This is a genomic window from Altererythrobacter sp. C41 (assembly GCF_016803135.1).
Classification (GTDB): domain Bacteria; phylum Pseudomonadota; class Alphaproteobacteria; order Sphingomonadales; family Sphingomonadaceae; genus Pelagerythrobacter.
The window spans coordinates 280,331-336,006 of the sequence record NZ_JAEVFE010000003.1; the positions used below are offsets into that span (position 1 = coordinate 280,331).

Genomic DNA, 55,676 nt, shown 5'->3' on the forward strand with positions numbered 1-55,676 from the left:
TCCGTCCGATGGAGCGGCTTGGGCACGACGGCTGGCGCCGCTTCGACACCGAGCAGCAGGACGCGCTCATCGCTGCGGCCGTCGCCCGCAAGCCCGACGCCGACACCGACGGCCGGCCGGCCAAAGACGGGACCGCGCACCAGTATCGTCTGCCGAAATAACCTCGCAGCCACGCTCGCTCTCGCGCTGGCGGTCGCGCCTCAGGCGGTGCTGGCGCAGGACCCCGGCGCCAGCCTCGAAGACCTGATCCCCGATTCGGCGGTCGAAAATCCCGAAGGGTGGGCCGAACAGGGCGTGGAGCCCGAAGCGCGCGAGCTTGCCGAGCAGGCGCCGGACCTTGCACCCGATTCGCCGCTCGACGAGGACGTCGCCATCACCGTCCCCTGGCCCGACCAGATGGACATTCCCGAACCCGAGCGGCTGCCGCGCGACGAAAGCATCCAGTTCGCCGACCTCGACGAGGAGGAGGACGAGCTCGGCGCCGTGGCCGCCGGCGAGGTGATCACGCTGGGGCCGGAGCTCTCGCTCGGCTTCCCCGCGGACGAGGAAAGCTTCCCCATGCGCGGCGAGTTCGCCAAGCGCTTCGAATCGCTCTCCACGATCGAGGAACTGCAGGACGGCGATACCGACGACAACATCGCGCAGCTCTCCGCCCGTGCGCGCGAGGACGAGGCGCTGCTGGCCGAGCTGCTGCGCGTCTACGGCTACTACGATGCGCAGGTGATCCGCACCGTCGGCGGTATCCGCCCGGGACGCGAGGAGGCGGCGCAGGGACCGAACGTCCGCTTCGATATCGTGCCGGGGCCGCGTTACCGCTTCGGAGCGATCGATCTCGGCCAGCTCGATCAGGCGATCGATTACGAGAGCCTTCGGGCCGCGTTCGAGATCCAGCCGGGCGATCCGTTGTCGAGCGACAAGATCGTCGAGGAGCAGTTCGACCTCGACCGGGCGCTGGGCGAGACCGGCTATCCTTTCGCCGCGATCGATGCGCCCGAACTGCTCATCGATCATGCACGGACCGAGGGCGACCTGACGCTGCCGGTCCAGCCCAACGGCAAGTACGTGTTCGGGGAAGTCGTCAGCGGCATGCCCGACTTCCTCTCGAGCGAGCATCTGGCGACGATCGCGCGATTCGATCCGGGCGACACCTACAAGCGCAGTCTGGAAACGGACCTCAGGCAGGCGATCCTCGCGACCGGTCTCGTCTCCTCGGTCACGATCAGGAAGCGCGAGGTCACGCCGCCTTCCGGCAATCAGCTCGGCGAAGTCGCGCTCGACGTGGACATGACCGAAGCCGAACTGCGCACGATCGCCGGCGCGATCGGCTACGGTTCGGAAGAAGGCTACCGGGTGGAGGCGAGCTGGGAGCATCGCAACTTCTTCCCGCCCGAAGGCGCGCTCCGCGTGCGCGGGATCGTGGGGACGCAGGAACAGCTCGCCGGGGTCACTTTCCGCCGCAACAATTTCGGCGGGCGCGACCGGATTCTCAACGTGGATGCCTACGCCAGCACGATCGACAGTCCGGCGTTCGACGCGCGCACGGTCGCCTTCGTCGCGACCTATTCGCGTTCGTCGACGCTGCTGTTCCAGAAGCCGATCAGCTGGAGCGTCGGGTTCGAAGCGATCGCGACCGGCGAACGTCCGCCGGTGACCGACGACGCCCCGCCCGAGCCGCGCCAGACCTACTTCGTCGGCGCGCTTCCGATGTCGATCCTTTACGACACGACCGACGACCTGCTCGACCCGACCGAAGGCTTCCGGCTCGGCGGGCGGGTTTCGCCCGAGATCTCGCGCAGCAACGGAACCGAGAGCTTCTATGTCCGCGCGCAGGTCGACGCGAGCTACTACCAGCAGGTCAGCGATACGGTCGTGCTTGCAGGGCGCGGGCGGCTCGGCTCGATCCAGGGCACGGCGATCGAGAACATCGCGCCGTCGCGGCGGTTCTACGCGGGCGGCGGCGGATCGGTGCGCGGCTACGGCTATCGCAAGATCGGGCCGCGCAATGACCAGGGCGATCCGACCGGCGGCCGCTCGCTCGCCGAACTGGCGTTCGAGGCGCGGATCAAGACCGGCTTCTTCGACGGTGCGCTCTCGGTCGTACCGTTCATCGACGCCGGTACCGTGAGCACCAGTACGACGCCCGACTTCGAGACGTTCCGTCTCGGCGCGGGCGTCGGCATACGCTACCAGACCGGCTTCGGCCCGATCCGCATCGACGTCGGCGCGCCGCTCAATCCCGGACCCGACGATAGCCCGGTCGCCGTCTACGTCTCGCTGGGGCAGGCCTTCTGATGGCGGAAGACGAGAGCATCGCGCCCGCCGAGGAGGCCGTGCCGCCGCGCCGCCGCCGCTCGCGGATCGTCCGGATGAGCCGGTGGACCGCGGGGATCATCGCCGGTTTCGCGGCGATCGTGCTGCTCGCGCTCGTGGTGCTCAACAGCCCGATCGGGAAGCGCTTCATCGTGGACCGCATCGCCGAGGTGGCGCCGGCCTCCGGCCTGCGGATCTCGATCGGCCGGATCGAAGGCGACATCTACCGCCGCGCGACCCTGCACGACGTTACCCTGTCCGACCCCCAGGGGCCCTTCCTCACGGTGCCGGTGGCGGAGCTCGACTGGCGCCCGCTCAACTGGCTGTGGAGCGGGCTCGACGTGCGCAATCTCACGGCTCGGCGCGGCACACTGCTGCGCACGCCCGAGCTGCTTCCCGGTGATCCCGACGCGCCGATCCTGCCCAACTTCGACATCCGCGTGGACCGGCTGGAGCTCGACAACTTCCGGGTCGCACGCGGAGTGGTCGACGACCGCGAGCACCGGGTCGATCTCGCGGCCAAGGCCGATATCCGCGACGGGCGCGTCTTCCTCACGGCCGACGGCACCCTGGGCGAGCGCGACCGGCTGCATCTGCTGGTCGACGCGGAGCCGGACGGCGACCGGTTCGACATCGATCTCGACTACCTCGCGCCGCAGGAGGGGGTGATCGCCGGCCTGATCGGCGCCGACGCCGGATACCGCGCGCTGATCAAGGGCAATGGCACCTGGAGCGGCTGGCGCGGGGCGCTGCTCGTCCAGCGCGAGGGCGAGCGCTTCGCCGCCTTCCGCCTCACCAACCGCGACGGGCGCTACGGCATCGTCGGGCAGGCGACCCCGGCACCGGCGCTGACCGGGCAGGCCGCCGAGATGCTCGACGGCGCGATCTCGCTCGCTGCATTCGGCACGCTGAAGGACAGCGTGCTTGCGGGCGATCTCGCCGTCCGTTCGAGTGCGATCGACGGCGAAGCCGAGGGGACGGTCGATCTCGGGAACAACGTGTTCGATGACCTGGTGCTCGACTTCCGGCTCGCCGAGGCCGGGTTCGGCCCCGACATGCGGATCGAAGGCGCGCGCGTGCTCGCGACTCTCGACGGCGCTTTCCGCGACCTGACGATCGGCCACCGGCTCGTGGTCGACCGCTTCGCCAGCGGGACGACCGAAGTGCGCGGCTTGGTCCAGGAGGGCACCGCGACCTACGACGGCGCCCGCTGGACCTTCCCGCTCGACGCGCGGGTGCAGCAGGTGGTTGCCGGAAACGACCTGATCGACCCGCGGCTGGTGCGCGGCCGGCTCGCCGGCACCGTCGCGTACAGCGGCACGCGCATCGTGTCCGACGATCTGCGGCTCGTCTTCCCCGATGCCAGCGCGCGCTTCTCGCTGCGCGGCGAGACGCGGACCGGCGCCTACGCGATCGCCGGACCGATCGCGCTGCGCGGGCTCCGGCTGGAGAACATCGGCACCGTCGACGGTACGGCCAAGATCCTGTTCAAGACCGCGAGCGGCGTGCCCTGGACGCTGAACGCCAATTTCGCCGGCCGCATCCCCGACGTCGAGAATGCCACCCTCGCGAACCTCGCCGGTCCCTCGATCCGCTTCCGCGGCGGCGTGGGGCTGAGCGGGGCGGGGCCGATCGTCTTCCGCGACGTCTCGCTCGATGCCGCCAAGCTCCAGCTCGCGCTCGACGGGCAGGTGCGCGAGGGTGGGACGACACTTGCCGGGCGCGGGTCGCATACCGAGTACGGGCCGTTCACGGTCGAGGCCGCGCTGGACGGCACGGGGCCGACGGCGGAGCTGGTCTTCGCCAGCCCGTTCCCGGCCGCGGGGCTGGAGGACGTGCGCGTCGCCATCGCGCCGATCGAGGACGGCTTCCAGATCGACACCGAAGGCGGCTCCATGCTCGGCCCGTTCGAGGGGACGCTGGGGCTGTACATGCCGGCAGGCGGCCCGACGCGGATCGCGATCGACCGCCTCGACGTGTGGCAGACCAGCGTGCGCGGCGATCTGCTGCTCGGCGACGGCGGGATCACCGGCGATCTCGCGCTCTCTGGCGGCGGGCTCGACGGGACGGTGGCCCTCGCCCCGCGCGGCGGCGGGCAGGGGTTCGCAGTCGACCTCGCCGCCAACAACGCACGCTTCGGCGGCGAGACGACGATCGCGATCGGACGGGCGCAGATCGAAGGCAGCGGCCTGCTGGTCGACGGGAACAGCACGATAGAAGGCCGCGTCTCCGCGCAAGGCCTGCAGTACGGCACGCTCTTCCTCGGCCGGTTGGCTGCGAACGCGCGGCTGCGCAACGGGGAGGGCGACATCAGCGCCGCGTTCTCCGGCCGCCGCGGCAGCCGCTTCAACATGCAGGTCGAGGCGCAGGTCGCAGCGAACCGCATCGCGGTCGCAGCGCGCGGTGACTTCGCCGGGCGGCGCATCCGCATGCCGCGCCGCGCCGTGCTGCTCGCGCAGGAAGGCGGCGGCTGGGCGCTCCAGCCTACGCAGATCAGCTACGGCCGCGGCATCGCCATCGCCCAGGGCCGCTTCGGCGGCGACGAGCCGACCGCGCTGCAGGTGCAACTGGCGCGCATGCCGCTCTCGCTGGTGGACGTGGCGGTGGCGGACATGGGCCTCGGCGGCACGATCTCCGGCATCGTCGACTACAACGCCGGCGCCAGTGGGCTGCCGGTGGGCAGCGTGCGCGTGCAGGTCGACGGGCTGACCCGTTCCGGCCTCGTGCTCTCCTCGCGTCCGATCGATCTCTCCCTCGTCGCCAGGCTGAGCGAGGATCGGCTGGAGACGCGCGCCGTGATCGACGAGGGCGAGGAACGGCGCGGGCGGCTGCAGGGCCGCATCTCGGGCCTGCCGCAATCGGGCGCCCTGTTCGACCGGCTGCGCGCCGGCAGCCTGTTCGCGCAGCTCCGCTACGCCGGCCCGGCCGACGCGCTCTGGCGCCTCGCGGCGATCGATGCGTTCGACCTCACCGGTCCGCTCTCGCTCGCCGCCAACGTCACCGGCACGCTGGCCGAACCGCGCGTGCGCGGCTCGATGGCGAGCGACGACCTGCGGGTCCGTAGCGGGCTCTCGGGCACCGACATCACCGGCGTTACCGCGCGCGGCGATTTCGAAGGCTCCCGCCTGCGCCTGACCCGGTTCAGCGGCTCGACCCCCAACGGCGGCACCGTTTCCGGTAGCGGCACGGTGACGCTGCGCGACCTGGGCGAGCGCGGCCCGCAGATGGACATTCGGGCGGCCGCACGGAATGCCCGCCTGCTCAACGCCAACGGTCTTTCGGCGACCGTCACCGGCCCGCTGCGGATCGTCTCCGACGGGCTGGGCGGCACGATCGCCGGGCGCCTGCTGGTCAACCGGGCGAGCTGGAGCCTCGGCACCGCCGCCACCGCGCAGGACCTGCCGCAGATCGAAACGCGGGAGATCAACGCGCCGGCCGACATCGCGCCGCCCCGGGCCGCCAGCGCTCCGTGGCGCTATCTGATCGATGCCCGCGCCCCGAGCCGCGTCGACGTCGACGGCATGGGGCTCGACAGCGAATGGAGCGCCAACGTGCGCGTCCGCGGAACGACCGACGATCCACGCATCGGCGGCGAGGCCCGGGTGGTTCGCGGCGAGTACAACTTCGCCGGCACCAGCTTCGAACTGACGCGCGGCCGGATCGAGTTCGACGAGAGCGGCCCGATCGACCCGCGGATCGACATCCGCGCCGAGACCGAGCGCGACGGCCTCGACGTCATCGTCCAGGTGCAGGGCAATGCCATGCAGCCGGAGATCAGCTTCACCTCCAGTCCCGCGCTGCCGGAGGAGGAGATCCTTGCGCGGCTGCTGTTCGGCGGCTCGATCACGGAGCTTTCCGCGACCGATGCGCTCCAGCTCGGCGCGGCGGTCGCCTCGCTGCGGGGCGGGGGCGGGCTCGATCCGATCAACCAGCTTCGCACCGCGATCGGGCTCGACCGGCTGCGTATCGTCGGACCCGATCCGGCGCTCGACCGCGGCACCGCCGTCGCCGTGGGCAAGAACTTCGGGCGCCGCTTCTATGCCGAGTTGATCACCGACGGGCAGGGCTACAGCGCCACCGAAGTCGAGTTCCGCGTGACCTCGTGGCTCTCGCTGCTCGCGAGCATCTCCACCATCGGCCGCGAAAGCGTGCGGGCGGAGATCAGCCGGGACTACTGAGCGTTCGGCGCGCGCCAGCCGTAGAGCTCCGCTTCGGCCGCGCGGCGCCGGGCCAGGCCCCGGAGCACCCGGCCGCCCGCGCGGTTCCAGCGGGCGAACTCGCGCGCGGCGCCGGCATGGTCGGCCGCGATGTGTTTCCGCGTCAGCGTGGCCCGCGCGATCGCGCCGGTGTTGTAGTGGAACGAGACCAGCGCATCGAACTGGTCCTGTGTGGTCGGAGCGTCCCCGATCGCGGCCGCGACTTCGGCGGCGTAGCGTTCAAGGTCCCGCTCGAATCGGACGTCACACTGCGCCTGCGTCCAGACCGTCTCCGGTCCGATCTCCGGCCCGGTCGCGCCCCAGCCGATGGTCCATGGCGCCCCGCCGGTGGCCGGGTCGGGATAGGCCTCGACCAGTCCGTCCGCCCGCAGACGCTCGCACCCTTCGAACCGCTTGATAAGCGCCACGCCCGGCGGACCGACGGCGCGGGAGCGCGGCGGTTCCCGCGCCCCATCGGTGGCGAGCGCTCGGTCTATCGCCTGGTCGAGCCGCTCGACCTCCGCCTGCCGAAACCCGCGCCCCAGCATCTGCCGGACCGCATCGAAAATCGTCTTGCGCTGCATGGAAGCACCTCGTCGAAAGCGAATCGAGGCCAAGCAATTAGGCAGGATCGGGGCGTGTAGGAAAATGGTTTTTTCGTGCAGCCTGGCAGGCGTTGACGTCCATGCCAGGTTTACGCAAGTGTAACCTTGCGATTTCTTCTTTTCCCGTCAGGAGTTTGCGAAAGACAACCGCGGGTCACGTGTGCATTTCGGTTTCTTTAAAGTCACACTGCCGGGACTTTCCTGCCACGTCGGTTCCGATACACTGCGAGGTGAAGAAGCGATCGGGCAATGCGCATCCACACTGTGTGGCATATTCAGGCCGTGTAGGAAAACGGCATGTGCGCGGATCGTGTCTCGACCTGAAATGGCGAGAGCTTCCCGTGTTTGCACCAGCCGGGGTGATGGCTTAGCCGTGGCACAACATGGGGAGGCTGCATGGACAAGACGTTCGCGGGCGGGGGGTTGATGCTCGGCATCATCGCCGGCATCATATTCGACCAGGTCGCGCTCGGCATATTGCTCGGCCTGCTGTTGGGCGCCGTTGCCGGCAAGGCAAAATCGCAGAAGGACGGCGGCGAAGCCTAGTGATCTGGCGGGGCCGGAGACGACATGAGACCAGCGCAATCCCGCGACCGTGTGGCCTTCGCGCGGCCTCGCTTCCTCGACGGCGTCGAGCTGGTCACGGCGTCGTATCGCGATCGTGCCTTTCCGGTGCACACGCACGACGGCTATGTCGTCGGAACGGTGATCGAGGGCGCGGAGGCGCTTCGCGTGCGCGGGCGAACTTACACCGTCTCCCGTGGCGACGCTCTTTTGCTCCATCCGCACGAACCGCATGCCAACCGCAGCCTCGGGCGCGAGGCGTTGCGCTACCGCGTGTTTTACCTCCCTGTTGCCGCCATCGCGGCTCCTGCCCGCGAGGAGGACGCGCCGCTGGCGTTCCCCTCGCCGGTGGTGTCGGACCCCGTACTGGCCCATAGGATCGCTGCCCTCCACGCCCAATTGAGCAGAGCTCCGGACGACCGGCTCGCGCAACAAAGCGCGCTTGCCATGCTGGTGGGCGCGTTGATCGACCGCACTGCGCGCGAGGTTGTGCGGTTGCCGGCAGGTGGAGATGTCGCACGCGCCGTGCGCGACTGGATCGATGAGCATTTCGCGGAAGATTTCGGATTGGCCGATCTTGCGGCGCTCACCGGCCTCAGCGTGTTTCGGTTCGCGCACGTGTTCAAGGCCTGCACGGGCCTCAGCCCGATGGCCTACCGCAATCAGTGCCGGGTCAACGCGGCGCGGCGCCTGTTGCTCGCCGGACAGCCCATTGCCGACGTCGCGCTGCAGGTCGGCTTTGCGGACCAGAGCCACCTTACGCGGCGGTTCCAGCGGATTGTCGGTGTGTCGCCGCAGCGCTATCGCCAGCAATAACGTTCAATCCTTCGCCACCTGCACGGCGTATTTCCCCGGCGAAGGAGACCGAAATGTCGATATCGAACGGGAACGCAAGACGATCCGCGCCGCTGCGATGGGGGGTGGCGGCGCTGGTACTCTCATTGTCGGCCGCGCCCCTCGCAGCGAAAGACTTGTGCCGGCCCGGCATCTATGGTGCGGCGGAGGACGCATTCGTGGTCCTCGGCGCAGCCAGTTCATTGGGCCCGGGACAGCGCTACCTGTTCCCCGACGGCCGCCGCGGCAGCACGGCCGAAGCCGAAGCGGCGGTCACCTGCGAGGGCGATATCGCCACCGTCTCCGCGCCGGATGGTACCCGGCAGCAGTGGCCGCGGCGCGACACGCGCGAAACGGATACGGCGTTCGACAGCGCCGCCACGCGTCTTGCCGGGCAGTTGATCGAGCCGGCCGGGCCTTCCGATCCCGCACGGCCGCTGGTGGTGATGGTGCACGGCTCGGAACGGACCGCCGCTATCGGCAGCGTCTATGCCTACATGCTGGCCGCGCAGGGTGTCTCCGCCTTCGTCTACGACAAGCGGGGAACCGGCGCGTCGGCGGGCATGTACACCCAGAACTTCGAGCTGCTCGCGGAGGATGCGGCCGCGGCGCTGGAGCACGCGCGGCGCGTTGCGGCGGGCCGCTTTGGCCGCGCCGGCTTCTTCGGCGGCAGCCAGGGAGGCTGGGTCGCGCCGCTCGCCGCGACGCGCGCTCCGGCCGATTTCGTGGCCATCGGCTTCGGCCTGGTCGTTTCGCCGATTGAGGAGGATCGGGCGCAATTGCTGGAGGAGGCGCGCCGCATGGGCCTCGCCGCGGAAGAGATGGCGCAGGTGGAGCGGCTCTCCGACGCCACTGCCGAACTCATACGCACACATTTCGCGCGCGGATTCGAGACGCTCGAAGCCGTGCGGCGCGAGATCCGCGACGCTCCGTGGGCTGCGACCCTCGCCGGCGAATACAGCGGCGACATGCTGCGGATGAGCGATGCGGATCTGCGCCGCATCGGCCTTGCGCGGTTCGACAATCTGGAACTGATCTGGGACTACGACGCCAAGGCCGCGCTTGCGAAGCTCGACGTTCCGCTTCTCTGGGTTCTCGCCGAAGACGACCGCGAGGCTCCGATCGAGCGGACGCGCGCGGTGCTGGCGGAGCTGGCCGGGGCGGGGCGGCCGATCGACGTCTATCTCTTCCCGGACACCGACCACGGCATGATGGAATATCGCGAGAATGCCGACGGCTCACGCACCGGAACCCGCATCACGGACGGCTATCTCCGCCTCCTGGCCGACTGGATCAAACGCGATGTCCAAGGCCCCTATGGCCGCGGTGTGAAGCTATGATCCGCGGCTCCGCAAGGCGGTGTCTGTAAAGAGCTCTTGACTGACAAGAAGTCTGGACATTATATACTTGACAAAGCACCCCTCATAGCTAGGGTGTGCCTATGAAAAACATCTACGATCCCCGCTTTCAGAACGAAGATGCAGCCCGCGAGCACCTTGAAGCGCTCCACTGGCCGAATGGTCCTGTCTGCCCTCACTGTGAAAGCAAGGATACGAAGCGGCTCCCTCCGCAGCGTGGCCGCAAGACCAAGGCGCATCCCGAAGGCGCGCTTCGCAAGGGCGTCGTCCAGTGCAACGATTGCCGCAAGCAGTTCACCGTCACGGTCGGGACCGTGTTCGAAAGCTCTAAGGTTCCTCTCCACAAGTGGCTGCTTGCCACGCACCTCATGTGCGCCAGCAAGAAGGGCATCAGCGCTCATCAGCTTCACCGTATGCTCGGCGTCACCTACAAGACCGCATGGTTTATGGCCCACCGCATTCGTGAAGCGATGATCCCCACTGATGACACCCCCATGGGCGGCCCCGGCGGAACGGTCGAGGTGGATGAAACCTACATCGGCCGCGACAAGACCAAGGCTCTCTCACGCACTCCCATTCAGCACATGAACCGCGTTGTCTCGCTCGTGGATCGCGTGACGGGCCGCTCGACCAGTGTTGTGTTCACCGAGTCATTCGGCCCCGCCAACGTGTCCAAGCTCCTGTTCACCCGCATTGATCGTCAGAGCCGCCTCGTGACCGACGAAGCCAAGGCTTACATTGCACCGGGCCGTCACTTTGCCGCCCATGAGACGGTCAATCACCGCATCAAAGAGTATGCTCGCGGCGACGTGACCACGAACACGGTCGAGGGCTTCTTCGGCATCTTCAAGCGCGGTATGCGTGGCATCTATCAGCATTGCGGTCAGCAGCACTTGCACCGCTACCTTGCCGAGTTCGACTTCCGCTACAGCAATCGTTCGGGGCTCGGCACCAACGACGCGGAGCGCGCCGATCTGGCCCTCAAGGGCATCACCGGCAAGCGCCTCACCTATCGGCGGACTGACGCAATCGCCGCCTAAGCGATTGAAGCTGCTCCGCCATATCGGGGAGCGTCGTAAGCGCTGGACTCGGCCCTAAGGCCTGCCATTATGGTCCCCTCAATAGGGGAGAGATATGGCCGCAAAAATCTATTTTAAAGTCATCCAAGATGACGAAGCAGAGCCAGACGCAATCACTATGGTGCTGGAGAAGGGCGCTGGTTTTTCTGGCTCTAATCCCGATGAAAATTTGGCGTGTGGCGGATGTAAGGAGGTTTTCGGGCGCCACCTTACTACGCGAGCATTCATCGGCGAGGTGCTGAAGAATACCACTTCACAATGCTTGCTTCGCTGTCATTGCGGCGCCTTGAATCTCATCAAGTCGAAGTCCGCGGCCTGATGCATCCCGCATGGGATGACGTAGAGGCCGGATGCAATCGAACGCCTCGCAGGCTTGTGCGGCTTCGGCGGTGTCTTCAGCATCCGCTTTAGCGCTGCCTCGCGGCGGCGTTCGGTTTCCTCTTCGGAATAGGTCTCAGATTCTGCCATGAGCGACATGTATCAGCTCCTTCGTTTCACCCCTCACAGATAAGGAACACGCCCAGCTCGGGCGGATCGCCGTGCTTTGGGGGCAAGCCGACTGGCTTATCGATGAAATCATTCTCACCGCGCTGTCGATCACGCGAAAGCAGCAACAAACGCTAATTGGCGAGAAGCCACTTGGCCCGAAACTTGACCTCCTCAAGAAGCACCTGGACGACATTGCGGATGCTCGCGCCAGAGAGGCAGCGAAGGCAATCCACCAACGCCTGAATGACACAAAAGCTCAGCGCAACCATGCCTTTCACGGCATTTGGGGTTGGAGAGCCAATCCTAGGTCAAAAAAGGTGGAGCGCTGCTCCAGACATCCGAAGGCGCTAGACAACCCAATCAAGGCTCAAGACCTTCCGAAACTTGAACAGACCCTGTGCGAGGCAGTCACACAAGGCATTATGGCCGTATGGCTGATACGGGGCAGAGAACCTGAATCTGCGGTGGCTCGCTTTCTTCATGGGCGGGACGAGGATGTCCCAGAATGGTTTCGCCAATGGAGCGAACAACATCCTCTGCTCGGTGATAATTGGGATCGTAACTGGTCAGCAGGTCAATTGCCGCGTCTAGTCGATCCGATGAGATAGCTAACTGAGAAAGAACGCCGGCCTGTCGCGAATCATGTTCCATGTTCGTTCTGCTTTGTCAAGTATACAATGTCCAGAGCTCTTTACAGGCAGAGGAGTCGCTTGGGTGCGCAACCGTTTGAAGGATCACCGCGAGGCGCAGGGCTGGAGTCAGGGCGAGCTTGCCCGGCGGCTCGGCGTTTCGCGGCAGACGATCAACGCGGTGGAGACCGACAAGTACGACCCCTCGCTGCCGCTGGCGCTGCGCATGGCGAAACTGTTCGGCGTGGCGGTGCCCGATCTGTTCATCGACGAGTGGGAGCCCGAGCTATGAATGTCGCAAAGCAGGAGAAGTCGCTGGCGAGGGGTCTCGCCGTTCCCGTCGCCGTGGGGGCCGTGTCGGGCTTTGCCGCGACTTTGCTGTTCCTCAACCTCGTCGACGTAGAGGGAGCGCGAGGCCTCGGGCCGTCACGCGAGATCGCGGGCGTCGTCGGCGTCCTCTATCTTCTCACCGCCATCGGGGTCGGTGTCGGGCTTGCCAGCCCGCGCGTCGGCGCGCGCTTCCTGAACGTCGAGGATGCCGACGAACTGCGCGAGCAGCGGCGCATGCTCGGCTATAGTTGCGGTGCCATGGCGGCGCTGAGCGGGGCACTGTTCGTGCTCGTGCTGGCCGAGCCGCTGGGGCCGGTTGCCGGCGAGGTGGCGGCGGTCGTCGCCATCGCGCTCCTGCTGCTGGCGAACGGACTCGGGCTGCTTCAGGCGCGGCACACCGATGAGCTGCAGCGGGCCATGTCGCGGGATTCAGTTGCGAGCGCGTTCTACCTGCTGTTCGTCGTCGGTGGGGGGTGGGCGCTGCTCGCCCATTGCGGCCTGGTCGATGCGCCTGCGCCGCTCGACTGGCTGACGATGTTCGCCGTGTTCCTGCTGGTCGGCTGCTTCTGGCAGGTGGGGCGCCGCGGTCTCCTCGTCCGCGGGCCCAGATGACGCTCGAAAAGAAAGGGGCGCCCGGATCGCTCCGGACGCCCCTTCGTGATCGCGGCCGCGCGGATCAGGCGCTGTAGTACAGTTCGAATTCGACCGGCGAGGGCGTGGTCTCCACGCGGAGGACTTCTTCCCACTTCACTTCGATATAGGCGTCGATCTGGTCCTTGGTGAACACGTCGCCCTTGAGCAGGAAGTCGTGGTCCGCCGAAAGCGCCTCGAGCGCCTCGCGCAGGCTGCCGCAGACGGTCGGCACGTCGGCCAGTTCGGCCGGCGGCAGATCGTAGAGGTTCTTGTCCATCGCCTCGCCCGGATGGATCTTGTTCTGGATCCCGTCGAGGCCGGCCATCAGCAGCGCGGCATAGGCGAGGTAGGGGTTGGCCATCGGATCGGGGAAGCGGAACTCGACCCGCTTCGCCTTGTCGCCCGCGCCGTAGGGGATGCGGCAGCTCGCCGAACGGTTGCGCGCCGAGTAGGCGAGCAGGACCGGTGCCTCGAACCCGGGCACCAGGCGCTTGTAGCTGTTGGTGCTCGGATTGGTGAAGGCGTTCAGGGCCTTGGCGTGCTTGATGACGCCGCCGATGTAGTACAGGCAGTTGTCCGACAGGCCGGCATAGCCGTTGCCCGCGAACGTCGGCTTGCCTTCGTTCCAGATCGACATGTGCGTGTGCATGCCGCTGCCGTTGTCGGCCTTGATCGGCTTGGGCATGAAGGTCGCCGTCTTGCCGTAGGCATGGGCGACCTGGTGCACGACATACTTGTAGATCTGCATGTTGTCGGCCGTCTCGACCAGGGTCGAGAACAGCAGGCCGAGCTCGTGCTGCGCGGCCGCGACCTCGTGGTGGTGCTTGTCGCACTTGAGGCCCATTTCGAGCATGGTCGAGACCATCTCGGCGCGGATGTCGACCGCGCTGTCGACCGGGGCCACGGGAAAGTAGCCGCCCTTGGCGCGCGGACGGTGGGCGAGGTTGCCCGCCTCGTACTCGCGGCCGGAGTTGGTCGGCAGCTCGATGTCGTCGATCGTGTAGCCCGAGCCGGCATAGCCGTCCTCGAAGCGGACATCGTCGAACATGAAGAACTCGGCTTCGGGGCCGACGTAGATCGTGTCGCCGATGCCGGTGGTCTTGAGGTAGTTCTCCGCGCGCTTGGCGGTCGTGCGCGGATCGCGGGCGTACCAGTCGCCGGTCGAGGGTTCGACGATGTCGCAGAACAGGATCATCATCGGCGTCGCGCTGAACGGGTCGATGTAGGTCCGTTCCAGGTCCGGCTTGAGGATCATGTCGCTCTCGTTGATCACCTTCCACCCGGCGATCGAGGAGCCGTCGAACATCAGCCCGTCCTCGAGCTCGTCCTCGCCCAGGATCGACGCGGTCATCGTCAGGTGGTGCCACTTGCCCTTCGGGTCGGTGAAGCGCAGGTCGACCCACTCGATCTCCTGCTCCTCGATCTGCTTGAGGACGTCATTGGCCTTGGACATGTGGTATCTTCCTTATCTTCTCCCCTCCCGCTTGCGGGAGGGGCCGGGGGTGGGCCGGTCGCAACGGTCGGATAGCCCACCCCGCTGCGACTAGGGCCTGCTGCGCAGACCCAAGTCTCGCTCCCCTCCCGCGAGCGGGAGGGGAATAATTCTAGATCGCGTCGTCGTCCCGCTCGCCGGTGCGGATGCGGAGCGCCGATTCGATACTGGTGACGAAGATCTTGCCGTCGCCGATCCGGCCGGTCTGCGCGGCGGCGGCGATCGCCTCCACCACGCGCTCCGCGATCTGGTCGCCGACGACGACTTCGAGCTTCACCTTGGGCAGGAAGTCGACGACATATTCGGCGCCGCGATAGAGCTCGGTATGCCCTTTCTGGCGGCCGAAACCCTTCGCCTCGGTCACGGTGATGCCGGACACGCCGATCTCGTGCAGCGCCTCCTTCACCTCGTCGAGCTTGAAGGGTTTGATGATCGCTTCGATCTTCTTCATGTCATCCCGATCCTACGCAATGTGCCGACGCGCGCGGTTCTTCGTCCGCTCGGCCGGCTCATCGCTTACCCCGGATGCCAAATCAAGAAGCGTGCCAGAATGCGCGCAGAGGGGCGCCGGTCACCGCGGCGGCGATTTCGCCGGCCGCGTGCCCAATCGGAATCCAGTTGCTGCCTGAATTTTAGGCAGAGAGGCGCAGGCCGGCGGTTTCGTCGAGGCCGGTCATCAGGTTGAGCGATTGCACCGCCGCGCCGCTCGCGCCCTTGCCGAGATTGTCGAGCACGGCTGCGAGCCGCACGTGCGAAGGCTCGTCTCCGAACACGAACAGCTCGAGCCCGTCCCACGGCGCGGCGTCGCGCGAGAGCAGTGTCTCGCTGCCTTCGAACGGATAGCCTGCCACGCTCACGACCGGGGAGCCGGCATAGAACTCCGCCAGCGCCGTCTGCAGCGCCTGCGGCGTGGCACTGCGGCCCATCGCCGGCAGGTTGAGCGGCACTTCGACCAGCATGCCCCGATAGGCCGGCACGACAGCAGGCGCGAAGACCGGAGCGTGCGCGAGGCCGGCATGCTGTTGCATCTCGGGGAGGTGCTTGTGCCCGCCCGCAAGGCCGTAGGCGCGGAAGGCGATGTCCGGCTCGCGCGCGAAGCGGTCGATCAGCGCGTTGCCGCCGCCGGAGAAGCCGGACACGGCGTTGACGGTATAGGGCCAGTCGGCCGGGATCAGCCCGGCGCGCACGAGCGGGGCGACGAGCGCGATGAAGCCGGTCGGATAGCAGCCCGGATTGCTGACCCGCTCGGCCCCGGCCACTGCCTCGCGCCCGACCAACTCGGGGAAGCCGTACGTCCAGTCCCCCGCCGTCCGGTGCGCGCTCGACGCATCGATCACGCGGGTGCCGGAGGCCGGGTCGATCATCGCCACCGCCTCGCGCGCCGCATCGTCGGGCAGGCAGAGGATCGCCACGTCGCACGCGTTCAGCGCCTCGCGCCGGGCGGCAGGGTCCTTGCGCCGCGCGTCGTCGAGCGTCAGCAGCGCGAACTCGGCGCGGTCCTGCAGGCGGCCCAGGATCTCGAGCCCGGTCGTGCCGGCCGCGCCGTCGATGAAGACCGTAGTGGTCATGGCGCGAGCAGCGCCGTGCGCAAGTAGCCGCTCGGTCCCTCGGGGCCGCGGGTGGCCCAGCACCAGTCGCCCGCATAGTCGAGCGCCTCGACCGCCGTGCCGGCATCGAGCCGGACGACGACCTCCGAGTCGTCGCGCGGGATCAGGTGTAGCGCAGCGCCCTCCGGCCCGATCTCGCGCGGCTGGGGCACGACGTAATGCGCGGCGAGATAGCGCCCGGCGAGCGCGATATGGGCCAGGTCGCCGCGCAGCGGCAGCGTGCCGGGCGCCGGGCGCACGACGGGCCCTTCCAGGCCGATCGTCCCCTCAGGCAGATGGTATTCGGTAGCCACGCTCACGTGTTTTCTTCTTGGCCCTCGGAAATTGGCAGGCCGCGCGCTTAAACGCTGCCGTCGCCCCCCGCAAGCGTCCCGCGCCGATCGTCAACGGTTGCCGTAGCGCTGGCGCAACATATGGAACGCTGCGCGCAGGCCGTAGGCCTCGCCGCCCTTGGGCCGCCCGGGCTTCGCCGCAGGGCGCCAGGCGAACGTGTCGAAGTGCGCCCAGTCGATGCCTTCGCCGACGAACTTGTCGAGGAACAGCCCGGCCACGCTTGCGCCGGCGAAGGCGTTGGCATGGGCGTTGTTGGTGTCGGCGACGTCCGACTTGAGCCATTCGACATAGGCTTCGGGAAGCGGGAGGCGCCACGGCTCGTCGTCGTGCGCCTTGCCTGCGGCGATCAGCGCGGCGGCGGTCTCGTCGCGGCGGGCCATCAGCGCCGGATAGTCGGGGCCGAGCGCCACCCGCGCCGCGCCGGTGAGGGTCGCGAAGTCGATCACCAGGTCCGGCCCGTGCTCGCTCGCCAGTGCCAGCGCGTCGCCGAGGATTAGCCGCCCCTCGGCATCGGTGTTGCCGATCTCCACCGTCAGCCCCTTGCGACTGCGGAGAACGTCGCCGGGACGGAAGGAGTTGGCCGAAATGGCGTTCTCCACCGCCGGCACGATCAGGTGCAGCCGCACCGGCAGGCCCGCGCCCATGACCAGCCCGGCGAGCGCGATCGCATGCGCCGCGCCGCCCATGTCCTTCTTCATCAGCAACATGCCGGCGGCCGATTTCACGTCGAGACCGCCCGAGTCGAAGCACACTCCCTTGCCGACGAGCGCGAGCACCGGGTCGCCTTCCTTGCCCCAAGTGAGGTGCATCAGGCGCGGCGCGTGATGCCGCGCGGCGGCGCGGCCCACCGCGTGAACCATCGGAAAGCCCTGCTCGAGCGCATCGCCCTTGGTGACCGAGAGCTTGGCGCCGTGCGCCTTGGCGAGCGCCTCGCACTCCGCCTCCAGCGCGGCAGGGCCCATGTCCTCGGCCGGGGTGTTGACGAGGTCGCGCACCAGGCACACTGCGCGCGCTTCGGCGAGCGCCGGCTCGATAGCCTTCGCCTCGCCGGTCAGCAGCACGCGGGGGCCGGCCGGTTCGTCATCCTTGCGATAGCGGTCGAAGCGGTACTGCGCGAGCTGCCAGCCGTGCAGCGCGGGGCCGGGCTCTCCACTGGCGAGGCGATAGGTCCCGGCGGGCAGCGTCTCGGCCAGCTTCGCCATGCACCAGCTCGACAGGCTCGCCGGATCGGCCACGCCGCCGACCGCGAACCAGTGGTCGCCATCGGGCACGATGCCGACCTCGTATCCGCCGCCCGTGAACTTCTGCGCCGCCAGCGCCGCGCGCTGCCCGGCCGAGAGTTTCTTCATCCAGTTCTCGAAGCCGTCGCGAGCGACGAGATGGATGGAAATCGCGTCCTGCCCGCGATCGGCTTGAACGAGGTCGGTGTCATGGCTCATAATCGCCCCCTAGCGCCATTTCCGGGAGAAAATCCAATGTCGTTTCGCACCCTCGCCGCTGCCGCTCCGCTGGTCCTCGCACTCGCGGCGTGTTCTCCCTCGGCCGAGGGGAGTGATGGGCAGGACCCGGCTCCGGCTGGCGGCGCCACCGCGTCTGCCACCGCCGAAGCAGGGGGCGCGGCCAAGTCGGTGGAAGAGGAAAACGACCTCTACAGCTTCTCCTATGCCTATCCGGCGCAGGCCGGCGGGATTCCCGAACTGGCCGCCCAACTCGACGCGGATGCCGAGAAGGCGAAGGCGACCCTGATTTCGGAATCGGAGGACGACCGGACGCAGGCGGAAGCGAACGACTACCCCTACCGCGCCCACAGCTTTTCCAAGGAATGGAAAGTCGTCGCCGATCTGCCGCGCTACCTCAGCCTCTCGAGCGAGTTCGCGACTTACACAGGCGGAGCGCACGGAATGTACGGCCTCGAGTCGCTGGTGTGGGACAAGCAGGCGAAGGCCGGCATGGACGGCGTCGCGCTGTTCCAGTCGGCCGAGGCGCTGGACGAAGCGCTGGGGCAGAAGCTGTGCGACGCGCTCGACGCTGAGCGTGCGAAACGCCGCGGCGAGGCGGTTCCGGCCGATGCAGGCGACGACGCCACCGGCTTCAACTCCTGCCAGCACGTGAAGGACGCGACGGTGCTCGTGGGCTCCTCCGGCGGCGGCAAGTTCGACCGGATCGGCGTGTGGTTCGGCCCTTACGTCGCCGGGCCCTATGCCGAAGGAAGCTACGAGCTCAACTTCCCGGTCGATGCCGCGGTGATCGAAGCGGTGAAGCCGGAATACCGCGAGGCGTTCGCCGCGAAGAAGTAGGCGCCTCTCCAACATGGCAAAACGGGAATGCGCCCTCGCAATCGGCGCGTTCCCGCACTACATCGGCCGTCATGACCGAATACCAGGTGATCGACAGCCGCGAGACCGTCATCCGCGACGGCACCATCAAGCTCCACGGGCCCGACGGGTTCGAGGGGATGCGCCGTGCGGGGCAGCTCGCCGCGAGCATTCTCGATGCGATCGTGCCGCTGATGCGGCCGGGCGTGACCACGGCCGAGATCGACGACAAGGTCCGCGAGCTGACGCTGGCGGGTGGGGCCGTGCCGGCGACGCTCGGTTACCGCGGCTATACGCACTCGTGCTGCATCTCGATCAACCATGTGGTCTGCCACGGCATCCCCGGCGACAAGGCGCTGAAGGACGGCGACATCGTCAACGTCGACGTCACCCCGCTGCTCGACGGCTGGCACGGCGACACCAGCCGCATGTACCTGATCGGCGACGTGCCGCTGAAGGCGCGTCGGCTGGTCGACGTGACCTACGAGTGCCTGATGATCGGGATCGAGAAGGCGCAGCCCGGCGCCCGGCTCGGCGATATCGGCGCAGCTATCGAGGAACATGCACGGCAGTTCCGCTACGGCGTCGTGCGCGAGTTCTGCGGCCACGGCGTCGGCCGTCTGTTCCACGATGCGCCCGAGGTGGTCCATGCGGCGAAGGCCGGCACCGGCCCCGAATTGCGCCCCGGCATGTTCTTCACCATCGAGCCGATGATCAACCTCGGCCGCCCGTGGGTGAAGCTGCTCAAGGACGGCTGGACCGCGGTGACCCGCGACAAGAGCCTCTCGGCCCAGTTCGAGCACTCGATCGGCATCACCGAAGACGGGAACGAGATTTTCACGCTGAGCCAGAAGGGCCTGCACAAACCGCCCTACGAATAGATCCTGCCCGCTAGGGGTGGATCAGCTCTCCCGCGCGGCCCGGATCGCGGCGCCTGCGGCAAACGGCGTCACTGCCACGAGCAGCAGGCTGATTGCCGCCGCGAAGGCCAGTCCGCCGCCGTCAGGCCGGGCGAGGGCGCCGGCGCCGAAGATCAGGATCGGCACGCTGAGCGGGATCAGCAGCAGGCCGGCGAGCGCCGCGCCGCCACGCAGGCTCGCGGTCAGCGCGGCGATGAGCACGCCGATCGCGGCAAGGCCTGGCGTGCCGGCCAGCAGGCCGAGCAGGACGGTGCGCAGGGTCTCCTGCTCCAGTCCGAGCAGCGCGGCGGCGGGGAGGGCGGCGAGCAGGAGCAGCGGGGCGAAGCTGATCCAGTGCGCCAGCATCCGCACGGCGACCGCCAGTTCCTCCGCCACGCCTCGCACCGCGAGCTGATCGAACACCCCTTCCTCAAGATCGGGCGCGACGAGCCGGTCGAGCGGGAGGATCGCCGCGAGCAGCGCCGCCACCCAGATCACTCCGCCACCGGTTCGCGCCAGCAGCGGTGCGTCCGGTCCGACGGCGAACGGGTAGATCATCGCCACCGCGAGGAAGAACAGCAGCGGCAGCAGCGCGCCGCCGCGCCGTCCGCCCGGCATCAGCAGCGCGAGGTCGCGCAGGAGCAGCCGGCCGATCATGCGGCGAAATCCGCGATCTCGAGCCGCATGGCCTCCGCGAGCCGGATCGGCTGGTGAGAGGCGACGACGCAGGTGCCGCCCGCCGCGCGATGCTCGGCGATCAGCGTCTCCACCAGTTCGGTCCCGGCCGTGTCGAGGCCGTTGAGCGGTTCGTCGAGCAACCACACTGGCGCCCGCTGGCCGAGCAGGCGGGCGAGCGCGGCGCGCTTGCGCTGTCCGGTCGAAAGATAGCGCACCGGCACGTCCGCCAGCGCCACAAGGCCGAGGCGCTCGCGGTGCGCGTCCATCAGTGAGGTGCCGCTGCCGTCGAGCTCGCTCCAGAAGGCGAGGGCGCATTCGAGCGGAACCTGGGGGTCGAGTGCGTGGCGTTCGTCGAGCAGGGCGATCGAGGCGCGGCATTCGACCGATCCATGAAAGGGCCGCAGCAGGCCGGCGAGAATGCGGATCAGGCTGGTCTTGCCGATTCCGTTCGGCCCGGCGAGGTGGCACGCCTCTCCCGGCGAGAGCGACAGCGACAGGCCGCGGAACAGCAGTCGCTCGCCGCGGCGGCAGGCCAGGTCCCGGGCGGCGAGCATCGCTTGCATGACCGCGCCCGATAGGCGAAAGGCTGCCTGCTCACAAGCCGACCGCAAGTGGAGAAGATCGGATGGCCGTCGCCAAACTCACCGAGGAAGAACGCACGATCGCCCTCGCCGATCTGCAAGGCTGGTCGCTCGCAAGCGACCGCGATGCGATCGAGCGCACGTTCACCTTCGCCGATTTCGTCGAGGCGTTCGGCTTCATGACCCGGGTGGCACTATTGGCCGAGAAGGCCGACCACCATCCCGAGTGGTCGAACGTCTACAACCGGGTCGAAATCGCGCTGACCACCCATGACGCGGATGGCCTGTCGCAGCGCGACATCGATATGGCCAAAGCGATCGGCGCGCTGGTCTGAATCGTCACCCTGAATTTGTTTCAGCGCCCATTTCTCCCCTCATGGCTTCGCTCCTGAGAGGCAATGGACGCTGAAACAAGTCAGCATGACGGGGAATGATACGCAAAATCTGAACTTCGTGTCGTCAGGCTCTACCGCCCCAGCGGCCGTGCCTGCCGGCGGGCCATCTTGCGCACGCGGCCGGGCATCCAGCGCGAGGCGAAGGCCATGCGGCGCGCCGTCTGCCCCACCAGCGTGTGCAGCTTTTCCCCATGCACCGCGTCCCAGGCTGCCTGGGCGACGTCGCCGACCGGCGTGATCTCCAGCCCGGCGGCCTTCACGCGGTCGCGGATCGCCTCGTTGCTTGCGGCGTTGGGCGTATGCTCGAGCAGCGGGGTGTCGATGAAGCCGGGGCACAGCGAGCGGACCCTGATCCCGAACTCGGCCCATTCGGCGTCGAGCGCCTCGGTCACCCCGCGCACGCCGAACTTGGTCGCCGAATAGACCGACGCGCCGCTGGTGCCGTAGATGCCGGCGGCGCTGGCGGTGTTGAGCAGGCAGCTTCCCGGCGCCGTCTTCTGCAAGTGCGGCAGCGCGGCCTGCGCTCCGTAGAGTACGCCCTTGAGATTGATGTCGATGCAGCGGTCGATCTCCTCGACCGTGTTCTCGCTCAGCGAGCCGCCGAGCGGGATGCCGGCGTTGTTGGCGACCACGTCGATCCGCCCGCCGGCCGCCTGGGAAAACGCTTCCAGCGCGGTGTCCCACGCCGCCCGGTCGCGCACGTCGAACTTGTGCGCGTAGGTGAGGCCGTTGCCGATCCCGGCCAGCGTCTCCTGCATCCCGGCGTTGTCGATGTCGCCCACCCCGACGAACCAGCCGCGCTGGCCGAAAAGTTGCGCGATCGCGCGGCCAATGCCGGAGCCGCCGCCGGTTATGAAGATCGCCTTCCGCTCGCTCATTTCGTTACTCTCCCTCCCATCTCCGGGCGGGAGGGATAGACGCGGCGGGCGACCTTGTCAGCCGCGTTTCGTCAGAGCGCGGGGTTGTTGTAGCTGTGCCAGGTGAGCAGCGACACGGCGCCGCGATGCGGCCGCCAGGCGTCGGCGAGCGCGCGGGTTTCCTTTTCGGAGGGACGCGCGTCGAGGCCGAGGATCTTGCCGATCCCGACCTGCACGGCGAGGTCGCCCGCCGGCCAGATGTCGGGCCGCCCCTCGGCGAAAAGCAGGTAGATCTCGGCCGACCAGCGGCCGATGCCCTTGATCCGCGTGAGCTCGGCGATCGCTTCCTCGTCGTCGGCGGGAAGGGCTTCGAAGTCGAGTTCCCCGCTCACCACGAGCTCGCACAGCGAGCGGGCATAGCCCTGTTTCTGGCGCGAGAGGCCGCAGGCACGCAGCGTATCGAAATCGCGCGCCAGCAGTTCGGTCGGTGCCACTTCCTCGCCCAGTTCCGCCTCCAGCTTGCGCCAGACCGATGCGGCGGCGGCGACGCTGACCTGCTGGCCGACGATCGTGCGCAGCAGCGTCTGATATCCGGTCGGCCGGATGCGCGGTTCGGGATAGCCGACGCGCGCCAGCGCCTCCGCCAGCCGGGGTTCGCGCGTAGCCACTTCGTCCAGTCCTTCGCGCAACTGCTCGCTCGTCAATCCCATCGCCGCCCGCTTGCCTTCATTCGTTCGATTGCTTAGCAGCCCGCGCAAAGCGGTCCGCTTCGGGCCCAGCCATAAGGGAAGAGCAAGCAATGCCCAAGCTGATCGTCGTCAATCGCGCCGGCGAGGAATCCGCCATCGACGTGGCCGACGGCCTGACGGTGATGGAAGCCATCCGCGACAACGGGTTCGACGAGCTTCTGGCCCTGTGCGGTGGCTGCTGCTCATGCGCGACCTGCCACGTGCATGTCGACCCGGCGTTCAAGGGCAGCCTGCCTGCGATGAGCGAGGACGAGGACGACCTGCTCGAAAGCAGCGACCATCGGAACGAGAACTCGCGGCTGGGTTGCCAGATTCCCTTCACCGACGATCTCGACGGCCTGAAAGTGACCATCGCCCAGGAAGATTGAGAACCGATCCTCCCCATTTTGCGAAGCCAAATGAGGAGGGGGACCGCGACACGCGAAGCGGCTCGTGGTGGAGGGGCCTTGCGTGACCTCGCCCCTCCGTCAGACGCCTGCGGCGTCTGCCACCTCCCCATTTGTGCTCCGCAAAAAATGGGGAGGATCTGAAGATCAGATCATAGGACTCGTATCCCCCGGCAAACCGCAATTGCATTGCGCGGGCGCGCCCGGAAACCTAGCTCTACACCGATGACCGCACCTGCGCCCACTCCCGATACCCTCAAACTCATCGGCAACACGCCGCTCGTCCTGCTCAAAGGGCCGAGCGAGGCGGCCGATTGCGAGATCTGGGGCAAATGCGAATTCGCCAACCCCGGCGCCAGCGTGAAGGATCGCGCGGCGCTCGGCATCATCCGCGATGCCGAGGCGCGCGGAGAGCTCGAGCCCGGCGGCTGCGTGGTCGAGGGGACGGCGGGCAACACCGGCATCGGCATCGCGCTCGTCGCCAATGCGCTCGGCTACCGCACGATCATCGTCATGCCGGACAACCAGAGCCGCGAGAAAATGGCGACCCTGCGCGCGCTTGGCGCCGAGCTCGTGCTTGTGCCGCCGACCAAGTATTCGGATTGCAACCACTTCGTCCACACCAGCCGCCGCCTTGCGGAAGAGACCGAAGGCGCGATCTGGGCCAACCAGTTCGACAACGTCGCCAACCGCAAGGCGCATATCGAGGGGACCGCGGCCGAGCTCTGGCAGCAGCTCGAAGGCCGGATCGACGGGTTCACCTGCGCAGCAGGCACCGGCGGGACCATCGCCGGCGTCGGCATGGGCCTCAAGGAATTCGACGAGAAGGTGACCATCGCGCTCACCGATCCGCACGGCGCGGCGCTGTTCAACTTCTACGCGCACGGTGAGCTCAAGGCTGAAGGCAGCTCGGTCGCCGAGGGGATCGGGCAGGGACGGATCACCGCCAATCTCGAAGGCGCGCCGATCGACACCCAGTTCCGCGTTTCCGACGAGGAAGGGCTCGAATGGGTCGCGCGCCTTCTGCGCGACGAGGGGCTCTGCCTCGGCTTGTCCTCGGGCATCAACGTCGCCGGGGCGGTCGCGCTCGGCCGCCAGCTCGGCAAGGGATCGCGCGTGGCGACGGTGCTGTGCGACACCGGCTTCCGCTATCTCTCCACGCTTTACAACCGCGAATGGCTCGAGGCGAAGGGCCTGCCGGTGTTCGACTGGCTCGAACGCGATTGACTGGCCTGCGCGAAGGCGTAGCCTGACTATATGCGCAGAATCAGCGACTTTCTCGGTGCGAGGCGCCGGGGCGGGCCCGAGGAAACCGCGGTCGGCATCGCGGGCACGCGTTCGGAATCGCTGCACCGGCTGCAGGTCGGGCTCTCGGGTCTCGCGGCGATCGTTTTGATGCTCGCGCTTGCCAGCGTGATCATGGAGCGGGCCAACCGTACCGAGGCCGCCAGCGTGCCCGATGCCGCGGCAACCGTGCTGCCACCGCCGGTGCACAGCCAGCAGAACGATCCCCTGGCCGATGCTGGGGTCGTTCCCGACGTTCCGGCGCGACCTACCCCGACGCCAACGTCCACCCAGGTTCCGGTGATAGTGCTCGATCCGGACGATGCGACCGACCCGGAATAAGCTGATGATCCTCGCGGTTGCGGGGGCGATCGCCGTTGCGCTTGCGGGCTGGGGGCTCGCGGGGGCGGGGCGCCCCAAGCCCGTTCTGGGCCTCTTCACCACGCTGCCGATCTACTGGGCGGAAGCCGCCGACATGTCCGCGATGCTCGACCGGCAAGCGCATCCGGGCTGGGTTCGCGGGGCGCTGGAAGACCGCTTCGAACTCCTTCCCCTCGATACGCTCGCGGCCCCGGAAAGCGGCACGGCCCGGGATCTCGACGACATCGACGTTCTGCTCCTTGCTCAGCCGCGCGCGCTGTCGCCACAGGAGAACGTCGCGCTCGACGACTGGGTTCGCGCGGGCGGCCATGTGCTGGTCTTCGCCGATCCCCTGCTGACGGCGGAGTCGCGGTTCGCGATCGGCGACCGGCGCCGACCGCAGGACGTCGCGCTGCTTTCGCCGATCCTCGGCCGCTGGGGCCTGGAGATGCATTTCGATCCCGAGCAGACCGGTGGCGAGCGAACGATCGCTACCGATAGCGCGCCGCTTCCGGTGAACCTCGCGGGAACGCTCCATCCGGCCGAGGGCTATCCGACGAGCACCGAGGACTGCTGGATCGCCTACGACCGGCTGTTTGCGCAGTGCGCCATCGAACAGGGCAAGGCCACGGTAATCGCCGATGCCGCACTGTTCGAGGACGCCGAAGGCGAGGGGCGGGCGGTTCGGGCCGATGCCCTCGAATGGCTGACCGCCAGCGCCTTCGGCAGCGGCCGGCGCTGACCTTCGTCATGATCGGGGATTTCACGGGACGGCACCCGGATTCCACGGGGATCAGGCGGGGATCCCAGGGAAAATCGCGTCTGGTCGCGGGCCTAAGAGTGATTTTGAGTTCAGAATTTTCACTTACCAAGCAACAGTTTACCGACTCATCCCCGATAATCCCCTAAATTTCCCTTTCTTCCCGCATTTTGCCGGTTTAGAAATGTCTTCCATCGGACAGGTCGTCTCGTGCTGCGCCCCGATTCGCGGGGTGAGCCGCCAGTGTTTGCGCGCTGGCGGGGGCGGGGAAGGCATGTCCGCAGGAGCAAACCCTTTGGGTGATGGGGGCGGACCCGGTGCCGGAGGCGCAGAAGTTCACAGGATTTAGCGGTCAGGCCTTGTCGCTGGCAGGCGACAAGGGCCGCTACGTCCTGCCCTCCGCCTTCCGCAATCTCGTCAAGGAATCGAGCGACGGCCGCGTCCTTTGTATCGACAAGCATCCCAAGCTCGATTGCCTGGTCGGTTTCGGCCTCTCGCGTCACGACGAACTCGAAGCGCAACTCGACCGCGAAGAGGACATGGCCTGGAAGCGCGGGCTCGACTTCGATCGCGACACGCGCGCGGCACAGCTCTTCGGCTACATGCGCGTCCCGTTCGACGACAGCGGGCGTTTCGTCATGCCCTCGCACCTCGTGCGCCTGGGCAAGATCGAGGACCAGCTCTACTTCCACGGGCTCGGCCGCTTCTTCACGATCTGGAACCCGGCCGAACTGGCGCGGATGAACGACGACTGGGCGAGCGCCAAGGGTGCCTGCGCGGATCTCGTGGCCGAGCACGAAGCCAAGGCGGCGCGCAAATGAGCGGCCCCGCGACCCCGCACGTCCCGGTGCTTCTCGACGAAGTGCTCGCCGCACTCGCTCCGCGCCCGGGCGACGTGATCGTCGATGCCACGTTCGGCGCGGGCGGATACACGCGCGCGCTGCTCGACGCCGGTGCGACCGTCCACGCCTTCGACCGCGATCCCGACGCGATCGCCGCCGGTCGCACCTGGCCGGAAACCTCCGAGGAGCCTCCGCGTCTCGTGCTCCATCCCCGGCGCTTCTCCGAAATGGTCGAGGCGCTGGGCGAAGCCGGTGTGGCACAAGTCGATGGCGTCGCAATGGATATCGGCGTGTCCTCGATGCAGCTCGACCAGGCGGAGCGTGGCTTCGCCTTCTCCGCCGACGGGCCGCTCGACATGACGATGAGCCAGTCCGGCCCCAACGCGGCCGATTTCGTCAACAATGCGGACGAGGCGGAGATCGCCGACGTGCTCTACCGCTATGGCGAGGAGCGCCAGTCGCGCCGGGTCGCGCGCGCGATCGTTGCGGCGCGGCCGCTTTCGACGACCGGCGATCTGGCCCGCGTGGTGCGCAAGGCGCTCGGTTACCGCGCCGGTGCGCCGAAGGACCCGGCGACGCGCAGCTTCCAGGCGATCCGCATCCACGTCAACGCCGAGCTCGACGAACTCATGACGGGCCTTGCCGCAGCGGAAAGGCTGCTGCGCGAGGGCGGCCGGCTCGCGGTCGTCAGCTTCCACAGCCTCGAGGACCGTATCGTGAAGCGCTTCCTGCGCGAAGCCTCCGCCGTGACCGCAGGGTCGCGCCATCTGCCGCAGGTCGAAGCTGCGCCCGCAGCATTCGCCAGGGTGTCGCGGGCCGTGCGCCCGGGCGAGGCCGAGGTTGCGCGCAATCCGCGCGCACGCTCGGCCGTATTGCGTCACGCGGTCCGCACCGCCGCGCCGGCGCGGGAGGCGGCATGATGACCGTCGGCAGCCGCATGCGTCAGATCGGCTGGGCCGTCGTGCTCAGCATCTGCCTCGCCGGTTTCGTCGTGCTGACCTTCCGGGTCAATGCGGTGAAGAGCGAGGTGCGCCTGGCCGAACGCCAGATCATCGCGCTCGAGCGCGAGAACCTGCTGCTCGAAACCGAGTTCGAAACCCGCGCCAACCAGCAGCAGCTCGCCAACTGGAACCGGGTCGAGTTCGGCTATCAGGCGCCGCGCGCCGACCAGTTCCTCGACAACGAGCGCGAGCTCGCCGCGCTCGGCCTGCCGCGCGCGATCGGCGGGCCGGAACCGATCCGCGTCGCCCGTGCGCCTGCCGCGGAGACGATGAAGTTCCCGAAGATGGTTTCTCCCGTCACCGGCGAGCCGGCCGGCGTGGAGGACGATCGCCCTGAGGGCGAGGCAGTCGCCAGCACGCGCTCGCTGGCCGACCGGTTGTCCGGCCGGGTCGCGTTCGAGACGGCGTTCGCAGAGTTCTCCGAATGAACGCGCTGACCGTCAGCACGGCGATCTCGGTCGGCCGGGTTCATCTGATCACCAACCGCCAGCGCTCGCTCACCGTCGCGCGCTGGCGCGCGCTGTGGCTGGCACTGCTGTTCGTGGCGATCGGCGTCGTCGCGCTCGTGCGGATCGCGTTCCTCGGCCTCAGCGACCGCGCCACCACCGTCGCCTCGCTCGAGGAGGCGCTGCTCCCGCCGCGCGGCGAGATCACCGACCGCAACGGCGTGCCGCTCGCCCGCGCCTTCCCCGCTTACGCGCTGTGGTACAATCCCGAGGCGCTCGGCGAGGATGGAGAGCCGCTGGTCAAGGACCCGAAGCAGGTCGCGGCCGAACTCGTGGCGATCTTCCCCGAACTCGACGTGGAGCAGGTCGCCGAGCAACTCGCGTCGGGCAAGCCCGGCTATATCCGCCGCCGCGTCCTGCCCGAGGACGCCAACCGCGTGCAGGCGATCGGCGAGCTCGCACTGGAGATGCCGCAGGAGACCGACCGCTATTACCCGCAGGGGCACATGGCCGCGCACGTCCTCGGTTATGTCGACGCGATGGGCAATGGCCAGGTCGGGATGGAGCAGGTTCTCGACGAGCGCCTGACCGATCCAGCGCGCCGCGGCGAGCCGGCCGCGCTGTCGATCGACGTGCGGGTGCAGGGCGCCCTCGAAGACGAACTGCGCCGCGGCATGCTCGCAGTCAACGCGCTCGGCGCCGCCGGGATCGTGCTCGACGTCGACACCGGGGAAGTCCTCGCGCTCGCCTCGCTGCCCGAGTTCAACCCGAACAAGATCGACGTCGAAGGCGAATCGTACATGTTCAACCGGGTGACCAACCAGGTCTACGAACTCGGATCGACCTTCAAGCCGCTCACCGTCGCCGCGGCGATCGACGCCGGAGTGGTGCGCGACTTCGGCTACCGCTACGATGCGAGGCCCGTGCCCATCGCCGGTTACACGATCAAGGACAGTCACCCGCTCGGCGCGACGCTCAACGTGCCCGAGGCGCTGATCCATTCGTCGAACACCGTGACGGCGCGGATCGCGGACGAACTCGGCCCGGAACGCCTGCGTCAGACGATGATCGACCTGGGCATGAACGAGCGGCCCTATATCGAGCTGCCGGCGCGCGGCATGCCGATCTGGCCGAGTGAGGATTGGTCGCGCATCCGCACCATGACGGTCGGTTTCGGTCACGGCATCGCGGTCACCCCGCTGCACCTCGCGAGCGCCTACGCTGCCATGGTCAACGGCGGCATCTGGCGGCCGACGACGATGCATAAGCTCGAGCCCGGCGAAGCGCCCCGGGGTCGCCGCGTGTTCAAGGCTTCGACCAGCGCGCGCATGCGCCAGCTCCTGCGGATGATCGCCGCCTACGGCACCGGCCGCAACGCCAACGCACCGGGTTACCGCGTCGGCGGCAAGACCGGATCGGCCGAGAAGCCGGGCGCAGGCGGCTATCAGCGCAGTGCGCTCATCTCGACGTTCGCCGCAGCCTTCCCGATGGATCGCCCGCGCTACGTGGTCGTCGCCATGCTCGACGAGCCCAAGGGCACCACGGCCAGCTCGTTCCAGCGGACCGCCGCCTGGAATGCGGCGCCGATCGTCGGCAATCTCATTCCGCGCATCGGGCCGCTGCTCGGCGTGCGTCCGGACGATGCGCGAGACGTCGACATCAGCGATCTGCGGCCGCTGATCGGCGGAGGGGACAAGTGAGGCTGGCGCGGCTGGTCAGCGCCGCCGGAATGACGCCCGGCAGCGACTCCGATGTCCAGGTCACGGGCTTCGCGATCGATCACCGCAAGGTCGCGCCCGGCACGGTCTTCGGCGCCTTCCGCGGCAGCGCCTTCAACGGCGAGGACTTCATTCCGGCTGCGATCGCGGCGGGCGCCGTGGCGGTGGTCGCCCGGCCGGACGTGCGCGTGGAAGGCGCGGTCCATATCGCCGATGCCGAACCGCGCCGCGCCTTCGCCCGGCTGGCCGCGCAGTTCTTCGCGCCTGTGCCGCCGACGATCGTCGCGGTGACCGGCACCAACGGCAAGACCTCGACCGTCGAGATGACCCGGCAGCTCTGGCGCATGGCGGGCGAACGCGCGGCGTCGATCGGCACGCTCGGCGTCACCACATCGGACGAGAGCGTTTCGACCGGCCTCACCACGCCCGACATCGTCACTTTCCTTTCGAACATGAGCGGACTCGCGCGCGAGGGCGTGACGCATGTCGCCTACGAGGCCTCGAGCCACGGGCTGTCGCAGTTCCGCAACGAGGGCCTTCGAGTCTCCGCCGCCGCCTTCACCAACTTCAGCCGCGACCATCTCGACTATCATGCGAGCATGGAAGACTACTTCGCGGCCAAGATGCGGCTGATCGACGAAGTCGTATCGGACAATGCCGCCGTGGTCGTCTGGACGGGCAAGGGCGAATGGGCCGACCGCGCGATCGAACATGCGCGCCGCCGCTCGCTGCGTGTCCTGACGGTGGGCGAGCGCGGCGAGCACATCCGCCTGATCGCCCATGCGCCCACCCAACTCGGGCAGGAATTGACGGTCGAACACGCCGGCGAGCGGCGCACGATCCGCCTGCCGTTGATCGGCGCCTATCAGGTCGCCAATGCCCTGGTCGCGGCGGGCCTGGTGATCGCCACCGGCGGCCGCCCTGCGGCGACGCTGGACGGCGTCGCGCGGCTGCAGCCGGTGCGCGGACGCCTGGAACGCGCCGTGATCGCACCGTCGGGCGCGCCGGTCTACGTCGACTACGCTCATACGCCCGACGCGCTGGAGGCGGCGATCGCCGCGCTCCGCCCGCATGTGGCCGGACGGCTGATCACCGTGTTCGGCGCCGGTGGAGACCGCGATACCGGCAAGCGTGCCGAGATGGGCCGTGTCGCCAGCGAGCATTCGGATGCGGTCATCGTGACCGACGACAATCCGCGCAGCGAGGATCCGGCGGTGATCCGCGGCGCGATCATGTCCGGCGCGCCCGGCGCGACCGAAATCGGCGACCGGCGCGAGGCGATCTGCGCTGCCATCGAAATGACCGACGCGGATGATATCGTGCTGATCGCCGGCAAGGGTCACGAGCAGGGCCAGATCGTAGGTTCGGGAGAGACGATGCGGGTGTTGCCATTCGACGATGTGACGGTCGCGCGCGAATGCGCCGCGGCGCAAGGCGGCCAGGCATGAGCGCGCACCGCGCCTTGCGGGCATGGCCGGTCCGCCCGCGCGACAGCCTCGGCCTGGCGCTGTGGGACTCGGCTGCGCTCGCCGAGGCCATGGGCGGCACCGCCAGTGGCGCATTTCAGGTCGCCGGGGTCGAGATCGACTCGCGCGACGTGCGTGCGGGCGATCTGTTCTTCGCGCTCAAGGGCGAAGCGACCGACGGGCACCGCTTTCTCGACAAGGCGTTTGCCAACGGCGCAGCGGCCGCAGTGGTCGACCGGCCGATCGACTGGCCGCACATCCTGGTCCGCGACACCAATGCGGCGCTGGCGGCGCTCGCCGCCACCTCGCGCGCCCGTTCGGCCGCGGTGCGCATCGGCGTCACCGGATCGGTCGGCAAGACCGGGGTCAAGGAAGCGATCTTCGCCGCGCTCGACCGCGCCAGCCGCGGCCAGGCGCATCGTTCGGTCCGCAGCTACAACAACCACGTCGGCGTGCCGCTCAGCCTCGCGCGCATGCCGGCGCGCAGCCGCTACGGCGTTTTCGAGATGGGCATGAACCATGCCGGCGAGATCGCCGCGCTGACCGCGCAGGTCCGCCCGCAGGTGGCCGTGATCACGACGATCGCGCCGGCGCATATCGAGAACCTCGGCAGCGAAGAGGCGATCGCCGACGCCAAGGCGGAAATCTTCACCGCGCTCGAGCCGGGCGGCACGGCCGTGATCCCGGCGGATTCGCCGCACTTCGAGCGGCTGCGCGGCCAGGCGCTCGCCGCCGGGGCCCGGATCATCTCGTTCGGCCGCGCCGCGCACGCCGATCTGCGCCTGCTCGACGCGATTCCCTCGGCCAACGGCGGGGCGCTGGTGACGGCGGACCTCGGCGATACGCGGCTATGCTATTCGGTCGCCGAGCCCGGCGAGCACTGGATCGCCAATTCGCTCGCGGTGATGGCGGCGGTGCGCGCGGCAGGGGGTGATCTCGGATCGGCCGGGCTCGCGCTAGCCGAAATGGGCGGTCTCAAGGGCCGCGGCGCACGCCACCGGATTGCCGCGACCGGCGGCCGCGCGCTGCTGATCGACGAAAGCTACAACGCCAATCCCACCTCGATGCGCGCGACCCTGCGCCAGCTCGGCCAGACGCCCGCCTCGCGCCGGATCGCCGTGCTCGGCAGCATGAAGGAACTCGGCGACTTCTCCGCCGCCTATCACGCGCAGCTTGCCGAACCGCTGGCCGAGGCGAAAGTCGACCACGCGGTGCTGGTGGGCGACGAAATGCGCGCGCTTGCACGGGACTTGGGGAAAGGCGCAGGCGGTGCGCTTGCGGGCGGGCTGACGTTCGCGCATTGCGATGGACCTGCCGAAGCGATCGCGGCGCTCGAGGAATTCGGCATCGCGGCTGGCGATGCGATCCTCGTCAAGGGCTCCAACTCGGTTGGTCTCGGCAGGCTGGTTACTCATTTCGCCGCCAGGGATCACGGCGGCCGGGACGGCTGAATGCTATACCTCTTCGCCGAGTGGCTGGGTTTCGAAGGCGCCCTCAACCTCGTCCGCTATCAGACGTTCCGCGCCGGTGCGACACTGATGACGGCGTTGCTGATCGGCCTGCTCATCGGCCCGCGGTTCATCAACATGCTGCGCGTGCGCCAGGGCAAGGGGCAGCCGATCCGCGAGGACGGGCCGCAGACCCACCTCGCCAAGCGGGGCACGCCCACGATGGGCGGACTGATGATCCTCGTCTCGCTCGTGATTTCCATGCTGCTGTGGATGGATCTCAAGAACCCGTTCGTCTGGGCCTGCCTCGCGGTGACCGTGGGGTTCGGGATAATCGGGTTCCTCGACGACTACGACAAGATCTCCAAGTCGAGCCATCACGGCGTATCGGGCAAGGTCCGGCTGCTGCTCGAATTCATCGTCGCGGGCGTGGCCTCGTGGATCGTGGTGAGCCAGATCAACACGTTCCTCTACGTGCCTTTCTTCAACGATCTCGGCTTCGAGCTCGGCTGGTTCTACTATATCTTCGCCGCGGTCGTGATCGTCGGCGCGGGCAATGCAGTGAACCTCACCGACGGGCTCGACGGACTGGCGATCATGCCGGTCATCATCGCCTCCGGCACGTTCGCGCTGATCGTCTATCTCGTCGGCCGCGTCGACTATTCGCAATACCTCGGCATTCCGCACGTGCCCGGGGCGGGTGAGCTGGCGATCTTCTGCGCCGCGATCATGGGGGCGGGGCTCGCCTTCCTGTGGTTCAACGCGCCGCCGGCCGCCGTCTTCATGGGCGATACCGGCAGCCTCGCGCTCGGCGGCGCGCTGGGCGCGATCGCGGTCGTCGCACACCACGAGATCGTGCTCGCCATCGTCGGTGGCCTGTTCGTGGTCGAGGCGCTTTCGGTGATCATTCAGGTTTTCTGGTTCAAGCGTACGGGCAAACGGATTTTCCGCATGGCCCCGATTCACCACCATTTCGAACAGCTCGGCTGGAGCGAGAGCAAAGTCGTGATCCGCTTCTGGATCGTCGCCATCGTGCTCGCGCTGATGGGCCTGGCAACGCTGAAGCTGCGATGATCGTTTCGGGCGCCTTCTGCGGCAAACGCTACGCGGTCCTCGGTCTCGCCCGGTCGGGCCTGGCCGCGGTCGACACCCTGCTCGCGAGCGGGGCGGAAGTCGTCGCGTGGGACCGGCAGGACGTGGCGCGCGACAAAGTCGGCGGCCGCGCCCGGCTCGCCGATCCGCTGGACATCGATCTCACCGGTTTCGACGGCGTGGTCGTGTCGCCGGGCGTGCCGCTCAACACGCATCCGATCGCGGAGCGGGCGGCCCGCTTCGGCGTGCCGGTGATCGGCGATATCGAGCTCTTCGCGCTCGCCCGCGGGTCGCTGCCCGCGCACAAGGTGGTCGGCATTACGGGCACCAACGGCAAGTCGACGACGACCGCGCTCGTCCACCACATCCTCGAAAGCGCCGGCGTGCCCGCGCGCATGGGCGGCAACATCGGTCTGCCGATCCTGGCGCAGGAGCCGCTGCCCGAAAGCGGCGTCTACGTGCTGGAACTGTCGAGCTACCAGATCGATCTCACCCGCTCGCTCGCCTGCGACGCCGCGGCGCTGGGCAATGTCACCCCCGATCATCTCGACCGCTACGGGGACTTCGCGGCCTACGCAGCGTCCAAGGCGCGCCTCTTCGCGATGCAGGCGGCGGACCAGTTCGCCGTGTTCGGCTGCGCGGACGAGCCGACCGATGCGATCTTCCATGCCGAGCAGGCCCGGCGCGCCGCTGGCCGCGTGACTTGCGCGGATCGGGCCGCGCTTGCCGGGGAGCAGGCGAACTGGCCGGCGCTGCAGGGGCCGCACAACCTCGAGAATGCGGCGATCGCTGCGGCACTGTGCGAGGATCTGGGCGTGCCGCGCGCGGCGGTCCTCGCCGCCATGGCGAGCTTCCGGGGCTTGCCGCATCGGATGGAAGTCGTCGCCGACCATCGCGGCGTGCTGTTCGTCAACGACAGCAAGGCGACCAATCCCGCCTCGGCCGCGCCCGCGCTCGCGGCCTATCCGCCTAGCCCGCGTCCGCGCATCCACTGGATCGTCGGTGGTCTGCCCAAGGAAGACGGGCTCGGCGAGTGCGAGGCGTTCATCGGCAATGTCGCGGCGGCCTACACCATCGGCGAGGCGGGCCCGCGCTTCGCGGAGCTGCTCGAAGGCCGCGTGCGCGTGGAGAAGGCCGAACTGATGTGCCAGGCGCTCCGCCTGGCCATGGCTGCGGCGGGGCCCGGCGACGTCGTCCTGCTATCGCCCGCATGTGCGAGTTTCGACCAATTCCGCGACTACGAAAAACGGGGCGAATACTTCCGCGAACTCGTCGCCATGCTGATCGGCGAGCCGAGCCCGCCCATTGACTGTTTCGCCGGGAAATCGGCGGCATGACTACGAGCCCGCCCTATATCCCCCGCTCCGGCGAACGCGCGCCGCGGGCGGACCGCTATCGCAGTACGCGGCGCGCGGAGCTGAAGATCTGGTGGCGCGAGATCGACCGCGTGCTCCTGTTCCTCATCCTGGCGCTGATGGCGGTCGGCACCGCGGCCGTCGCGGCGGCATCGCCTGCGAGCGCGAACCGTCTCTCGACCGCCAAGGAGACGCTGCCGGACCTCTATTTCTACTGGGCGCACCTGCGGTGGCAGATGGTGGGCCTTACGGTGATGTTCGGCGCGGCGATGCTCTCGCGCGAGAACGCGCGCCGCGCGGGCATCATGCTGTTCGCCGTGATGTTCGGTCTGCTGGTGCTCGTGCCGATCGTGGGCAATGAGGTGAACGGTGCCAAGCGCTGGATCGATCTCGGCTTCTCGTTCCAGCCGTCGGAATTCCTCAAGCCCGCGTTCGCCATCGCGCTCGCCTGGGTGATCTCCTGGCGCGCCCGCGATCCTAACCTGCCGGTGATCCCGATCGCGACCGGCGTAATGGGCGCCGTCGGCATGCTGCTCATGCTCCAGCCCAATCTCGGCGACACCGTGCTCTTCGCCGGTGTGTGGTTTGCGCTGGTGATCCTGTCGGGGGTGTCGACGCAGCGCCTCGGCATGGTGCTCGGCGCGGGCGCGATCGTCTCGTGCATGACCTATCTGTTCTACGAAAACGGCCGCAACCGCATCAACGACTTCTTCGCGGGCGGCACGGCTTACGACCAGGTCGACCTTGCCGAACGCACGCTGCTCGCGGGCGGATGGACGGGGAGCGGGCTGTGGCTCGGGGTGCGCAAGATGAGCCTGCCCGAAGCCCACACCGACTACATCTTCTCGGTCATCGGCGAGGAATTCGGTCTGCTCGTCTGCGGACTGATCGTGCTGCTCTACCTCGCGATCATCGTGCGCGTGCTCGTGCGCCTGGTGGACGAGGAGGATCTGTTCACCTTGCTCGCGGGATCGGGGCTGGCGGTGCTGATCGGCGGCCAGGCGTTCATCAACATCCTCGTGAACCTGCAACTCGCGCCGTCGAAGGGAATGACGCTGCCGCTGGTGTCCTACGGCGGTTCTTCGACCATCGCGGTGTGCCTCACGGTCGGGCTGCTGCTCGCGATCACGCGGCGCAACCCGTTCCTCAGGCGCAATTCGCCTGGCCTCTGGCACCGGCTGTTCGGGCGGGAGGTGCAGGCATGACCGGCGCGAACCGCCACTATGTCCTCGCGGCGGGCGGCACCGGCGGGCACCTGATTCCGGCCTTCGCGCTCGCGACCGAGCTCGAACGGCGCGGGCACCATGTCGCGCTGGTCACCGACGAGCGGGGCGCTGTGATCCCGGGCAAGCCGTCGTTCCTGCCTGCGCATGTCCTTCCCGCCGGGCGCTTTGGAAAGAACCCGCTCGCCTGGGCGAAGGGGGCGAGCGCCGTGCTTGAAGGGCGCAAGATGGCGCTCCGCCTGTTCGAGACGTTCGAGCCGAGCGCAGTGGTCGGGTTCGGCGGCTATCCCGCCCTGCCGGCACTGCTCGCCTCGACTTCCGCCGGCATACCGAGCCTGGTGCACGAGCAGAACGCGGTGCTCGGCCGGGTCAACCGCATGCTCGCCGGGCGCGTGCAGGCGATTGCGACCGCCTATCCCGACATTGCCCGGCTGAAGCCGAAGCATGCGGAGAAAGTCCACCTCGTCGGCAACCCGGTGCGTGCTGAGGTGCTGCAACTGCGGCAGGAACCCTTTCCGCCCCTGAGCGAAGAAGGACTGCTACGCGTGCTGGTGACCGGCGGCAGCCAGGGTGCGCGCGTGCTCTCGGAGATCGTGCCCGACGGGCTGGCCATGTTGCCCCCGGCGCTGCGCCAGAGGCTCCAGATCACCCAGCAATGCCGTGCGGAGGACATCGACGCGGTGCGCGAGCGGTATCGGAGCCACGACATTCCTGCCGAGCTCGGCACATATTTCGAGGATATGGCCACGCGTCTCGCCGACGCGCACCTGTTTATCGGTCGCGCAGGAGCGTCGACCATCGCCGAGCTGACCGCCGTCGGCCGCCCGGCGATCCTGATCCCGCTGCCGATCGCGACCGACGACCACCAGGCCGCGAACACTCGCGAACTGACGAAGGCGGGCGGTGCGCGGATGATCCGGCAGGAACGGTTCACGCCCAAGGAACTGGCCAAGCAGATTCAGGTTCTCGCCCAGCATCCGCAGGCGCTTGCGAACGCTGCACACGCAGCTTGGAACTGCGGCCGGCCCGACGCGGCGAAAGACCTCGCCGATCTCGTCGAGTGTTTCGGGGGGGCGGAGATGATGGACGTCATCCGTGTCGGGGGCGAAGCGGCCGAAGCGAAAGGCCGGGAGGCGCTCGCATGAACCGGATCGCACCAATCGATCCTCCCCATTTTTGCGCAGCACAAATGGGGAGGCGGGCGACGCCGCAGGCGTCGGTCGGAGGGGCTGTGGAGCGCGTTGCCCCTCCACCACGAGCCGCTTCGCGTCTCGCGGTCCCCCTCCCCATTTGGCTACGCAAAATGGGGAGGATCATGCCATGAAGGGCGTCGCGACCGATATCGGGACGATTCACTTCGTCGGCATTGGCGGGATCGGCATGTCCGGAATCGCCGAGGTCATGCACAACCTCGGTTATGCCGTGCAGGGGTCGGACATCGCCGAAAGCACGAGTGTCGAGCGGCTGCGCGCGCGCGGGATCGAGGTTGCGATCGGCCATGTGGCGGAGAACGTCGAAGGCGTGGCGGTGGTCGTCACCTCCACGGCGGTCCGGCGCACCAACCCGGAAGTCGTCGCCGCGCTCGAGCATCGCATCCCCGTCGTTCGCCGCGCGGAGATGCTCGCCGAGCTGATGCGGCTCAAGAATACCGTTGCGGTGGCGGGCACGCACGGCAAGACGACCACGACCAGCATGATAGCCGCGCTGCTCGATGCGGGGGGAGTGGATCCGACCGTCATCAATGGCGGGATCATCGAGCAGTACGGCTCCAACGCGCGCCTCGGCGACAGCGACTGGATGGTGGTCGAGGCCGACGAGAGTGACGGCAGTTTCTTGCGGCTCGACGGGACGATCGCGGTCGTCACCAACATCGATCCCGAGCATCTCGACCACTACGGCGATTTCGATGGGGTGAAGGACGCCTTCATCGAGTTCATCCACAACGTGCCCTTCTATGGCGCGGCGATCCTGTGCATCGACCACCCTGAAGTCCAGGCGGTGATCGGCAAAGTGCGCGACCGGCGCGTGGTGACGTACGGCTTCTCGCTCCAGGCCGATGTCTGCGCGGTCAACGTGCGGCCGGTGCCCGGGGGCAACGAGTTCGACGTGGTCGTGCGCCAGCGCCACGACGGAGACCGCAGGATCGAATGCGTCCGCCTGCCGATGCCCGGGCGCCACAACGTCCAGAACGCGCTCGCCGCGATCGCGGTGGCGATCGAGATGGGCTGTTCGGACGAGACGATCTGCAACGGTTTCGGTCAGTTCGGCGGGGTGCGGCGGCGCTTCACCAAAGTGGGCGAGGTTGCGGGCGCTATCGTCATCGACGACTACGCGCACCATCCGGTCGAGATCCGGGCCGTGCTGGCCGCGGCGCGCGAGAGCGTGTCCGGCAATCCCGATGGGCGGGTGATCGCGGTGATGCAGCCGCATCGCTATTCGCGGCTCGGCGATCTGATGGACGACTTCCAGAACTGCTTCAATGACGCCGATCAGGTCTACGTCACCCCGGTCTATGCCGCGGGTGAGGAGCCGGTGGCGGGTATCGATTCCGACGCGCTGGTCGCCGGTCTGAAATCCCGCGGCCATCGTGCGGCGACAACGGTCGCCGATCAGGCAGAGCTGGCGCGCGCGCTGGCTGGCGAAGTCCGCGAAGGCGATCTGGTCGTCTGCCTCGGCGCCGGCGACATCACCAAGTGGGCCGCCTGCCTCGCCGACGCGGTCGGCCGGGAGCGGGCGGCATGATGGACCAGTTCGACTGGCCCGAGCTCGACGACGGCATGGCGCCGGACTGCGCGGTCGAAGGCGCCGTCGCTGGACCGGTCTCCGCCGAAGGCATTCGCGGCACGCTGACGCCGCGCGCGCCGCTCGCCAAGCTCGTCTGGTTCAAGACGGGCGGCGCGGCCGACTGGCTGTTCGAGCCGGCCGATCTCGACGACTTGCGCGAATTCCTGCTCCGCCTCCATGGCGATCTGCCGATCATGGCGCTCGGCCTGGGGTCGAACATGATCGTGCGCGACGGCGGCGTGCCGGGCGTGGTCGTGCGGCTGGGCAAGGCTTTCGCCAGGGTCGCGGTGAAGGACGATCACGTGCTCGAATGCGGCGGTGGGGCGAGTGGGATTCTCGTGTCCTCCACGGCGCGCGACGCCGGCATTGCCGGGCTCGAGTTCCTGCGCGGTATTCCGGGCACGGTCGGCGGCTTCGTTCGCATGAACGGCGGCGCTTACGGGCGCGAAGTGGCCGACGTGCTGATCGACTGCGACGTGGTGATGCCGGGCGGGGAGCTGGTCCGCCTGCCGGCCGCGGACCTGCGCTATACCTACCGGCACTCGGCGCTACCCGAAGGCGCCGTCGTCGTGACCGCGCGCCTGCGCGGCGTTCCGGGCGATCCGGCCGAGATCGGCGCGGAAATGGACCGCATCGCCCGGGCGCGCGAGGAGTCGCAGCCGCTGCGCACTAAGACCGGGGGCTCGACCTTTAAGAACCCCGAAGGCGACAAGGCCTGGCGTCTGGTCGATGCCGCCGGCTGCCGCGGCCTGAGGATGGGCGGGGCGCAAGTGAGCGAGAAGCACGCCAATTTCCTGATCAACACCGGCGACGCGACGAGCGCGGACATCGAAGGGCTGGGCGAAGAAGTGCGGCGGCGCGTCTACGCGCATTCGGGCGTGATGCTCGAATGGGAGATCCAGCGGGTGGGCCGGCCGTGAGCGATATGCAGAAGTACCACATCGTCGTCCTGATGGGCGGTTGGGCCCATGAGCGGCCGGTTTCGCTGATGAGCGGGGAGGGCGTCGCCAAGGCGCTGGAAGCGCGTGGTCACCGGGTGACCCGGATCGACATGGATCGCCAGGTCGCCGCCCGCATTGCCGAGGCGGCGCCCGACGTCGTGTTCAACGCGCTCCACGGCGTGCCGGGCGAGGACGGCACGGTGCAGGGCATGCTCGATCTGATGGGTGTGCCCTATACGCATTCGGGCCTCGCCACCTCGGTCATCGCGATCGACAAGGAGCTGACCAAGCAGGCACTCGTACCGCACGGCATCCCGATGCCGGGCGGGCGCATCGTCGAGAGCGAGAGCCTTTACGAACGCGATCCGCTGCCACGGCCTTACGTGCTGAAGCCGGTCAACGAGGGCAGCTCGGTCGGCGTCGCCATCGTCACCGAGGGCGGCAACTACGGCAATCCCATAGCCCGCGCGGCGAAGGGTCCGTGGCAGGAGTTCGACCATCTGCTCGCCGAGCCGTACATCCGCGGCCGCGAACTGACCGTCGCGGTGGTCGACGAGGCGGACGGTCCGCGCGCGCTGACCGTGACTGAACTCGTCCCCAAATCCGGTTTCTACGACTTCGATGCGAAATATACCGACGGGCTGACCGAACACATCTGCCCGGCCCAAGTCCCCGAGCACATCGCGCGTCTGTGCATGGACCTCGCCGTGCGCGCGCACCGCGTGCTCGGGTGCAAGGGTTGCAGCCGCACCGATTTCCGCTGGGACGACGAGCAGGGCGAAGACGGGCTGTTCGTGCTCGAAACCAATACCCAGCCCGGGATGACGCCGCTCAGCCTGGTGCCCGAGCAGGCGCGGCACTGCGGAATGAGCTACGAGGATCTCGTCGAGGCTATCGTCGCCAATGCGCTCGCGGGGCGGAACGGCGACGGGGGGAGAGCGGACGATGGCGACGGTTAGCCGCAAGGCGACGAAGGGCGTGCGGCGCTCTGCCGCGGCCAAGGGGCGCGCGCAGACGGCGCGGCGGGCGCGGGCGAAAACCGGCTCCCTGCTCGACAAGCTGATGGCTGTGCTGCCCTTCACCGAGGAGCAGCTTCACCGCGTCTTCCTGGCGCTCATCTTCGGCGGCGCGATCGCGCTGGCGCTGTTCGTCGCCAATCTCGCCGGCGTGCCTGCCATGGCCCAGCAGCAGGTGGCGCTGCTCGCCTCCGATGCCGGGTTCGAGGTCCGCCGGGTCAAGGTGACCGGCGTGGAGCGGATGAACGAGCTCAAGGTCTACGAACGCGCGCTGGCGCAGCGTGACATGCCCATGCCGCTGGTCGATCTGGAGGCGCTGCGCGCCGAGCTGCTCGAGCTGCCGTGGGTCGAGGATGCGCGCGTGTCGCGCCAGTTGCCCGACAGTCTCGTGATCGACGTCGTCGAGCGCACGCCGCATGCGGTGCTGCGCAAGCCGGGCCGCCTTATGCTGATCGATCCGAGCGGGGCGGAACTCGAGCCGATCTCGCCCGCCAATGCCAAGGGCATGCTGGTCATCGCCGGACCCGGGGCCAGGAACCAGGTCCAGGCCCTGTCCGATCTGCTGGCCGCCGCGCCCGCGATAGAGCCGCAAGTCAAGGAAGCCGAATGGGTCGGCAACCGGCGCTGGAATCTCACTTTCGATACCGGCCAGATCCTCGCGCTGCCGCAGGGTGACGATCAGTCCGCCGGCGCGCTGGTCGCCTTTGCGCGGCTCGACGGAGTCAACCGCCTGCTCGGCGGCAAGGTCGCGACGTTCGACATGCGCGCGCCCGACCGCATCTACATGCGCATTCCGGGCCGCGCGGCGCAGACGCTCGAAGCGAAAGGGGGCGAGTGATGGGCATGCCGCGCATCGGCAAGGTCTTCGGGGCGGTCAACGTCGGCTCGTTCCGCATATCGGCGATGATCATGGGCCTGTCGGAGACGGGCGAGATGATCGTGCTCGGCTCCGGCCACCGCGCGAGCCAGGGCATCAAGCGCGGTTACGTCACCGACATGGCGGCCGCGACTTACGCGATCCGCGACGCGGTCGAGCGCGCCGAGAAGAATGCCGGGGCGAGCATCTCCAGCGTCTGGATCGGCTGCGCCGGGGCGGGGCTGGGGAGCCAGGTCGCGAAAGTCGAAATCGACATCGGCGGTCGGCGGATCGAGGAAGAGGATATCGAGCACCTGCTCGTCGCCGCGCGCGAGAGCATCCAGCCCGATGGGCGCATGGTGCTCCATGCGCAGCCGGCGCACTACACGCTCGACGGCGCACACGGCGTCGCCAATCCCAAGGGTCTCCACGCCGAACGGCTGGGGGTCGACATCCACGTGATGCTGGCCGACGGCGCGCCGGTGCGGAACCTGATCGAGGCGGTCCAGAACGCGCATCTCGACGTCGAGGCGGTGGTCGCGGCGCCGATCGCGGCAGGATATTCGTGCCTCACGCCCGAGGAGCGCGAGCTCGGCACGGCGCTGATCGAGATCGGCGGCGAGGTGACCAACGTCTCGCTCTATGCGGGTGGCATGCTGCTCGGCCTCAAGGCGATCCCGTTCGGCAGCGCGGACATCACCGACGCGATTGCCTCGAGCTTCGGTGTCCGCCGCTTCCAGGCGGAGCGGCTCAAGTGCGTCGCCGGCTCCGCGATCGCGAGCCCGACCGACCACCGCGAGATGATCCCGGTGAACGGGCCGGGCGACGGCGGGGACGACACGGCGGCCGCCGGCGGCGAGGCGAACCGGATCCCGCGCGCCGAACTCGTGTCGGTGGTCACCGAACAGCTCGCCCGCCTCACCGACGAAGTGGGCAAGGCGCTCAAGGCGATGGGCTTCTCCGGATCGCGCGGAAGCCAGGTCGTGCTGACGGGCGGCGGCGCCGAACTCGCGGGGATCGCGGAATTCGCGCAGAGCGCGCTCGGCCGCCCGGTCCGCATCGGCAAGCCGCCGGCGCTGCGCGGCTTGCCGGAGGCACATTCCACCGCAGGCTTCGCGACGCTCGCGGGGCTGTGCCTCTATGCCGCGGACGACCCGATCGACATTCGCTCGGTCGGTCCGAGCTACCAGCCGACCATGCGCTACACCGGCCTGGGGCTCGTCAACCGCGTGGCGCGCGCCGTGCGGGACTATTTTTGATATGAACGCCGGGCGGTTAACCACTGTGGATAAGCGATTGCGCCCTATGCAACGGGGATTCGCTTTGTGCCAAACTGTGTGGCCAGAAACCTTCGCGCATACTACCCCTTGGAGCGACACCCCATGAGCATCAATATCGGCCCCGCAGCATCCGAAGACCTGCGCCCCCGCATTGCGGTGATCGGCGTGGGCGGCGCGGGCGGAAACGCCATCGCGAACATGATGGCCGCGCAGATCGAAGGGGTCGAGTTCATCGTCGCCAACACCGACGCGCAGGTGCTCAGCAATTCGCCGGCGCCCACGCGCATCCAGCTCGGGCCGGAAATCACGGGCGGCCTCGGCGCCGGGGCGCGCCCCGAAGTGGGCAAGGCCGCAGCCGAAGAGACCGTGAGCGAGATCGAGCACGCGCTCGACGGCGCGAACATGTGCTTCATCGCCGCGGGCATGGGCGGCGGCACGGGCACCGGCGCTGCGCCGGTCATCGCCGAACTCGCGCGCCGCAGGGGCGTGCTGACGGTGGGCGTCGTGACCAAGCCGTTCCTGTTCGAAGGCACGCGCCGCATGCGCGCGGCCGAGGCGGGGATCGTCGAGCTGCAGAAGCATGTCGACACCCTGATCGTCATTCCCAACCAGAACCTGTTCCTGATCGCGAAGGCGGAAACCACCTTCAAGGAAGCGTTCCAGCTTGCCGACGAAGTGCTGCAGCAGGGCGTCCGTTCGATCACCGACCTCATGGTCATGCCCGGGCTCATCAACCTCGACTTCGCCGATATCGAATCGGTGATGCAGGAAGCCGGCAAGGCGATGATGGGCACCGGCGAGGGCGAGGGCGAGAACCGCGCGCTCGAAGCCGCCGAGCGTGCCATCGCCAACCCGCTGCTCGAAGGCGTTTCGATGCAGGGTGCCAAGGGCGTGATCATCTCGATCATCGGCGGCGAGGACATGAAGCTCCTCGAGGTCGACGAGGCGGCGAACCACATCCGCGAACTGGTGGACGAGGACGCGAACATCATCTGGGGCTCGGCCTTCAACGCCGATCTCGAAGGCAAGATTCGCGTGTCCGTGGTCGCCACCGGGATCGATGCCAACGCGGAAGCGAGCCCGGAGAGTCGCCCGATGCCGCTCGCTGCCAGCCGTGCGCCGAAGCGGCCGGTGCTCGAACTGCCGAGCGAGAGCGAGTATGAGGAAGAGAAGGCGCCGGAGCCGAGCCGCGAGCCGGTCTCCTACGCCGCTCCGGCCGATCATGAGGACGAGGAGCAGGCGGATGTCGAAGGCGTCGTCGATCCGCTGGCTGGCCTGCGCAACGAGATCGCCGAGTCGCGCGGCAATGCCGCGGCCGGCGAAGGCATGACTGAACCCGCCGACGATTCCGACCACGCGGTCGTGGGCGCCAGTCGCGGCTTCGCCCAGCCGGAGCCGGCGCAGGGCGATCAGCGGCCGCGCAAGGAGCCGCTCGACCTGACGTCCGAGGCGCCGGCAAGCAGCGCGCGCGAGTCGGCCCGGCAGGACGAGCTCCTGCTCGACGCCGACCGTCTCGCGGAGGAGAACCGCCCGGTTCAGCCGCGCGTCGACGTCGGTCCCGGCATTGGCCGTCGCCGCGGACTCGTGAGCGAGGAGAGCGGTTCGAGCGGCGGTTCGACGCTATTCGAGCGCATGGCCAATCTCTCGCGCGGCTCGGCCGACAAGGATGCCAAGAATGCGCCCCGCGACGAGAATCGGGACGACGAGGACGACGGCAGCTCGCTCAACATCCCGCGCTTCCTCGGCCGGCAGAACAACCAGTAGGCGTGCGCCCGAGCTTCGTTTCGAAACGGTTCAACTGCCCTGTGCGATAGCCACCCTATGAAGGTGAGCCGTGGGCGACTATGGCCGGTCGCCATCGCTATGCGAAAGAATCTCGGCCATATCCTGTCTGGAGCGACCGCGATCGCGGTTTGCGCCGGTGCCGCGCCCGTCGCCGCGCAGGACGACGGGCCGGTGTCGCGTGCGGTCGTCCAGCCACTGCCGCCGCCGAGCGTCAGCGATCTGGGCGATGCGCTCCGCCGCCTCGCCCGCAATGCGCGCGACGTCGATGCGCTGATCGATGCCGGCAACGCGTCGCTCGACCTCAACGATATCGAAGCGGCGATCGGCTTCTTCGGCCGCGCGCAGGAGCTTTCGCCGGAGAACGCGCGGGTCAAGCTCGGGCTCGCTGGCGCCTTCGTCCGCTCGGGGCGGCCGATCGAGGCGCTGCGCCTGTTCGGGGAAGCGGAACGCGCCGGCGTCTCGACCACCACGTTGGCGAGCGCGCGGGGCCTCGCCTACGATCTCGTCGGCGACAATGCCGCCGCGCAGGCGCAGTACCGGCAGGCGCTCGCGACCGAGCAGGACGACGAGACCGTCCGCCGCCTCGCCATCAGCCAGGCCATCGCCGGCGACCGCAAGGGGTTCGAGGCGACGCTTTATCCGCAGCTCGCGCGCGAGGACTATGCCGGATTCCGCACGCGCGCCTTCGGACTCGCCATTCTCGGCGAGGAGGAGGAAGCGGTCGCGATCGCCGAGACGGTCATGCCGCGCGATCTTTCCGCGCGGATTGCGCCCTACTTGCGCTACATGCGGCGATTGACCAAGGCGCAGCAGGCGGCGGCGGCCAACCTCGGCGCCTTTCCGCGGGCCGCGCAGATCGGCCGCGACGATCCCCGCATAGCGCAGTATTCGGGTGGTGCGGCTGCAACAGCCGGTGCGACCGTGCAGCCTGCACAGCAGGTGGCGAACACGGGCGGCACGCCGACGCGTGCGGCGCCGCGAACCGTTTCGCGGCCGGTCGTGCAAGAAGTGCCCGAGCCCGAGCCGCAGCCCGCCCGGACCGCGAGCGCAGCCTCGGTGGAGCTGCCGCCCGTACAACCGGAGCAGGCGGTCCGGGAACCGCAGCAGGTGGCTCTGACCACCCAGCAGGTGCCTCAAACGCCGCAGCAGGTCGCGCAGGCGCCGGCACGGGTCGCCCTCGCGGCAGCTACGCCGGTGCCCGCACCCGGGTTCGATCTCTCGGCCGTCGCTGCGAGCACGCCTGCGGCTGCGAGCAGCGCTCCAGCCGCGAACGATCCCCCTCCGGCCACCGTGGCCGACGCCTTCGCCGCGTTCAAGCTCGGCCCCGAGCCCTCGTTCGCGCGATCGACCGGCGCGGTCGACATCACTCTGATCGAACCCCCGCGCGAAGTGGCGGAGAAACCGCCCGCCAAGCCCGAGCCGCCGGCGCATCCGCGGCGTTTCTGGGTCCAGGTGGCGACCGGCCGCGATCTTTCGGCATTCCGCTACGACTGGCGCCGAATCAGTCGGAAGGCACCCGAAATCCTCGGCGATTTCAAGCCGATGACGACCCCCTGGGTTGAGGCGAACCGGCTCCTGGCCGGGCCGTTCGAGAGCGAGAAGGCGGCCGAGGACGCGGTCGACAAGCTGCGCGAGGCCGGGCTCGACAGCTTCACCTTCACCAGCGAGGAAGGGCAGGAGATCGTCCCCCTCCGCTAGGCCGCACTCGCGGCTTTTGCACAAGCTTTGAACAGTCTTGTGCGGTTCTCCCCAGCAGCAAGCGAGGTGGCGATTGCCACGCCGCCCCCTCTCGCTGCATCGAGCGGCTCGTTACTCCTAACCGGGACTTAACCTCATGAGAACGGGCGCGAAGGGCATTCTGAACGGCGACGACGCGGCACCCGTGGACATGCTCGCGGCGTTGTTCGAGGCGCGCGGGTGGCCGTGCAGGTCATTGTCGGAAGAGGAAATTCTCGGAGAGATCCAGGGGAGCTGGGGCAAGTACCAGTTGCGTGGGATCTGGCGGCACGAGGACCGGGTGCTGCAACTGCTCAGCCTGCCCGACATTCGCGTCCCGCGCGAGAAGATGCGCGACGCCTACGAGTTGCTGGCGCTGGTCAACGAACAGCTCTGGCTCGGTCATTTCGACATCTGGTCGCAGGGCGACATGCTGGTCTATCGCAACGGGGTGATGCTCGGCGCGGACGGCCTCCTGGGCCTCGATCAGGCGCAGGCGCTGGTGGAAACCGCGATCGACGAATGCGACCGGTTCTACCCGGCGTTCCAGTTCGTGCTGTGGAGCGACAAGGCGCCGCGCGAGGCGCTCGCCAGCGCGCTGGTCGACGCCGCGGGGGAAGCCTGAGTGCCATCGACGGGGAACACCGCGCGAATCGCGCACGATTTCCGTGCTCCGACCTTGAAAATCCTCCCCAAACCGCAGATATTGGCGGGGTTAGCCGGCAGCTATTCCGCTGCCGGCAGAGGAGAGTTGAAAGACAATGGCTGATTGGAACGAACCCCGCCGGTCTCAGACGGGATTCGGTGCATCGCCCGGCTATCGCGGCCAGGTCGCCACCGGCGAGACCTTCGACGCGGGCCTGCGGCAGCATATGCTGTCGATCTACAATTACATGACCTCTGGCGTGCTGCTCACCGGCATCGTCGCCGCGCTGACGGCGCGGTCGGGTCTTGCTGCGCAGATGGTCGGCAGCCCGCTCATGTGGCTGGTGATCCTGTCGCCGCTCGCCATCGTGTTCGCGATGAGCTTCGGCGCCAACCGCTTCAGCAAGACCACCCTCCAGGCGATGTTCTGGGGCTTCGCGACGCTGATGGGGCTGTCGCTGTCGACGATCTTCCTCGTCTACACCGGCGCCTCGATCGCGGCGACGTTCTTCGCCACGGCGGCCGCTTTCGCAGGCCTGAGCCTGTTCGGCTACACCACGAAGAAGGACCTCAGCGGCTTCGGCAGCTTCCTGATCATGGGCGTCATCGGACTGCTGGTCGCGATGGTGATCAACATGTTCCTCCAGTCGCCGGGGCTGATGTACGCGATCAGCTTCATCGGCGTGCTGATCTTCGCGGGTCTGACCGCCTACGACACGCAGCGGCTGAAGGAGCAGTACTTTCACCTGCGGGGCACCGATTTCGCCGGCAAGGCGATCGTGCTCGGGGCGCTGAGCCTCTATCTGGATTTCATCAACATGTTCCAGTTCCTGTTGGCCTTCATGGGCAATCGCGAATAATCGCACACAGGACTCGTTTCATCGTGCCCGGGGCGCTCCATGCGCCTCGGGCATTTTCTTTGCATCTGCCAGCGTTTAGGGTCAGTGCTTAAGGCTAGCGCAATCCGCGATGGGGGATCGTGGCGCGGGCAATGGAGGGTACGTGGTAATGTTCGCACTGACCAAAGGTCGGATTCAGCTTCTGGCGATTGCCGGGGGCATGGCAATGCTGGCAGGCTGCGCGACACCGCCCCCTCCGCCCCCGCCCCCTCCGCCGCCACCGCCGCCGGTCAAGGTCATTCCGCCGCGCCCCACGCCGCCGGACAACGCGACCACCTCGATGTTCATTCCGCCGGTCGGGCCCGATGGCATTCGGCGCACGGTCAACTACGGGATCTCCACCGCGCAGACGACCTGGAACGTGCGGTCCGCGCTGAACGTGGCTGCGCTCAATTGCCTCGACACCGAGCACGCGGACATCCTGCCCGCCTACAAGTCCCTGCTCGAGCGGCACGAGCGCAAGCTCGACAAGACCAACGACGCGCTGCTGAAGGAATACCGCGAGAACTACGGTTCCGAGGGGCGCGAGGCCTACGACCGCTACATGACGCAGGTCTACAACTACTTCGCGCTGCCGCCCGCGCTGGACGACTTCTGCGACGCCTCGCAAAAGGTGGCCCGCGACTCGTTGCTGGTGGAATCGGACGATCTCGACAACTTCGCGCTGCGCAGCCTGCCGGTGATCGAGGCCGTATTCGAAAGCTTCTTCCGGGCTTTCGAGCGCTACCGGACGGCGGTGCTTTCGTGGGATGCCGAGTACGGGCCGCCGCAGCCGGCCGGCGGGCTCACGGGCGCGACCGCCACTGCGCTCGCCATGGCAGACGTGCTTCCGGACGACGATCAGGGCGTGCAGGCGATCGCGTCGTTCGACCCTTCGCCCAGCGTGGCGGTAGCTCCGGCCAGCACCCTCACACCCGCGGATGGTACGGCGATAGCTGCATCGGGCGCGCTTGCGAGTGCCGATCAGGTGACCTCGTCGGTCGAACTCTCGACCAGTGCGACGCCGCCTGCCAGCACGCTCGCCGACGTAAGCGGCGCGGCCGTCGCGGCGCCGGACGCGCTTCCGGGCACCGGCGAGACGGTGCAGGCGATCGCCTCGTCCGATCCGGGCGCGAGCGTTGCGGCCCCGCCGGCTGCGGATGGAATGCTGGTCCTGCCGCCGATGGATACGGCGCCGGCGCCGGGCCAGGCGATCACGCTTCCTGCCACCGAGCAGCAGCAGCCGGTCCGCATGGTCTCCCAGCCGGTCGTTCAGGGCGAAAGCGCGGCGCAGCCGGGCTTCGGGCTGACGCTCCAGCCGGCGATCGAAGATAACGAGGCGGGCGCTCCGGTAACGGCGCAGCCCGCGCAGCAGCCCACCATCGTCCTGACGCCCGAGCCCGTCCCGGAAGCGGTGGACGAAAGCGGAACCGGCGGGGAGTGAAGCGCTGCGATTTTGCCCTTTGCAGCGCGCTGCGCATTCGCTAAGGGGCGCCCTCGCCAAGCGGACCTACCGCTTCGCGACAGACCTGGAACGGGGCCGTAGCTCAGTTGGGAGAGCGCGTCGTTCGCAATGACGAGGTCAGCGGTTCGATCCCGCTCGGCTCCACCAGGTTTTGATTTGGTCAAAACCTGGTTTTTTGTTTCCGCACGCGCATCCGCGCGCGCGATGTCCTCGCGCCTTAGGCGCTGCGGGCGGGCGGTCGCCCTTGCGGTCCCTACGGGACCGGACTAGCGCGAACGATCCATTGTTGACGCTTGGTCGCGGTAGCCAAAGGCCGACCGGCCGTCGCGCCGAATGGCGCGGTAGCCAAGGCCGCGGATGCGGCCGCCGGCGCTTGAGGCCAAACAAAATGCACTTTCTCGATCAAGCCAAGATATTCCTGAAGTCCGGCGCGGGCGGGCCGGGGGCGGTCAGCTTCCGGCGCGAGAAGTATATCGAGTACGGTGGGCCGGACGGCGGCAATGGCGGCCGCGGCGGCGACATCGTGTTCGAGGCGGTAGCCGGCCTCAATACGCTGATCGACTTCCGCTACACCCAGCACTTCAAGGCGCAGCGCGGCGCGCACGGCATGGGCAAGGACCGCACCGGCGCCTCCGCCCCCGATCTCGTGATCGAAGTGCCCGTGGGCACGCAGGTGCTCTCGGAAGACAAGGAAGACGTGCTCGCCGATTTCACCGAAGTCGGCCAGCGTGTCGTCTTCCTCGAAGGTGGCATGGGCGGGCGCGGCAACGCCAGCTACAAGACCAGCACCAACCGTGCCCCGCGTCAGCATCAGCCGGGCGAGCCGGGGCAGGAGATGTGGGTCTGGCTGCGATTGAAGCTGCTCGCTGACGTCGGGCTGCTCGGTCTGCCCAATGCGGGCAAGAGCACTTTCATCAACCAGGTGACCAACGCGCGCGCCAAAGTCGGCGACTATGCCTTCACGACGCTGATCCCCAAGCTCGGCGTGGTGCGGCACAAGGGGCGCGAGTTCGTGCTCGCCGACATCCCCGGCCTGATCGCGGGTGCGGCGGAGGGCGCGGGCATCGGCGACCGCTTCCTCGGCCATATCGAGCGCTGCCGCGTGCTCATCCACCTGATCGACATCGCCGGGAACGATCCGGCGGAGGCGATGCGCGTCGTTCAGGCCGAACTCGCTTCCTACGGAGAAGGACTGGCGGAGAAGCCGCAGCTCATCGCGCTCAACAAGGTCGACCTTGCCGATCCGGAACTCGTTGCCGGATTTACCGAGGAACTGTGCGCCGCGGGCGCCGACGAGGTGTTCGGCGTGTCCGGCGCGACGGGCGAGGGTGTCGAAGCACTGCTCGATGCGATCCTCGGCTATCTCCCCGACCGCACGGCCACCGAAACCAAAGGCGGCGAAGTGGAGGACGTGGCGGAGGAAGAGGGCGACTGGTCGCCGCTGGACTGACATTCCGGCAAACTCGGCCACCCACTCCGGCTGGCGCGGCCGGCTTTCGATCAAGCGCAGCGGACGTGCGCTGGAACCCAGCGTTCGCGGGGATGACGGGGGCAGATGGCTCGGCTAAGCGCCACCCATGTCCATCGCCGACCTCCCCCACCTTACGGATGCCGCGGCCTGCCCGCGGATCGTGCTCAAGATCGGCTCCTCGCTGCTGGTGGACGGCGAGGGCCAGCCGCGCCGCGCGTGGCTCGACTCGATCGCCGGCGAGATCGCGGCCCTGCGGCGCGGGGGGCAGGACGTGGTCGTGGTCAGTTCCGGCGCGATTGCGCTCGGCGCCGCGCGGCTGGGGCTGGAGAAGGGCGGGCGCGGCAGTCTCGCCGATGCGCAGGCCGCTGCTTCGGTCGGCCAGATCGCACTCGCTTCGCTGTGGTCGGACAAGCTTGGCGCGCAGGGGCTGACCGCGGCGCAACTGCTGCTCACGCTCGACGATCTCGAGGATCGCCGGCGCTATCTCAACGCTTCCTCCACCCTTGCACGCCTGCTCGAAAGCGGCGCGGTGCCGGTGGTCAACGAGAACGATAGCGTTGCCACGCAGGAGATTCGCTTCGGCGACAACGACCGGCTCGCGGCCCGTGTGGCGCAGGCGGCCCGGGCGGATGCCGTGCTGCTGCTGTCGGACGTGGACGGCCTCTATGATCGCAACCCGCGCGAGGCCGGGGCCCGGCTGGTGCCGGTGGTCGAGGGCGTGGACGATACCGTGCGGGCCATGGCCGACGGCGGCTCGTCCTCCGGCCTCGGTTCGGGCGGCATGGTGTCGAAGCTGCAGGCCGCGGAGATCGCCGGACGTGCGGGTATCGCGCTGGCGATCCTCAATGGCACGCATCCCGCGCCGATCGCGCGCGCGCTGGATGGCGGGACCGGGACGCTGTTCCTGCCGCCGCGCCGCGACCGCGGGCGCAAGGCCTGGCTGGGCGGCCGGCTCAGCCTTAAGGGGGCGCTCACCGTGGATGCAGGCTGCGCCACCGCGCTCGCGCAGGGCGGCAGCCTGCTCGCGGCGGGCGTGACCGGCGTGGAGGGCACGTTCGAGCGCGGCGACGCCGTGGCGGTCCGCGATCCGCAAGGCCGCGCGATCGCGCATGGTCTCGTCGAATACGGCGCCGCCGAATGCACGGCGCTCAAGGGCCGGCGTAGCGGCGAACACGCGGCGCTCCTGGGTTACGCCCCGCGCGCGGCCGTGGTCCACCGCGACCATATGGTGCTGCTGTGACGCTCGCGCTGACCGGAGGCACCGGGTTTGTCGGGCAGGCGACGCTGGATGCGATCGAGCGGCACGGGCTCTCGGCGCGAGCGCTGGCGCGTGCCGTGCCGAAGGATCGGCGCAAGGGCGTCGAATGGATCGGCGGCAGCCTGGCCGACCGGGCCGCGCTTGCCCGGCTCGTGGAAGGAGCGGAGGCGGTGGTCCATATCGCCGGGCTCACCAGTACGCTGGAGCCGGCCGCGTTCGAGATCGCCAATGTGGCCGGGACGCTGGCGCTGATCGAAGTCGCCAAGGCGGCGGGCGTGCCGCGGTTCGTGTTCGTTTCCTCGCTCGCGGCGCGGCGGCCCGAGCTTTCGGCCTACGGCGCCTCCAAAGCGCGCGCGGAGAAGATCGTCCAAGCCAGCGGGCTCAACTGGACGATCGTGCGCCCGCCGGGCGTCTATGGCCCGCGCGACCGCGATATATTCGAGCTGTTCCGCGCCGCGCGCCGCGGCATCGTGCCGATGCCTCCGCCCGGGAACGCGTCGATGATCCATGTCGACGATCTCGCGGAGCTGTTGCTGGCTCTGATCCCCGGCGGCGAAGGCGTGACCGGTGCGGTGTTCGAACCCGACGATGGGCGCGAAGGCGGCTGGCCGCATCGCGAGCTCGCGCGCACGATCGGCTGGACGGTCGGACGGCGGCCGTGGGTCCCGCATCTCTCGCGCGGCACGCTCGAATGGGTCTCGCGCGTCGACTGCGCCGTGCGGCGCAACCGGGCCCGTCTCACACCCGATCGGGTGAGCTACATGTGCCATCCCGACTGGGTCGCCGATCCCGCGCGCAAGGTGCCGGAGAGCCTGTGGACGCCGCGCATCCCCACGCGCGAGGGACTGAAGGCGACGGCCGACTGGTACCGCGAGCAGGGCTGGTTGTAGCTCCACGAGTCCCCGCCTTGGCGGGGGCTCGGTGATCGGCGAAGTGCCGGTGGCGGCCCCCTTTCGCGGAGGCTCGGATCAGAACGCCGGATCGAAGCCCGGGGGCAGCTCGCCCTCGTCGGTGAGGGGAGTGTGGATGCCGCACTCGGTCTTGTCCCAGCCTTTCCAGCGGCCGGAACGCGGGTCTTCGCCCGGGGCGACCTTGTGCGTGCAGGGGCTGCAGCCGATCGAGGGATAGCCCTGCTCGACCAGTGGGTGCCGGGGCAGGTCGTGCTCGGCCATGTAGTTGGCGAGATCGTCCGCGGTCCAGTCGATCAGCGGATTGATCTTGAGGCGTCCCTGGGAGTCGGAGGAGTCGACTTCAAACCTCGGTAAATTCGCACGTGTGGCCGATTGGAAAGCTTTGCGGCCGGTCAGGGTCGCGTCGTAGCCGCTCAGGGCGGCGGCGAGGGGGAGGACCTTGCGGATCTCACAGCAGCCGTCGGGGTCGTAGGACCAGCGCAGACCCGTCTCGTCGCGTCTGGCAAGGAGTTTGGGGTCGGGCTCGAGGTTGACCAGCCCGGTCAGCCCGAGCCGCTCGACGAGCGTGTCGCGGTAGGCGAGCGTTTCGGGGAAGTGCTTGCCGGTCTCGAGGAACAGCACCGGCAGTGCGGGGTCGATCTGCGATATGAGATGAAGCAGAACAGCGCTTTCCGCGCCAAAGCTCGACACAGTGGCAAGCTCGCCGACCAACCCGTCCGCGATCACCGTGCGCAGCATCTCGACCGTGTCCGCGCCGCGGAACATGCGGTTGAGCCGGATCGCGTCGGCGTCCGTGAAGCGCGGGCCGGTATCGATCCGGTCCTTGATGCGGATCGGATCGGCTTCAGCCATGGCGAAGCTGCCAGATCGGCACGTCGTCGGCCGCCGCGTGCTGATAGACATGCGGATAGCGATTGAGCACGCTTTCCACATCGGCCCGGTCGAGCGGCACATTGGGCGCGAAGCTGTCGAACCCGCAGCGGCGCATGAAATAGATCAGATCGACCAGCACATCGCCGATCGCCTTGATCTCCCCCTTGTAGCCCATCTCGCGCAGGATGCGCGCGCTGGAAAAGCCGCGGCCGTCGCGGAACTTGGGGAAGTCGATCTCCACCAGCCGCACCCGGTCGAGCACCGGCGCGAGGCGGCGCACGTCGTCGCCCGCCTCGATCAGCACCGACACCGCGTTCGATTGATCGAGGAACGTGTCGAGCGTCACCGCCGGCTCGTCCGGGGCCGGATCGTCGCGGAAGCGCAGCCAGTCGCGCTCGCCGCCCGGGGTGGGCTCCAGCGTGCCCGGTCCGCCGCCGGGGCCGCCCGCGCTCGGATCGTCAGCCATAAATCGCCTCCTTGAATCCATCCATTCCGACGCGGCGGTAAGTGTCGAGGAACCGCTCGCCCGGCTCGCGAATTTCGCGGTAGCGCTCTACCGCGCGTTCGACCGCATCGACGATCCCCGCCTCGTCGAAGCCGGGGCCGGTGATCTTGGCCTGGCTCGTCTCCTCGTCGCCCGAACCGCCGAGCAGGAGCTGGTAGTTCTCCGTACCTTTCCGATCGACGCCGAGAATGCCGATGTGGCCCGCGTGGTGGTGCCCGCAGGCGTTGATGCAGCCGCTGATCTTGATCTTGAGCTCGCCGAGATCCTTCTGCCGGTCGAGATCGGCGAAGCGCTCGGCGATCTTCTGCGCGACCGGGATCGAGCGCGCATTGGCCAGCGTGCAGTAATCGAGCCCCGGGCAGGCGATGATGTCGGTCACCAGATCGAGGTTGGCATCGGCCAGACCCGCTTCGCGCAGCGCCTGCCAGATCGCGTAGAGATCGGCCTTGCGGACATGCGGCAGGACGAGGTTCTGCGTGTGCGCCACACGCAGCTCGTCGAAGCTGTAACGCTCGGCCAGATCGGCGACGACCTCCATCTGCTCGGCGGTCATGTCGCCGCCGATGCCCTGGATCGGCTTGAGGCTGATGTTGGCGATCGCGTAGCCCGGCGCCTTGTGCGGCGCGACCTGCTGATCGACCCAGACCGCGAAATCGGGGTCCGACCGGTCGATCTCGTCGGGCAGGCCGGTCTCGAACGGCGGCGGCGTGAAATAGGCCGCGATGCGCTCGTATTCCGCCTGGGGAAAGTCGGTGCCCAGCGTCAGGATGTGCTGGAATTCCTCTTCCACCTGACGGGTGAACTCTTCCTCGCCCAGTTCGTGGACGAGGATCTTCATCCGCTGCTTGTGGATGTTGTCGCGCCGCGCGTTGCGGTTCCACACGCGCAGCACCGCCTGCAGATAGCTGAAGATCTGGTGCTGCGGCACAAAGTCGCTGCTCTTGTAGGCGATGAACGGCGTGCGGCCCATGCCGCCGC

Annotated in this window: 54 protein-coding genes and 1 tRNA gene (2 of these 55 running past the window's edge); 41 read left to right on the top strand and 14 right to left on the bottom strand. The window is 68.3% G+C overall.

Features of this window, described 5'->3' with window-relative positions; all coding sequences use genetic code 11:
* The 3 genes in view from JNO53_RS08295 to JNO53_RS08305 are tightly spaced (at most 46 nt apart) and all read left to right on the top strand, a layout consistent with a single transcriptional unit that may run on beyond the window.
* On the top strand, positions 1–161 hold the 3' portion of the coding sequence (locus JNO53_RS08295) for an arginyltransferase (protein WP_203109544.1). The gene continues 682 nt to the left of window position 1, outside the view; only the last 161 of its 843 coding nucleotides appear in the window; its start codon lies beyond the left edge, outside the window; it ends in the stop codon at positions 159–161.
* A gap of 46 nt (positions 162–207) precedes the next feature.
* Positions 208–2,292, top strand: a complete 2,085-nt coding sequence (locus tag JNO53_RS08300; RefSeq protein WP_338015326.1) for an autotransporter assembly complex protein TamA — start codon at positions 208–210, stop codon at positions 2,290–2,292.
* The gene (locus tag JNO53_RS08305) at positions 2,292–6,488 is read left to right on the top strand and encodes a translocation/assembly module TamB domain-containing protein (RefSeq protein ID WP_203109546.1); all 4,197 of its coding nucleotides are present in this window, start codon (positions 2,292–2,294) and stop codon (positions 6,486–6,488) included. The genes JNO53_RS08300 and JNO53_RS08305 overlap by 1 nt, the downstream gene beginning before the upstream one ends.
* Here the strand turns inward: JNO53_RS08305 and JNO53_RS08310 are convergent.
* A complete protein-coding gene (locus tag JNO53_RS08310) occupies positions 6,482–7,090 on the bottom strand; it encodes a lysozyme (protein WP_203109548.1) in 609 nt (202 codons plus the stop codon). The genes JNO53_RS08305 and JNO53_RS08310 overlap by 7 nt on opposite strands.
* 417 nt (positions 7,091–7,507) lie before the next feature.
* On the opposite strand from JNO53_RS08310, the gene JNO53_RS08315 reads away from it, so the two are divergent.
* The 4 genes from JNO53_RS08315 to JNO53_RS08330 all read left to right on the top strand — a co-directional run bounded on the left by JNO53_RS08315 (position 7,508) and on the right by JNO53_RS08330 (position 10,907).
* Positions 7,508–7,657 (top strand): hypothetical protein, encoded by a 150-nt coding sequence (locus JNO53_RS08315; RefSeq protein ID WP_203109550.1) that lies wholly within the window; start codon positions 7,508–7,510, stop codon positions 7,655–7,657.
* A 51-nt stretch (positions 7,658–7,708) separates the two neighbouring features.
* Positions 7,709–8,491, top strand: coding sequence for a helix-turn-helix domain-containing protein (locus JNO53_RS08320; protein WP_203109552.1), 783 nt, complete (start codon positions 7,709–7,711; stop codon positions 8,489–8,491).
* Between the two features lie 53 nt (positions 8,492–8,544).
* Positions 8,545–9,849, top strand: a complete 1,305-nt coding sequence (locus tag JNO53_RS08325) for an alpha/beta hydrolase family protein (RefSeq protein ID WP_203109554.1) — start codon at positions 8,545–8,547, stop codon at positions 9,847–9,849.
* Between the two features lie 101 nt (positions 9,850–9,950).
* Complete coding sequence (locus JNO53_RS08330) at positions 9,951–10,907, top strand: IS1595 family transposase (protein WP_203109556.1); 957 nt, start codon at positions 9,951–9,953, stop codon at positions 10,905–10,907.
* A 312-nt stretch (positions 10,908–11,219) separates the two neighbouring features.
* Here the strand turns inward: JNO53_RS08330 and JNO53_RS08335 are convergent, their stop codons facing one another.
* Entirely contained in the window at positions 11,220–11,423 is a 204-nt protein-coding gene (locus JNO53_RS08335; protein WP_203109559.1) for a hypothetical protein, read from the bottom strand.
* Between the two features lie 62 nt (positions 11,424–11,485).
* Here JNO53_RS08335 and JNO53_RS08340 point away from each other — a divergent pair, with 62 nt between their 5' ends.
* From JNO53_RS08340 to JNO53_RS08350, 3 genes are all read left to right on the top strand, one after another.
* Positions 11,486–12,043, top strand: a complete 558-nt coding sequence (locus tag JNO53_RS08340; RefSeq protein WP_203109561.1) for a hypothetical protein — start codon at positions 11,486–11,488, stop codon at positions 12,041–12,043.
* Positions 12,044–12,149: 106 nt separating this feature from the next.
* Entirely contained in the window at positions 12,150–12,356 is a 207-nt protein-coding gene (locus tag JNO53_RS08345) for a helix-turn-helix domain-containing protein (protein ID WP_203109563.1), read from the top strand.
* On the top strand, positions 12,353–13,006 hold the full coding sequence (locus JNO53_RS08350) for a hypothetical protein (RefSeq protein ID WP_203109565.1): 654 nt from the start codon (positions 12,353–12,355) through the stop codon (positions 13,004–13,006). The genes JNO53_RS08345 and JNO53_RS08350 overlap by 4 nt, the downstream gene beginning before the upstream one ends.
* 64 nt (positions 13,007–13,070) lie before the next feature.
* Here the strand turns inward: JNO53_RS08350 and glnA are convergent, their stop codons facing one another.
* The 5 genes from glnA to JNO53_RS08375 all read right to left on the bottom strand — a co-directional run bounded on the left by glnA (position 13,071) and on the right by JNO53_RS08375 (position 17,898).
* Complete coding sequence (gene glnA, locus JNO53_RS08355; RefSeq protein ID WP_203109567.1) at positions 13,071–14,480, bottom strand: type I glutamate--ammonia ligase; 1,410 nt, start codon at positions 14,478–14,480, stop codon at positions 13,071–13,073.
* 151 nt (positions 14,481–14,631) lie between these two features.
* On the bottom strand, positions 14,632–14,970 hold the full coding sequence (locus JNO53_RS08360) for a P-II family nitrogen regulator (RefSeq protein ID WP_203109569.1): 339 nt from the start codon (positions 14,968–14,970) through the stop codon (positions 14,632–14,634).
* 181 nt (positions 14,971–15,151) lie between these two features.
* Positions 15,152–16,087, bottom strand: coding sequence for an N-acetyl-gamma-glutamyl-phosphate reductase (argC, locus tag JNO53_RS08365; RefSeq protein ID WP_203109570.1), 936 nt, complete (start codon positions 16,085–16,087; stop codon positions 15,152–15,154).
* Entirely contained in the window at positions 16,084–16,425 is a 342-nt protein-coding gene (locus tag JNO53_RS08370) for an SH3 domain-containing protein (protein WP_203109572.1), read from the bottom strand. The genes argC and JNO53_RS08370 overlap by 4 nt, the downstream gene beginning before the upstream one ends.
* Positions 16,426–16,509: 84 nt before the next feature.
* On the bottom strand, positions 16,510–17,898 hold the full coding sequence (locus JNO53_RS08375) for a leucyl aminopeptidase family protein (RefSeq protein WP_203109574.1): 1,389 nt from the start codon (positions 17,896–17,898) through the stop codon (positions 16,510–16,512).
* Between the two features lie 36 nt (positions 17,899–17,934).
* On the opposite strand from JNO53_RS08375, the gene JNO53_RS08380 reads away from it, so the two are divergent.
* Both JNO53_RS08380 and map read left to right on the top strand, forming a co-directional pair.
* On the top strand, positions 17,935–18,756 hold the full coding sequence (locus JNO53_RS08380) for a DUF4163 domain-containing protein (RefSeq protein WP_203109576.1): 822 nt from the start codon (positions 17,935–17,937) through the stop codon (positions 18,754–18,756).
* 71 nt (positions 18,757–18,827) lie between these two features.
* Entirely contained in the window at positions 18,828–19,655 is an 828-nt protein-coding gene (gene map / locus JNO53_RS08385; protein WP_203109578.1) for a type I methionyl aminopeptidase, read from the top strand.
* A 21-nt stretch (positions 19,656–19,676) separates the two neighbouring features.
* Here the strand turns inward: map and JNO53_RS08390 are convergent, their stop codons facing one another.
* Both JNO53_RS08390 and ccmA read right to left on the bottom strand, forming a co-directional pair.
* Positions 19,677–20,330 (bottom strand): heme exporter protein CcmB, encoded by a 654-nt coding sequence (locus JNO53_RS08390; protein WP_203109581.1) that lies wholly within the window; start codon positions 20,328–20,330, stop codon positions 19,677–19,679.
* Positions 20,327–20,914, bottom strand: coding sequence for a heme ABC exporter ATP-binding protein CcmA (ccmA, locus tag JNO53_RS08395; RefSeq protein WP_203109583.1), 588 nt, complete (start codon positions 20,912–20,914; stop codon positions 20,327–20,329). Before ccmA ends, JNO53_RS08390 begins: the two co-directional genes overlap by 4 nt.
* 23 nt (positions 20,915–20,937) lie before the next feature.
* Between ccmA and JNO53_RS08400 the strand changes: the two genes are divergently transcribed.
* The gene (locus tag JNO53_RS08400) at positions 20,938–21,267 is read left to right on the top strand and encodes a 4a-hydroxytetrahydrobiopterin dehydratase (RefSeq protein ID WP_274380871.1); all 330 of its coding nucleotides are present in this window, start codon (positions 20,938–20,940) and stop codon (positions 21,265–21,267) included.
* Between the two features lie 131 nt (positions 21,268–21,398).
* On the opposite strand, the gene JNO53_RS08405 is transcribed toward JNO53_RS08400, so the two are convergent.
* Together JNO53_RS08405 and JNO53_RS08410 are read right to left on the bottom strand one after the other, a co-directional pair.
* Positions 21,399–22,205, bottom strand: coding sequence for an SDR family oxidoreductase (locus JNO53_RS08405; RefSeq protein ID WP_203109585.1), 807 nt, complete (start codon positions 22,203–22,205; stop codon positions 21,399–21,401).
* Positions 22,206–22,276: 71 nt separating this feature from the next.
* Positions 22,277–22,894, bottom strand: coding sequence for a DNA-3-methyladenine glycosylase family protein (locus JNO53_RS08410; protein WP_203109586.1), 618 nt, complete (start codon positions 22,892–22,894; stop codon positions 22,277–22,279).
* A gap of 89 nt (positions 22,895–22,983) precedes the next feature.
* Between JNO53_RS08410 and JNO53_RS08415 the strand changes: the two genes are divergently transcribed.
* The 28 genes from JNO53_RS08415 to JNO53_RS08550 all read left to right on the top strand — a co-directional run bounded on the left by JNO53_RS08415 (position 22,984) and on the right by JNO53_RS08550 (position 53,299).
* Entirely contained in the window at positions 22,984–23,301 is a 318-nt protein-coding gene (locus JNO53_RS08415) for a 2Fe-2S iron-sulfur cluster-binding protein (protein WP_203109587.1), read from the top strand.
* 243 nt (positions 23,302–23,544) lie between these two features.
* Entirely contained in the window at positions 23,545–24,546 is a 1,002-nt protein-coding gene (locus tag JNO53_RS08420) for a cysteine synthase A (protein ID WP_203109588.1), read from the top strand.
* A gap of 30 nt (positions 24,547–24,576) precedes the next feature.
* The gene (locus JNO53_RS08425; protein ID WP_203109589.1) at positions 24,577–24,945 is read left to right on the top strand and encodes a hypothetical protein; all 369 of its coding nucleotides are present in this window, start codon (positions 24,577–24,579) and stop codon (positions 24,943–24,945) included.
* Between the two features lie 4 nt (positions 24,946–24,949).
* Positions 24,950–25,705: a Gldg family protein gene (locus JNO53_RS08430; RefSeq protein ID WP_203109591.1), complete on the top strand. Its 756-nt coding sequence runs from the start codon at positions 24,950–24,952 to the stop codon at positions 25,703–25,705.
* 320 nt (positions 25,706–26,025) lie between these two features.
* A complete protein-coding gene (locus JNO53_RS08435; RefSeq protein WP_203109772.1) occupies positions 26,026–26,544 on the top strand; it encodes a division/cell wall cluster transcriptional repressor MraZ in 519 nt (172 codons plus the stop codon).
* Positions 26,541–27,485 (top strand): 16S rRNA (cytosine(1402)-N(4))-methyltransferase RsmH, encoded by a 945-nt coding sequence (gene rsmH / locus JNO53_RS08440; RefSeq protein ID WP_203109593.1) that lies wholly within the window; start codon positions 26,541–26,543, stop codon positions 27,483–27,485. Before JNO53_RS08435 ends, rsmH begins: the two co-directional genes overlap by 4 nt.
* Positions 27,482–27,994: a hypothetical protein gene (locus JNO53_RS08445; protein ID WP_203109595.1), complete on the top strand. Its 513-nt coding sequence runs from the start codon at positions 27,482–27,484 to the stop codon at positions 27,992–27,994. Before rsmH ends, JNO53_RS08445 begins: the two co-directional genes overlap by 4 nt.
* Complete coding sequence (locus JNO53_RS08450; RefSeq protein ID WP_203109597.1) at positions 27,991–29,712, top strand: peptidoglycan D,D-transpeptidase FtsI family protein; 1,722 nt, start codon at positions 27,991–27,993, stop codon at positions 29,710–29,712. The genes JNO53_RS08445 and JNO53_RS08450 overlap by 4 nt, the downstream gene beginning before the upstream one ends.
* Positions 29,709–31,178: a UDP-N-acetylmuramoyl-L-alanyl-D-glutamate--2,6-diaminopimelate ligase gene (locus tag JNO53_RS08455; protein WP_203109599.1), complete on the top strand. Its 1,470-nt coding sequence runs from the start codon at positions 29,709–29,711 to the stop codon at positions 31,176–31,178. The genes JNO53_RS08450 and JNO53_RS08455 overlap by 4 nt, the downstream gene beginning before the upstream one ends.
* Complete coding sequence (locus tag JNO53_RS08460; RefSeq protein WP_203109601.1) at positions 31,175–32,647, top strand: UDP-N-acetylmuramoyl-tripeptide--D-alanyl-D-alanine ligase; 1,473 nt, start codon at positions 31,175–31,177, stop codon at positions 32,645–32,647. The genes JNO53_RS08455 and JNO53_RS08460 overlap by 4 nt, the downstream gene beginning before the upstream one ends.
* A complete protein-coding gene (gene mraY, locus JNO53_RS08465) occupies positions 32,648–33,718 on the top strand; it encodes a phospho-N-acetylmuramoyl-pentapeptide-transferase (protein ID WP_203109603.1) in 1,071 nt (356 codons plus the stop codon).
* Positions 33,715–35,073: a UDP-N-acetylmuramoyl-L-alanine--D-glutamate ligase gene (murD, locus tag JNO53_RS08470; protein WP_203109605.1), complete on the top strand. Its 1,359-nt coding sequence runs from the start codon at positions 33,715–33,717 to the stop codon at positions 35,071–35,073. The genes mraY and murD overlap by 4 nt, the downstream gene beginning before the upstream one ends.
* A complete protein-coding gene (locus JNO53_RS08475) occupies positions 35,070–36,296 on the top strand; it encodes an FtsW/RodA/SpoVE family cell cycle protein (protein WP_203109607.1) in 1,227 nt (408 codons plus the stop codon). The genes murD and JNO53_RS08475 overlap by 4 nt, the downstream gene beginning before the upstream one ends.
* On the top strand, positions 36,293–37,459 hold the full coding sequence (murG, locus tag JNO53_RS08480) for an undecaprenyldiphospho-muramoylpentapeptide beta-N-acetylglucosaminyltransferase (protein WP_203109620.1): 1,167 nt from the start codon (positions 36,293–36,295) through the stop codon (positions 37,457–37,459). Before JNO53_RS08475 ends, murG begins: the two co-directional genes overlap by 4 nt.
* A gap of 175 nt (positions 37,460–37,634) precedes the next feature.
* Positions 37,635–39,056, top strand: a complete 1,422-nt coding sequence (gene murC / locus JNO53_RS08485) for a UDP-N-acetylmuramate--L-alanine ligase (protein WP_203109622.1) — start codon at positions 37,635–37,637, stop codon at positions 39,054–39,056.
* Positions 39,057–39,091: 35 nt separating this feature from the next.
* Entirely contained in the window at positions 39,092–40,018 is a 927-nt protein-coding gene (gene murB / locus JNO53_RS08490; RefSeq protein ID WP_238401773.1) for a UDP-N-acetylmuramate dehydrogenase, read from the top strand.
* Between the two features lie 5 nt (positions 40,019–40,023).
* Complete coding sequence (locus JNO53_RS08495; RefSeq protein ID WP_238401774.1) at positions 40,024–40,998, top strand: D-alanine--D-alanine ligase; 975 nt, start codon at positions 40,024–40,026, stop codon at positions 40,996–40,998.
* A complete protein-coding gene (locus JNO53_RS08500; protein WP_203109628.1) occupies positions 40,985–41,893 on the top strand; it encodes a cell division protein FtsQ/DivIB in 909 nt (302 codons plus the stop codon). Before JNO53_RS08495 ends, JNO53_RS08500 begins: the two co-directional genes overlap by 14 nt.
* Positions 41,893–43,170, top strand: coding sequence for a cell division protein FtsA (gene ftsA, locus JNO53_RS08505; protein ID WP_203109630.1), 1,278 nt, complete (start codon positions 41,893–41,895; stop codon positions 43,168–43,170). The genes JNO53_RS08500 and ftsA overlap by 1 nt, the downstream gene beginning before the upstream one ends.
* 123 nt (positions 43,171–43,293) lie before the next feature.
* Complete coding sequence (gene ftsZ, locus JNO53_RS08510; protein ID WP_203109632.1) at positions 43,294–44,955, top strand: cell division protein FtsZ; 1,662 nt, start codon at positions 43,294–43,296, stop codon at positions 44,953–44,955.
* 99 nt (positions 44,956–45,054) lie between these two features.
* A complete protein-coding gene (locus JNO53_RS08515; RefSeq protein WP_203109634.1) occupies positions 45,055–46,674 on the top strand; it encodes an SPOR domain-containing protein in 1,620 nt (539 codons plus the stop codon).
* Positions 46,675–46,810: 136 nt separating this feature from the next.
* On the top strand, positions 46,811–47,317 hold the full coding sequence (locus tag JNO53_RS08520; RefSeq protein ID WP_203109636.1) for a YbjN domain-containing protein: 507 nt from the start codon (positions 46,811–46,813) through the stop codon (positions 47,315–47,317).
* Between the two features lie 136 nt (positions 47,318–47,453).
* Positions 47,454–48,197 (top strand): Bax inhibitor-1/YccA family protein, encoded by a 744-nt coding sequence (locus tag JNO53_RS08525; RefSeq protein WP_203109638.1) that lies wholly within the window; start codon positions 47,454–47,456, stop codon positions 48,195–48,197.
* Positions 48,198–48,345: 148 nt separating this feature from the next.
* Positions 48,346–49,659 (top strand): hypothetical protein, encoded by a 1,314-nt coding sequence (locus JNO53_RS08530; RefSeq protein ID WP_203109640.1) that lies wholly within the window; start codon positions 48,346–48,348, stop codon positions 49,657–49,659.
* A gap of 92 nt (positions 49,660–49,751) precedes the next feature.
* Positions 49,752–49,827, top strand: a tRNA-Ala gene (locus JNO53_RS08535).
* A gap of 241 nt (positions 49,828–50,068) precedes the next feature.
* Positions 50,069–51,130: an Obg family GTPase CgtA gene (gene cgtA / locus JNO53_RS08540; protein WP_203109642.1), complete on the top strand. Its 1,062-nt coding sequence runs from the start codon at positions 50,069–50,071 to the stop codon at positions 51,128–51,130.
* Positions 51,131–51,257: 127 nt separating this feature from the next.
* The gene (proB, locus tag JNO53_RS08545; protein ID WP_203109644.1) at positions 51,258–52,391 is read left to right on the top strand and encodes a glutamate 5-kinase; all 1,134 of its coding nucleotides are present in this window, start codon (positions 51,258–51,260) and stop codon (positions 52,389–52,391) included.
* A complete protein-coding gene (locus tag JNO53_RS08550; RefSeq protein ID WP_203109647.1) occupies positions 52,388–53,299 on the top strand; it encodes an NAD-dependent epimerase/dehydratase family protein in 912 nt (303 codons plus the stop codon). The genes proB and JNO53_RS08550 overlap by 4 nt, the downstream gene beginning before the upstream one ends.
* 78 nt (positions 53,300–53,377) lie before the next feature.
* Here the strand turns inward: JNO53_RS08550 and JNO53_RS08555 are convergent, their stop codons facing one another.
* The 3 genes in view from JNO53_RS08555 to JNO53_RS08565 are tightly spaced (each overlapping or abutting the next) and all read right to left on the bottom strand, a layout consistent with a single transcriptional unit that may run on beyond the window.
* A complete protein-coding gene (locus JNO53_RS08555) occupies positions 53,378–54,172 on the bottom strand; it encodes a phosphoadenylyl-sulfate reductase (protein WP_203109649.1) in 795 nt (264 codons plus the stop codon).
* The gene (locus tag JNO53_RS08560; RefSeq protein ID WP_203109651.1) at positions 54,165–54,659 is read right to left on the bottom strand and encodes a DUF934 domain-containing protein; all 495 of its coding nucleotides are present in this window, start codon (positions 54,657–54,659) and stop codon (positions 54,165–54,167) included. Before JNO53_RS08560 ends, JNO53_RS08555 begins: the two co-directional genes overlap by 8 nt.
* Positions 54,652–55,676: the 3' portion of a nitrite/sulfite reductase gene (locus JNO53_RS08565; protein ID WP_203109653.1), read on the bottom strand. It continues 610 nt past the right edge of the window; the window shows 1,025 of its 1,635 coding nt (coding positions 611–1,635); its start codon lies off the right edge, out of view — the gene reads right to left on this strand; its stop codon occupies positions 54,652–54,654. Before JNO53_RS08565 ends, JNO53_RS08560 begins: the two co-directional genes overlap by 8 nt.

Bases quoted from the DNA above. Each gene is read 5' to 3' on its own strand.
- JNO53_RS08380 (WP_203109576.1), top strand. From the start codon at position 17,935: ATGTCGTTTCGCACCCTCGCCGCTGCCGCTCCGCTGGTCCTCGCACTC.
- JNO53_RS08350 (WP_203109565.1), top strand. From the start codon at position 12,353: ATGAATGTCGCAAAGCAGGAGAAGTCGCTGGCGAGGGGTCTCGCCGTT.
- JNO53_RS08420 (WP_203109588.1), top strand. From the start codon at position 23,545: ATGACCGCACCTGCGCCCACTCCCGATACCCTCAAACTCATCGGCAAC.
- JNO53_RS08360 (WP_203109569.1), bottom strand. From the start codon at position 14,970: ATGAAGAAGATCGAAGCGATCATCAAACCCTTCAAGCTCGACGAGGTG.
- cgtA (WP_203109642.1), top strand. From the start codon at position 50,069: ATGCACTTTCTCGATCAAGCCAAGATATTCCTGAAGTCCGGCGCGGGC.
- glnA (WP_203109567.1), bottom strand. From the start codon at position 14,480: ATGTCCAAGGCCAATGACGTCCTCAAGCAGATCGAGGAGCAGGAGATC.
- murC (WP_203109622.1), top strand. From the start codon at position 37,635: ATGAAGGGCGTCGCGACCGATATCGGGACGATTCACTTCGTCGGCATT.
- JNO53_RS08560 (WP_203109651.1), bottom strand. From the start codon at position 54,659: ATGGCTGACGATCCGAGCGCGGGCGGCCCCGGCGGCGGACCGGGCACG.
- JNO53_RS08415 (WP_203109587.1), top strand. From the start codon at position 22,984: ATGCCCAAGCTGATCGTCGTCAATCGCGCCGGCGAGGAATCCGCCATC.
- murG (WP_203109620.1), top strand. From the start codon at position 36,293: ATGACCGGCGCGAACCGCCACTATGTCCTCGCGGCGGGCGGCACCGGC.
- JNO53_RS08405 (WP_203109585.1), bottom strand. From the start codon at position 22,205: ATGAGCGAGCGGAAGGCGATCTTCATAACCGGCGGCGGCTCCGGCATT.
- ftsA (WP_203109630.1), top strand. From the start codon at position 41,893: ATGGGCATGCCGCGCATCGGCAAGGTCTTCGGGGCGGTCAACGTCGGC.
- JNO53_RS08325 (WP_203109554.1), top strand. From the start codon at position 8,545: ATGTCGATATCGAACGGGAACGCAAGACGATCCGCGCCGCTGCGATGG.
- JNO53_RS08310 (WP_203109548.1), bottom strand. From the start codon at position 7,090: ATGCAGCGCAAGACGATTTTCGATGCGGTCCGGCAGATGCTGGGGCGC.
- JNO53_RS08435 (WP_203109772.1), top strand. From the start codon at position 26,026: ATGGGGGCGGACCCGGTGCCGGAGGCGCAGAAGTTCACAGGATTTAGC.
- JNO53_RS08305 (WP_203109546.1), top strand. From the start codon at position 2,292: ATGGCGGAAGACGAGAGCATCGCGCCCGCCGAGGAGGCCGTGCCGCCG.
- JNO53_RS08530 (WP_203109640.1), top strand. From the start codon at position 48,346: ATGTTCGCACTGACCAAAGGTCGGATTCAGCTTCTGGCGATTGCCGGG.
- JNO53_RS08410 (WP_203109586.1), bottom strand. From the start codon at position 22,894: ATGGGATTGACGAGCGAGCAGTTGCGCGAAGGACTGGACGAAGTGGCT.
- JNO53_RS08520 (WP_203109636.1), top strand. From the start codon at position 46,811: ATGAGAACGGGCGCGAAGGGCATTCTGAACGGCGACGACGCGGCACCC.
- murD (WP_203109605.1), top strand. From the start codon at position 33,715: ATGATCGTTTCGGGCGCCTTCTGCGGCAAACGCTACGCGGTCCTCGGT.
- mraY (WP_203109603.1), top strand. From the start codon at position 32,648: ATGCTATACCTCTTCGCCGAGTGGCTGGGTTTCGAAGGCGCCCTCAAC.
- JNO53_RS08500 (WP_203109628.1), top strand. From the start codon at position 40,985: ATGGCGACGGTTAGCCGCAAGGCGACGAAGGGCGTGCGGCGCTCTGCC.
- JNO53_RS08425 (WP_203109589.1), top strand. From the start codon at position 24,577: ATGCGCAGAATCAGCGACTTTCTCGGTGCGAGGCGCCGGGGCGGGCCC.
- JNO53_RS08475 (WP_203109607.1), top strand. From the start codon at position 35,070: ATGACTACGAGCCCGCCCTATATCCCCCGCTCCGGCGAACGCGCGCCG.
- JNO53_RS08555 (WP_203109649.1), bottom strand. From the start codon at position 54,172: ATGGCTGAAGCCGATCCGATCCGCATCAAGGACCGGATCGATACCGGC.
- JNO53_RS08330 (WP_203109556.1), top strand. From the start codon at position 9,951: ATGAAAAACATCTACGATCCCCGCTTTCAGAACGAAGATGCAGCCCGC.
- JNO53_RS08375 (WP_203109574.1), bottom strand. From the start codon at position 17,898: ATGAGCCATGACACCGACCTCGTTCAAGCCGATCGCGGGCAGGACGCG.
- argC (WP_203109570.1), bottom strand. From the start codon at position 16,087: ATGACCACTACGGTCTTCATCGACGGCGCGGCCGGCACGACCGGGCTC.
- murB (WP_238401773.1), top strand. From the start codon at position 39,092: ATGGCGCCGGACTGCGCGGTCGAAGGCGCCGTCGCTGGACCGGTCTCC.
- JNO53_RS08515 (WP_203109634.1), top strand. From the start codon at position 45,055: ATGCGAAAGAATCTCGGCCATATCCTGTCTGGAGCGACCGCGATCGCG.
- JNO53_RS08445 (WP_203109595.1), top strand. From the start codon at position 27,482: ATGATGACCGTCGGCAGCCGCATGCGTCAGATCGGCTGGGCCGTCGTG.
- JNO53_RS08335 (WP_203109559.1), bottom strand. From the start codon at position 11,423: ATGTCGCTCATGGCAGAATCTGAGACCTATTCCGAAGAGGAAACCGAA.
- JNO53_RS08390 (WP_203109581.1), bottom strand. From the start codon at position 20,330: ATGATCGGCCGGCTGCTCCTGCGCGACCTCGCGCTGCTGATGCCGGGC.
- JNO53_RS08460 (WP_203109601.1), top strand. From the start codon at position 31,175: ATGAGCGCGCACCGCGCCTTGCGGGCATGGCCGGTCCGCCCGCGCGAC.
- JNO53_RS08430 (WP_203109591.1), top strand. From the start codon at position 24,950: ATGATCCTCGCGGTTGCGGGGGCGATCGCCGTTGCGCTTGCGGGCTGG.
- ccmA (WP_203109583.1), bottom strand. From the start codon at position 20,914: ATGCAAGCGATGCTCGCCGCCCGGGACCTGGCCTGCCGCCGCGGCGAG.
- ftsZ (WP_203109632.1), top strand. From the start codon at position 43,294: ATGAGCATCAATATCGGCCCCGCAGCATCCGAAGACCTGCGCCCCCGC.
- JNO53_RS08495 (WP_238401774.1), top strand. From the start codon at position 40,024: ATGCAGAAGTACCACATCGTCGTCCTGATGGGCGGTTGGGCCCATGAG.
- map (WP_203109578.1), top strand. From the start codon at position 18,828: ATGACCGAATACCAGGTGATCGACAGCCGCGAGACCGTCATCCGCGAC.
- JNO53_RS08450 (WP_203109597.1), top strand. From the start codon at position 27,991: ATGAACGCGCTGACCGTCAGCACGGCGATCTCGGTCGGCCGGGTTCAT.
- proB (WP_203109644.1), top strand. From the start codon at position 51,258: ATGTCCATCGCCGACCTCCCCCACCTTACGGATGCCGCGGCCTGCCCG.
- rsmH (WP_203109593.1), top strand. From the start codon at position 26,541: ATGAGCGGCCCCGCGACCCCGCACGTCCCGGTGCTTCTCGACGAAGTG.
- JNO53_RS08315 (WP_203109550.1), top strand. From the start codon at position 7,508: ATGGACAAGACGTTCGCGGGCGGGGGGTTGATGCTCGGCATCATCGCC.
- JNO53_RS08525 (WP_203109638.1), top strand. From the start codon at position 47,454: ATGGCTGATTGGAACGAACCCCGCCGGTCTCAGACGGGATTCGGTGCA.